Source organism: Bradyrhizobium sp. Leo78, assembly GCF_059512425.1.
Genome location: NZ_JCAMOT010000031.1, coordinates 1 through 55,956 on the forward strand (window position 1 = coordinate 1; position 55,956 = coordinate 55,956).

The 55,956-nt window shown below is 62.0% G+C and carries 56 protein-coding genes (1 of these 56 only partly in view); 31 read left to right on the forward strand and 25 right to left on the reverse strand.

Annotation, left to right across the window (positions count from 1 at the left end; genetic code table 11):
• Positions 1-112: 112 nt before the first annotated feature.
• Together AC5ZG1_RS30565 and AC5ZG1_RS30570 are read right to left on the reverse strand one after the other, a co-directional pair.
• Positions 113-1,330: a cytochrome P450 gene (locus AC5ZG1_RS30565; RefSeq protein WP_464345157.1), complete on the reverse strand. Its 1,218-nt coding sequence runs from the start codon at positions 1,328-1,330 to the stop codon at positions 113-115.
• Positions 1,331-1,398: 68 nt separating this feature from the next.
• Entirely contained in the window at positions 1,399-1,608 is a 210-nt protein-coding gene (locus tag AC5ZG1_RS30570; RefSeq protein WP_028167428.1) for a ferredoxin, read from the reverse strand.
• A 173-nt stretch (positions 1,609-1,781) separates the two neighbouring features.
• On the opposite strand from AC5ZG1_RS30570, the gene AC5ZG1_RS30575 reads away from it, so the two are divergent.
• Positions 1,782-2,417 carry a TetR/AcrR family transcriptional regulator gene (locus AC5ZG1_RS30575; RefSeq protein WP_028167427.1) on the forward strand — a complete coding sequence of 212 codons (636 nt, stop codon included), beginning with the start codon at positions 1,782-1,784 and terminating at the stop codon, positions 2,415-2,417.
• 363 nt (positions 2,418-2,780) lie between these two features.
• Here the strand turns inward: AC5ZG1_RS30575 and AC5ZG1_RS30580 are convergent, their stop codons facing one another.
• Complete coding sequence (locus AC5ZG1_RS30580) at positions 2,781-3,806, reverse strand: histone deacetylase family protein (protein WP_456646985.1); 1,026 nt, start codon at positions 3,804-3,806, stop codon at positions 2,781-2,783.
• Between the two features lie 224 nt (positions 3,807-4,030).
• Here AC5ZG1_RS30580 and AC5ZG1_RS30585 point away from each other — a divergent pair, with 224 nt between their 5' ends.
• The 3 genes from AC5ZG1_RS30585 to AC5ZG1_RS30595 are packed head-to-tail and all read left to right on the forward strand — an operon-like array spanning position 4,031 to position 7,485.
• On the forward strand, positions 4,031-5,002 hold the full coding sequence (locus AC5ZG1_RS30585) for an ABC transporter permease (RefSeq protein WP_028167425.1): 972 nt from the start codon (positions 4,031-4,033) through the stop codon (positions 5,000-5,002).
• Positions 4,999-5,838 carry an ABC transporter permease gene (locus AC5ZG1_RS30590; RefSeq protein WP_028167424.1) on the forward strand — a complete coding sequence of 280 codons (840 nt, stop codon included), beginning with the start codon at positions 4,999-5,001 and terminating at the stop codon, positions 5,836-5,838. The genes AC5ZG1_RS30585 and AC5ZG1_RS30590 overlap by 4 nt, the downstream gene beginning before the upstream one ends.
• A gap of 3 nt (positions 5,839-5,841) precedes the next feature.
• Entirely contained in the window at positions 5,842-7,485 is a 1,644-nt protein-coding gene (locus tag AC5ZG1_RS30595; RefSeq protein ID WP_496135027.1) for an ABC transporter ATP-binding protein, read from the forward strand.
• On the opposite strand, the gene AC5ZG1_RS30600 is transcribed toward AC5ZG1_RS30595, so the two are convergent.
• Positions 7,470-8,963 carry a flavin-containing monooxygenase gene (locus tag AC5ZG1_RS30600; protein ID WP_496135028.1) on the reverse strand — a complete coding sequence of 498 codons (1,494 nt, stop codon included), beginning with the start codon at positions 8,961-8,963 and terminating at the stop codon, positions 7,470-7,472. The genes AC5ZG1_RS30595 and AC5ZG1_RS30600 overlap by 16 nt on opposite strands.
• 117 nt (positions 8,964-9,080) lie before the next feature.
• Complete coding sequence (locus AC5ZG1_RS30605; RefSeq protein ID WP_130229872.1) at positions 9,081-9,530, reverse strand: cupin domain-containing protein; 450 nt, start codon at positions 9,528-9,530, stop codon at positions 9,081-9,083.
• A 254-nt stretch (positions 9,531-9,784) separates the two neighbouring features.
• Here AC5ZG1_RS30605 and AC5ZG1_RS30610 point away from each other — a divergent pair, with 254 nt between their 5' ends.
• Positions 9,785-10,789: an AraC family transcriptional regulator gene (locus tag AC5ZG1_RS30610; RefSeq protein ID WP_496135029.1), complete on the forward strand. Its 1,005-nt coding sequence runs from the start codon at positions 9,785-9,787 to the stop codon at positions 10,787-10,789.
• Positions 10,790-10,807: 18 nt separating this feature from the next.
• Here AC5ZG1_RS30610 and AC5ZG1_RS30615 read toward each other — a convergent pair whose 3' ends face one another.
• A complete protein-coding gene (locus AC5ZG1_RS30615; RefSeq protein WP_208820400.1) occupies positions 10,808-11,020 on the reverse strand; it encodes a hypothetical protein in 213 nt (70 codons plus the stop codon).
• A gap of 206 nt (positions 11,021-11,226) precedes the next feature.
• Positions 11,227-12,276: a hydroxyacid dehydrogenase gene (locus tag AC5ZG1_RS30620; protein ID WP_496135030.1), complete on the reverse strand. Its 1,050-nt coding sequence runs from the start codon at positions 12,274-12,276 to the stop codon at positions 11,227-11,229.
• Between the two features lie 295 nt (positions 12,277-12,571).
• Between AC5ZG1_RS30620 and AC5ZG1_RS30625 the strand changes: the two genes are divergently transcribed.
• On the forward strand, positions 12,572-13,129 hold the full coding sequence (locus AC5ZG1_RS30625; protein WP_028167417.1) for a thiamine pyrophosphate-binding protein: 558 nt from the start codon (positions 12,572-12,574) through the stop codon (positions 13,127-13,129).
• 8 nt (positions 13,130-13,137) lie between these two features.
• Positions 13,138-13,752: a thiamine pyrophosphate-dependent enzyme gene (locus tag AC5ZG1_RS30630; protein ID WP_496135031.1), complete on the forward strand. Its 615-nt coding sequence runs from the start codon at positions 13,138-13,140 to the stop codon at positions 13,750-13,752.
• Positions 13,753-13,818: 66 nt separating this feature from the next.
• On the opposite strand, the gene AC5ZG1_RS30635 is transcribed toward AC5ZG1_RS30630, so the two are convergent.
• The 4 genes from AC5ZG1_RS30635 to gcl form a co-directional block, all read right to left on the reverse strand.
• Complete coding sequence (locus tag AC5ZG1_RS30635; RefSeq protein WP_496135032.1) at positions 13,819-14,205, reverse strand: DUF1236 domain-containing protein; 387 nt, start codon at positions 14,203-14,205, stop codon at positions 13,819-13,821.
• 122 nt (positions 14,206-14,327) lie between these two features.
• Positions 14,328-15,215 carry a 2-hydroxy-3-oxopropionate reductase gene (locus tag AC5ZG1_RS30640; protein ID WP_456645024.1) on the reverse strand — a complete coding sequence of 296 codons (888 nt, stop codon included), beginning with the start codon at positions 15,213-15,215 and terminating at the stop codon, positions 14,328-14,330.
• Between the two features lie 20 nt (positions 15,216-15,235).
• The gene (gene hyi, locus AC5ZG1_RS30645) at positions 15,236-16,021 is read right to left on the reverse strand and encodes a hydroxypyruvate isomerase (RefSeq protein ID WP_496135033.1); all 786 of its coding nucleotides are present in this window, start codon (positions 16,019-16,021) and stop codon (positions 15,236-15,238) included.
• 11 nt (positions 16,022-16,032) lie between these two features.
• Complete coding sequence (gcl, locus tag AC5ZG1_RS30650) at positions 16,033-17,835, reverse strand: glyoxylate carboligase (protein WP_496135034.1); 1,803 nt, start codon at positions 17,833-17,835, stop codon at positions 16,033-16,035.
• A gap of 89 nt (positions 17,836-17,924) precedes the next feature.
• On the opposite strand from gcl, the gene AC5ZG1_RS30655 reads away from it, so the two are divergent.
• The gene (locus AC5ZG1_RS30655) at positions 17,925-18,161 is read left to right on the forward strand and encodes a hypothetical protein (RefSeq protein WP_496135035.1); all 237 of its coding nucleotides are present in this window, start codon (positions 17,925-17,927) and stop codon (positions 18,159-18,161) included.
• Between the two features lie 116 nt (positions 18,162-18,277).
• Here AC5ZG1_RS30655 and AC5ZG1_RS30660 read toward each other — a convergent pair whose 3' ends face one another.
• The 7 genes from AC5ZG1_RS30660 to AC5ZG1_RS30690 all read right to left on the reverse strand — a co-directional run bounded on the left by AC5ZG1_RS30660 (position 18,278) and on the right by AC5ZG1_RS30690 (position 26,956).
• Positions 18,278-19,696 carry an amidase gene (locus AC5ZG1_RS30660; protein ID WP_496135036.1) on the reverse strand — a complete coding sequence of 473 codons (1,419 nt, stop codon included), beginning with the start codon at positions 19,694-19,696 and terminating at the stop codon, positions 18,278-18,280.
• Between the two features lie 4 nt (positions 19,697-19,700).
• A complete protein-coding gene (locus AC5ZG1_RS30665) occupies positions 19,701-20,684 on the reverse strand; it encodes an ABC transporter substrate-binding protein (RefSeq protein ID WP_456645028.1) in 984 nt (327 codons plus the stop codon).
• A 23-nt stretch (positions 20,685-20,707) separates the two neighbouring features.
• Positions 20,708-21,562 (reverse strand): ABC transporter permease, encoded by an 855-nt coding sequence (locus AC5ZG1_RS30670; RefSeq protein ID WP_496135037.1) that lies wholly within the window; start codon positions 21,560-21,562, stop codon positions 20,708-20,710.
• A complete protein-coding gene (locus AC5ZG1_RS30675; protein WP_130227145.1) occupies positions 21,559-22,341 on the reverse strand; it encodes an ABC transporter ATP-binding protein in 783 nt (260 codons plus the stop codon). The genes AC5ZG1_RS30670 and AC5ZG1_RS30675 overlap by 4 nt, the downstream gene beginning before the upstream one ends.
• Positions 22,342-22,661: 320 nt before the next feature.
• Complete coding sequence (locus tag AC5ZG1_RS30680; RefSeq protein WP_496135038.1) at positions 22,662-23,693, reverse strand: ketopantoate reductase family protein; 1,032 nt, start codon at positions 23,691-23,693, stop codon at positions 22,662-22,664.
• Between the two features lie 172 nt (positions 23,694-23,865).
• Positions 23,866-24,711, reverse strand: coding sequence for an IclR family transcriptional regulator (locus tag AC5ZG1_RS30685; RefSeq protein ID WP_028167406.1), 846 nt, complete (start codon positions 24,709-24,711; stop codon positions 23,866-23,868).
• 115 nt (positions 24,712-24,826) lie between these two features.
• Positions 24,827-26,956, reverse strand: a complete 2,130-nt coding sequence (locus tag AC5ZG1_RS30690) for an acetate--CoA ligase family protein (RefSeq protein WP_028167405.1) — start codon at positions 26,954-26,956, stop codon at positions 24,827-24,829.
• A gap of 216 nt (positions 26,957-27,172) precedes the next feature.
• Here AC5ZG1_RS30690 and AC5ZG1_RS30695 point away from each other — a divergent pair, with 216 nt between their 5' ends.
• The 14 genes from AC5ZG1_RS30695 to AC5ZG1_RS30760 all read left to right on the forward strand — a co-directional run bounded on the left by AC5ZG1_RS30695 (position 27,173) and on the right by AC5ZG1_RS30760 (position 43,412).
• On the forward strand, positions 27,173-27,868 hold the full coding sequence (locus AC5ZG1_RS30695; protein ID WP_456645071.1) for a GntR family transcriptional regulator: 696 nt from the start codon (positions 27,173-27,175) through the stop codon (positions 27,866-27,868).
• 79 nt (positions 27,869-27,947) lie between these two features.
• Positions 27,948-29,681: an oxalyl-CoA decarboxylase gene (gene oxc, locus AC5ZG1_RS30700; RefSeq protein WP_496135039.1), complete on the forward strand. Its 1,734-nt coding sequence runs from the start codon at positions 27,948-27,950 to the stop codon at positions 29,679-29,681.
• A 158-nt stretch (positions 29,682-29,839) separates the two neighbouring features.
• A complete protein-coding gene (gene frc / locus AC5ZG1_RS30705; protein WP_028167402.1) occupies positions 29,840-31,117 on the forward strand; it encodes a formyl-CoA transferase in 1,278 nt (425 codons plus the stop codon).
• A gap of 205 nt (positions 31,118-31,322) precedes the next feature.
• Complete coding sequence (locus tag AC5ZG1_RS30710) at positions 31,323-31,460, forward strand: hypothetical protein (RefSeq protein WP_225708511.1); 138 nt, start codon at positions 31,323-31,325, stop codon at positions 31,458-31,460.
• Positions 31,461-31,945: 485 nt separating this feature from the next.
• Positions 31,946-32,953 carry a Bug family tripartite tricarboxylate transporter substrate binding protein gene (locus AC5ZG1_RS30715; RefSeq protein WP_456645032.1) on the forward strand — a complete coding sequence of 336 codons (1,008 nt, stop codon included), beginning with the start codon at positions 31,946-31,948 and terminating at the stop codon, positions 32,951-32,953.
• 178 nt (positions 32,954-33,131) lie between these two features.
• Positions 33,132-33,629, forward strand: a complete 498-nt coding sequence (locus tag AC5ZG1_RS30720) for a tripartite tricarboxylate transporter TctB family protein (RefSeq protein ID WP_130227140.1) — start codon at positions 33,132-33,134, stop codon at positions 33,627-33,629.
• A 30-nt stretch (positions 33,630-33,659) separates the two neighbouring features.
• On the forward strand, positions 33,660-35,159 hold the full coding sequence (locus AC5ZG1_RS30725; protein ID WP_496135040.1) for a tripartite tricarboxylate transporter permease: 1,500 nt from the start codon (positions 33,660-33,662) through the stop codon (positions 35,157-35,159).
• A gap of 416 nt (positions 35,160-35,575) precedes the next feature.
• Positions 35,576-36,865, forward strand: coding sequence for an oxalate/formate MFS antiporter (gene oxlT, locus AC5ZG1_RS30730; RefSeq protein WP_130227138.1), 1,290 nt, complete (start codon positions 35,576-35,578; stop codon positions 36,863-36,865).
• Between the two features lie 241 nt (positions 36,866-37,106).
• Complete coding sequence (gene oxlT / locus AC5ZG1_RS30735) at positions 37,107-38,423, forward strand: oxalate/formate MFS antiporter (protein ID WP_496135041.1); 1,317 nt, start codon at positions 37,107-37,109, stop codon at positions 38,421-38,423.
• Between the two features lie 239 nt (positions 38,424-38,662).
• Positions 38,663-39,094 (forward strand): CBS domain-containing protein, encoded by a 432-nt coding sequence (locus AC5ZG1_RS30740; RefSeq protein ID WP_028167399.1) that lies wholly within the window; start codon positions 38,663-38,665, stop codon positions 39,092-39,094.
• 97 nt (positions 39,095-39,191) lie between these two features.
• On the forward strand, positions 39,192-40,214 hold the full coding sequence (locus AC5ZG1_RS30745; protein WP_463326892.1) for a 2-dehydropantoate 2-reductase: 1,023 nt from the start codon (positions 39,192-39,194) through the stop codon (positions 40,212-40,214).
• Complete coding sequence (locus tag AC5ZG1_RS30750; RefSeq protein ID WP_496135042.1) at positions 40,214-41,002, forward strand: fumarylacetoacetate hydrolase family protein; 789 nt, start codon at positions 40,214-40,216, stop codon at positions 41,000-41,002. The genes AC5ZG1_RS30745 and AC5ZG1_RS30750 overlap by 1 nt, the downstream gene beginning before the upstream one ends.
• 348 nt (positions 41,003-41,350) lie before the next feature.
• Entirely contained in the window at positions 41,351-42,346 is a 996-nt protein-coding gene (locus tag AC5ZG1_RS30755; protein WP_496135043.1) for an NAD(P)H-dependent flavin oxidoreductase, read from the forward strand.
• A gap of 97 nt (positions 42,347-42,443) precedes the next feature.
• Positions 42,444-43,412 (forward strand): zinc-binding dehydrogenase, encoded by a 969-nt coding sequence (locus AC5ZG1_RS30760; RefSeq protein WP_496135044.1) that lies wholly within the window; start codon positions 42,444-42,446, stop codon positions 43,410-43,412.
• A 208-nt stretch (positions 43,413-43,620) separates the two neighbouring features.
• On the opposite strand, the gene AC5ZG1_RS30765 is transcribed toward AC5ZG1_RS30760, so the two are convergent.
• A complete protein-coding gene (locus tag AC5ZG1_RS30765) occupies positions 43,621-43,746 on the reverse strand; it encodes a hypothetical protein (RefSeq protein ID WP_283807056.1) in 126 nt (41 codons plus the stop codon).
• Between the two features lie 985 nt (positions 43,747-44,731).
• Between AC5ZG1_RS30765 and AC5ZG1_RS30770 the strand changes: the two genes are divergently transcribed.
• Positions 44,732-44,926: a hypothetical protein gene (locus AC5ZG1_RS30770; protein ID WP_130227133.1), complete on the forward strand. Its 195-nt coding sequence runs from the start codon at positions 44,732-44,734 to the stop codon at positions 44,924-44,926.
• Between the two features lie 159 nt (positions 44,927-45,085).
• On the opposite strand, the gene AC5ZG1_RS30775 is transcribed toward AC5ZG1_RS30770, so the two are convergent.
• Entirely contained in the window at positions 45,086-46,084 is a 999-nt protein-coding gene (locus tag AC5ZG1_RS30775; protein WP_130227132.1) for an aldo/keto reductase, read from the reverse strand.
• A gap of 385 nt (positions 46,085-46,469) precedes the next feature.
• Between AC5ZG1_RS30775 and AC5ZG1_RS30780 the strand changes: the two genes are divergently transcribed.
• Positions 46,470-47,468, forward strand: a complete 999-nt coding sequence (locus tag AC5ZG1_RS30780; protein ID WP_496135045.1) for a helix-turn-helix transcriptional regulator — start codon at positions 46,470-46,472, stop codon at positions 47,466-47,468.
• Between the two features lie 62 nt (positions 47,469-47,530).
• Here AC5ZG1_RS30780 and AC5ZG1_RS30785 read toward each other — a convergent pair whose 3' ends face one another.
• Both AC5ZG1_RS30785 and AC5ZG1_RS30790 read right to left on the reverse strand, forming a co-directional pair.
• Positions 47,531-47,848 carry a hypothetical protein gene (locus AC5ZG1_RS30785; protein ID WP_130227130.1) on the reverse strand — a complete coding sequence of 106 codons (318 nt, stop codon included), beginning with the start codon at positions 47,846-47,848 and terminating at the stop codon, positions 47,531-47,533.
• Between the two features lie 177 nt (positions 47,849-48,025).
• Positions 48,026-48,808 carry an SGNH/GDSL hydrolase family protein gene (locus AC5ZG1_RS30790; RefSeq protein WP_455998741.1) on the reverse strand — a complete coding sequence of 261 codons (783 nt, stop codon included), beginning with the start codon at positions 48,806-48,808 and terminating at the stop codon, positions 48,026-48,028.
• 155 nt (positions 48,809-48,963) lie between these two features.
• On the opposite strand from AC5ZG1_RS30790, the gene AC5ZG1_RS30795 reads away from it, so the two are divergent.
• The 5 genes from AC5ZG1_RS30795 to AC5ZG1_RS30815 all read left to right on the forward strand — a co-directional run bounded on the left by AC5ZG1_RS30795 (position 48,964) and on the right by AC5ZG1_RS30815 (position 52,764).
• Positions 48,964-50,196, forward strand: a complete 1,233-nt coding sequence (locus AC5ZG1_RS30795; protein WP_130227128.1) for a hypothetical protein — start codon at positions 48,964-48,966, stop codon at positions 50,194-50,196.
• Between the two features lie 5 nt (positions 50,197-50,201).
• The gene (locus AC5ZG1_RS30800; RefSeq protein ID WP_496135046.1) at positions 50,202-50,798 is read left to right on the forward strand and encodes a protein-S-isoprenylcysteine O-methyltransferase; all 597 of its coding nucleotides are present in this window, start codon (positions 50,202-50,204) and stop codon (positions 50,796-50,798) included.
• Between the two features lie 194 nt (positions 50,799-50,992).
• On the forward strand, positions 50,993-51,184 hold the full coding sequence (locus AC5ZG1_RS30805) for a hypothetical protein (RefSeq protein ID WP_027577737.1): 192 nt from the start codon (positions 50,993-50,995) through the stop codon (positions 51,182-51,184).
• A 91-nt stretch (positions 51,185-51,275) separates the two neighbouring features.
• A complete protein-coding gene (locus AC5ZG1_RS30810; protein WP_433994576.1) occupies positions 51,276-51,974 on the forward strand; it encodes a hypothetical protein in 699 nt (232 codons plus the stop codon).
• Positions 51,975-52,341: 367 nt separating this feature from the next.
• Positions 52,342-52,764, forward strand: a complete 423-nt coding sequence (locus tag AC5ZG1_RS30815; RefSeq protein ID WP_463326899.1) for a Rap1a/Tai family immunity protein — start codon at positions 52,342-52,344, stop codon at positions 52,762-52,764.
• 27 nt (positions 52,765-52,791) lie between these two features.
• Here the strand turns inward: AC5ZG1_RS30815 and AC5ZG1_RS30820 are convergent, their stop codons facing one another.
• The gene (locus AC5ZG1_RS30820) at positions 52,792-53,607 is read right to left on the reverse strand and encodes a hypothetical protein (protein WP_463326900.1); all 816 of its coding nucleotides are present in this window, start codon (positions 53,605-53,607) and stop codon (positions 52,792-52,794) included.
• Between the two features lie 362 nt (positions 53,608-53,969).
• Here AC5ZG1_RS30820 and AC5ZG1_RS30825 point away from each other — a divergent pair, with 362 nt between their 5' ends.
• Complete coding sequence (locus AC5ZG1_RS30825; protein WP_496135047.1) at positions 53,970-54,308, forward strand: hypothetical protein; 339 nt, start codon at positions 53,970-53,972, stop codon at positions 54,306-54,308.
• 126 nt (positions 54,309-54,434) lie between these two features.
• Here the strand turns inward: AC5ZG1_RS30825 and AC5ZG1_RS30830 are convergent, their stop codons facing one another.
• A complete protein-coding gene (locus AC5ZG1_RS30830) occupies positions 54,435-54,635 on the reverse strand; it encodes a hypothetical protein (RefSeq protein WP_130230387.1) in 201 nt (66 codons plus the stop codon).
• A gap of 456 nt (positions 54,636-55,091) precedes the next feature.
• Here AC5ZG1_RS30830 and AC5ZG1_RS30835 point away from each other — a divergent pair, with 456 nt between their 5' ends.
• Complete coding sequence (locus tag AC5ZG1_RS30835) at positions 55,092-55,241, forward strand: hypothetical protein (RefSeq protein ID WP_496135048.1); 150 nt, start codon at positions 55,092-55,094, stop codon at positions 55,239-55,241.
• 60 nt (positions 55,242-55,301) lie between these two features.
• Here the strand turns inward: AC5ZG1_RS30835 and AC5ZG1_RS30840 are convergent, their stop codons facing one another.
• Positions 55,302-55,956 carry the 3' portion of a CBS domain-containing protein gene (locus AC5ZG1_RS30840; RefSeq protein WP_496135049.1) on the reverse strand. Its footprint extends 14 nt past the window's final position, so 655 of the gene's 669 nt are visible here — the last part of the coding sequence; the start codon falls outside the window, past its right edge; it ends in the stop codon at positions 55,302-55,304.

Here is a 55,956-nt window from a genome sequence, read left to right on the forward strand (position 1 = left end):
CTCCTCCTTGCCGATCAATTGACCTGTTACCCATGTCGCCGGTCTATTCTGTTACCTATGTAGCCGGTTAGGACCGCGATCCGACCTCTCCCTATGGGAGAGGTAAGAGAATTCACCCGGCCCCGAACAAGAGCGGCAGCGCGCGGGGGCCGCGGACGGTGCCTTGCGACCACGCCACCTTGCCGGCCGGATCGAGCCGGAAGTCGGGAATCCGCTTCAACCATTCCTCGATCGCGACCATCATCTCCATGCGCGCGAGGTTCGAGCCGACGCAGCGATGGATGCCGAGGCCGAAGGCGGCGTGACGATTCTCCTTGCGATCGATCACGACCTTGTCGGCGTCCGCGAACATCGCAGGGTCGCGATTGGCGGCGGGGAAGGACAACAGCACCATGTTGCCGGGCTTGACGGGGCAGCCGCTTACCGTGGTCTCCTTCACCACTTCGCGCGCCATCGTCACCGGGGAATAGGCGCGCAGGAACTCCTCGATCGCAGTCGGCAACAATTCCGGCTGAGCAACCAGCCGCTCGCGATCCGCGGGCGTCTTCGCGAGGTGCCAGAGCGAGGAGCCGATCGCGCTCCAGGTGGTATCGATGCCGGCGACCAGGAGCAGTCGCAGCGAGCCAAGCACATGGGCGTCCGACAACGGCTTGCCGTCCTTGTCGCGCGCGTTCATCAGCGTCGTGATCAGATCGTCGGTCGGCTTGCCCTTGCGTTCGGCGATATGGCCCGCGAAATACGCACTCATCTCGTGGAGCGCGCGCATCAAGATGTCCTGATCCTTGATGCCGAGCTCGAGGATTTCGTGGATCCACTTGATGAAGAGGTCGCCATCCTTCTCGGGTATACCCAGCATATGGGCGATGGCGCGCACCGGAATATGCTTCGTGTAGCGCTCGGCGGCGTCGCATTTTCCGTCATCGATGAACTCGTCGATCAGCTCGTTGCAGATCGCGCGGACCCGGGGCTCGAGCTTCTTCATCGCGTCGGGCGTGAACGGCGGCAGCAGCAACTGCTTGGCCGGCTTATGTTCGGGTGGATCGGAGGTGATCGGCGGCGCCGGCTGCGTGACCTCCGGCCGCACGTCGCGCACGATGATGCGACGAGACGAAAAATGCTCGGTGTCGTAGGCGACCTGCTTTACCGCCTCATAGGTGGTCGGCATATAGCAGCCGAGGAAGCGCTCGGTGTGAACGACCGGCGAGGCTGCACGCAACTGCTCCCAGATCGGAAATGGATTCTCGGTCCAGGCCGGATCGGTGTGGTCGAAATCACGGATCCAGTCGGTCACCGGCGGGTGTTCGGGCATCATGCTGACGGAATCGGACATCGGCAGTTTCCTTCCGCTGTGTTCGTTCAGATCAAGTGTGGATGAAGGTGGCGGTTCGACCGCGCGCCTCACTCCTCGATGACTTCGATCGCGAATTCGGGGCAGTTGGTCTGGGCGAGATAGGCCTTGTCCTCGAGCCCTTCAGGCACACGGCCTTCGCCGTGCTCATGCGCATTGCCGTAGTCGTCGAGGTCGAACAGTTCGGGCGCGAGGGCCTTGCAGCGCGCGTGTCCCTGGCACCTGTCCTGGTCGACGTGAATCTTCAGCTTTCCGGACATGGGCGCTTCCCTCTGCCGCGCGCAGCATCGATGCCCGTGGCTCGATGCGCGGACTGGCGTTTCCTCTGCTTCTCGGCGGACGCGGCTTGCTTCGGCCACGTCTCAAATTAGAGCTATTACATTCGCGGTCCGGTTGTGCTGTCAAGCGAAAAGTTATAGCCTATCACATTAGGATGGGAACACGCCTCGCCCGCAAGCCGCAGAATGCCTATCACCATGGCGATCTCCGCGACGCCCTGGTGCACGCTGCACTGCGGGAAGCGGAACTCGGCGGCCCCGAAGCCATCAGCATCAGCGCCCTCGCCAAGAAGCTCCGCGTCTCGCAGCCCGCACCCTACCGGCATTTCGCCGACCGCGAGGCGCTGCTGACGGCCGTCGCGGCGGAAGCGTTTCGCCAATTCAACACGATGCTGCGCGACGCCATCGACGGACCGTCGAAGCGGACAAAAATCTCGCGCTTCGCGCAAGCCGCCCTCGCCTTCGGCCAGCGCCGCCACGGCATCTACCGCCTGATGTTCGCCTCGCGCGTGATGGCCTGCTCGCCAAAGGACAGCGAGCTGCACAGCGCTGCGATGGAGACATTCGGTCTGCTGCTCGAAGCGCTGGAGTCGCCGGCGGTCGCGCTCCTGCGCGAGCGCCACGCGCTGCAGATCTGGGCCGCGCTGCACGGCGTCGTCATGCTCGCCGAGCAAGGCCTGCTCACCGGCCAGCTCGCCGAAACCACGCGCGAAGAACTGCTCGACGACATGGTCGCGCAGATCAAGCTGAGCCTCACGCTCGCGATCAAGGCGGCGGAAAGAGGCCGCTAGTTTAGAGATATCTCTCCTCGTCATTCCGGGGCGCGCAAAGCGCGAACCCGGAATCCATTAGGCGGCGTACTCTGCGGTTGGATCGATTCCGGGCTCGATGCTAACGCATCGCCCCGGAATGACGGCCTCCGTCATGCGAGCGCACCGAAGCAATCCATGCCTCCGCTTGCCGCGCTATGGATTGCTTCGCTTCGCTCGCAATGACGTCGAGAGAGCATGCCGAGCGCGCAGGTGCCGTAGGGTGGGCAAAGCGGACCACATTCACCGGTGCTCGAACAAGCACAGGCGCAAGCGTGCCCACCGTCACGAGCGCGATGCTTGATGGTGGGCACGCTTCGCTTTGCCCACCCTACGGCACTTCCCTCACCTCGCCGCTTCAAACCCGCCGAGCACCGCGGTCAGATTGTCGCCGAGGATGTCGGAGAGATAGCCGCCTTCCTGCACGAACACGGTGGGCAGGCCGATCCGCGCGATCGCGGCGCCGATGCGGCGGAATCCTTCCGTGGTGACGGCAAGCCCGGCCAGCGGATCGTGCTCGGAGGCATCGAGACCGAGGGCAATGACAAGCGCGCCGGGCGCGAAGGCCTCGATCGTCTTCTGCGCCGTCGCAAGTGCCGCGAGGTAGCCGTCGTTGCCGGTTCCGATCGGCAGCGGGATGTTGAGATTGGTGCCGAGCCCGGGACCGGCACCGCGTTCATGCGCATAGCCCCAAACGAACGGATAGAAGGCGGCCGGATCGGCATGGATCGACACCGTCAGCACATCACCTCGCTCGTAGAAGATGCCCTGCGTGCCATTGCCGTGATGGACATCGACATCGAGGATCGCGACGCGCTCATGCATCAGCCGCAGATGCGCGGCCGCAACCGCGCTGTTGTTGAGGAAGCAGAAGCCGCCGGCGATATCGCGATAGGCGTGATGACCGGGCGGACGGCACAGCGCGTAGACGGCGTCCTCGCCCTCCATCACCATCTGCGCCGCGGTCGCCGCGACATCGGTCGCAGCACAAGCGGCAGCCCAGGTGCCGGGACCGATCGGTGCGGCAGTGTCGGCCGTGTGCCAGCCGAGCCGGCCGACGATATGGGTCGGATAGGTGGCGGCGTTGCGCACCGGATGGATGTTGGCAATCATCTCGGAACCGGAATCGCCGAGCGCCGACCACGCGTCCCAGGCTTCCGCGAGGAAACTCAGATATTCGGCGCTATGCACCCGCGCCCGCGGCCCCTGCCCGAACACGGTCGGCTCGACCAGTTGATGCTTGCCCGCCTTCAATCCCGCCAGCAGACGGTCGGCGCGCTCGGGTTGCTCGGTGGTGCGCTTGACGACGCCGCGGACCAGGAAGAATTGCGGATCATGGCTGCGATGCAGTTCGGTATAGACGGCCTTCACGAACAGGCTCCCATCATTGGCGACAGGAACATCCCTTGCATAGAACCGCTGGAATCGCAAAGCGCCCCGGTTGCGAAAAGGATCTCCATGCTGCTGTCCATTCCTTAAGCGCCGACTGCCGAGAGTTTAACCTTGCCCTCCAGGTCAGACCCGTTGAATCGACAGCGATGACCGCCTCCTTGGCACACGGCTGTGTCATCTCCCGAACGAGCTGAAAGGTTCCGATGCTCGGATTCATCGCGCAACGAATTATGAAGGCGATCGTCGTGCTGCTTGCGATCGTCGTCTTGAACTTCTTCCTGATCCGCCTGGCGCCCGGCGACCCCGCGGTGGTGATGGCCGGCGAAGCCGGCGCCAGCGATCAACTCTTCGTCGCGCAGCTCCGCGAGAAATTCGGGCTCGACCAGCCATTGCCCGTGCAGCTCTATCGATATGTGAAGGGCATCGCCACCCTGGACCTCGGTTTCTCCTTCCGCCAGCAAGCGCCGGTGTCGCAATTAATCCTGGAGCGACTACCGGCAACGCTGCTGCTGACCGGCACGGCGTTTGCGATCTCGCTGCTATCAGGCGTGCTGTTCGGAACCTTGGCAGCGCGCCGCGCAGGCAGTTGGGCCGATACCGCGATCACGATAATGGCGCTGATCTTCTACGCCACGCCGCTGTTCTGGGTGGCGCTGATGGCGATCCTGTTGTTCTCGGTTGCGATGGATTGGCTGCCGAGCTTCGGCTACGAGACGGTGGGCGCCAACTACACCGGTTTCGCTCATGTGCTCGACGTCGGTGCGCACCTGATCCTGCCAGCGATGACGATCGGCCTGTTCTTCATGGCCACATACACCCGCATGACGCGCGCCTCGATGCTGGAGGTGAAGCGGCTCGATTTCGTCAAGACCGCGCGCGCCAAGGGCTTGCGTGACGCGGTGATCCAGCGCCGCCACGTCCTGCGCAACGCATTGCTGCCGGTGGTGACACTTGCGGGCCTGCAGGCGGGCACGCTGGTCGGTGGCGCCGTGCTGACCGAGACCGTGTTTGCCTGGCCCGGCATCGGCCGGCTGATGTACGAGGCGCTGCTGCAGCGCGACTATAACCTCTTGCTCGGCGTCTTCGTCGTCTGCTCGGCGATGGTGCTGGCGTTCAACCTGATCACCGATCTGATCTACCGCTCGGTCGATCCGCGCATCGAGGTTGCGGCATGAAGCGGTTCTGGAAGCTATTGCTGCGCAATCCCGGCGGATTGATCGGCTCGATCATTCTCCTGATCGCGATCGCGGTCGCGCTGTTCGGGCCGATGATCTTCCCGAATTCACCCTGGCGCATGGTGCAGCGGCCGTTCCTGCCGCCGTTCACGATATCAGGCCTGCCGCTCGGTACCGACGCGCTCGGCCGCGATGTGTTCGCGGGCATCATCTATGGCGCCCGTGTCTCGCTATTGGTCGGTCTGGTCTCGACGCTCGCTGCGCTTGCCGTCGGTATTCCCGTCGGCGCCCTCGCCGGCTATTTCGGCGGCCGGATCGGCGATGCCCTGATGCGCTTCACCGAATTCTTCCAGACCGTGCCCAGCTTCGCGCTCGCGATCGTGCTGGTGGCGATCATGCAACCATCGATCGTCTCGATCGTGCTGGCGATCGCGATCGTGAGCTGGCCGCCGGTGGCGCGGCTGGTGCGCGGCGAAGTGCTGTCGCTGCGCACCCGCGAATATGTGCAGGCCGCGATCGTCACCGGACAGACCCATAGCTGGATCATCTGGCGCGAGATCCTGCCGAACGCGCTTTCGCCCGTCATCGTGCTGGCCTCGCTGATGGTGGCGACCGCAATCCTCCTCGAATCTTCGCTCTCCTTCCTCGGCCTCGGCGATCCCAATTTGATGTCATGGGGCTACATGGTTGGCGCCGGCCGCACCGTGATCCGGCAGGCCTGGTGGATCACGGTGTTTCCCGGCATCGCCATCCTGGTTTCGGTGCTGGCGCTGAACCTGATCGGCGAAGGCCTCAACGACGCGCTCAATCCGCGCCTCAACAAGGATGGGCGCTGAGCAATGTCCGAGAGCAAAGCCGTCGTCGTCATCAAGGACCTCAAGCTAGCACTGCCGCCCGGCGCCGACCGCGCCTACGCTGTCGACGGCGTGTCGCTTGATCTCGTCCCCGGCAAGATCCTTTGCGTGGTCGGCGAGTCCGGCTCCGGCAAATCGATGTGCGCCCACGCGTTGATGGGCCTCCTTCCCGACACGATCGGCCGCGAGGCCGGCGAGATCCTGTTCGAGAGGCAGAACCTGCTGCGGCTCGACGACGACCAATGGCTCGGCCTGCGCGGCCGGCACATCGCCATGGTGTTCCAGGAGCCGACGACGGCGCTCAATCCCTTGATGCGGATCGGCGACCAGATCGCTGAGATGTTCGAGGCGCACAATCTGCTGACGCCGAAGCAGCGCCGGCAGAAGGCGCTCAACCTCTTGCGCGAGGTCGGCCTGCCCGACCCCGAACGCACCGTGCGCGCCTATCCGCACCAATTGTCCGGCGGCCAGCGCCAGCGCGCGATGATCGCGATGGCGCTCGCGCTCGAGCCGGCGGTGCTGGTCGCGGACGAGCCGACCACCGCACTCGACGTCACCACGCAGGCGCAGATTTTGAAACTGATCCGCGACCTGCAGCGTCGCCGCAACATGGCGGTGATGTTCATCACCCATGATTTCGGCGTCGTCGCAGATATCGCCGACCGCGTGGTCGTGCTTCAGCACGGCAAGGTGGTCGAACAGGGTTCGGCCGATGACGTGCTGCAACGTCCGCAGCATCCCTACACACGCGCACTGCTCGCCGCAGTGCCATCGATGGAACCTCCGCAACGCGCTCCCCTCGTCGACCGTCCCAAGGCGGTCGAGGTGATCGGCCTCGACAAGACCTATGTCTCCGGTGGCGGCTGGTTCCAGCCGGAGCGCCGCGTGCAGGCAGCCAAAGCCGTCAACTTCAACATCCTGCAGGGCGAGACGCTCGGCCTGGTCGGGGAATCCGGTTCCGGAAAATCCTCGGTCGCGCGCCTTGTCATGCGCCTGATCGAACCGGACCAGGGCACGGTCCGCCTCGGCGATACCGACTTCACTGCGATCGGCGGCAAGGAGCTGCGCAAGGAGCGCAGCCGCATCCAGATGATCTTCCAGGATCCCTTTGCCTCGCTCAATCCGCGCCGCAAGGTCGGCAACATCATCGCGGACGGGCCGATCGCGCATGGCACCGATCCCGACGTCGCGCGGCAGCGCGCTCGCGACCTGCTCGGCATGGTCGGCCTCAACGCCAATGCGATGGACCGTTTTCCGCACGAATTCTCCGGCGGCCAGCGCCAGCGCATCGGCATCGCCCGCGCGCTGGCGCTCGAGCCCGAAATCCTGGTCGCGGACGAAGCGGTCTCCGCGCTCGATGTCTCCGTGCAGGCGCAGGTTCTCAATCTGCTCGAAGACCTCAAGGCGCGGCTCGGGCTATCAATGCTGTTCATCACCCACGATCTGCGGGTCGCCGCGCAAACCTGCGACCGCATCGCGGTGATGCAACGGGGCGAGATCGTGGAGCTCAGGCCTGCGGCCGCGCTGTTCGCGGCGCCCGAGCATCCCTACACGCGCGAGCTGCTCGCCGCCGTGCCCGGCCGGACATTACCGAGCGAGGAGCCTGCCCGTCCTTATGCCACCGCGTGATAGTCCGGTGCTGAAGCAAGGAAGCGCGCATAGGCATCGGCATCCGGCGGCGTGAATTTTTCGGCGAGCGGATTGCGCCGGCGGACGGTCGCACCGATATCCGCCAGCAACTCGTCGAAGTGGCGGTAATGATAGGGCGCAACGCAAAGCCCGCCATAGACGCCCGCTGCCGGCCGCTCGACACGTTTGAAGTGAAGCATCATCGCGATGTTCTCCTTCATCTCCGCGGCAGTCGGCTGGCGCGCAAGCTGGCCGTCGGCGTAGCGCACCAGCCAATTGGCGGCCAGCTCGGCGCAAAGCACCGTGCAGAAGCTGGAATTGAATCCGACAAACCCCATATCCGGCAGATCCGGATTGGCGATCAGGCGATAGAGCCGATACTGCCCGTCGGGCTCGACCAGCTTGCTGCGATAGCTTTCGGCAAGGAACGGAACGCCAAGCTTGTAGCCGATCGCAAGCACCGCCACATCGGCCGCCACCCGCTCGCCCCCGCTCATCACGATGCTGTCGCCATCATAATGATCGAAGGTGCCGCGGATCGCCTTGATGCGGCCATCGGCCACCATCGGATAGAAGCCGGGCGTTGCAATCGGCACCGAGCAATTGACACCGTCCTCGATCGGCTGCTTCGGCACCATGTCGCATTGCTTCAGCTTGAGCTGGACCTTCAGAAGGCTCTCGAGCCCGCGCCAGTTCGCCCACACCAGCGGCCTGGCCAGCCCATGCGCGAGCCGCGACAGCGGGCCGATGCCCCAGCCCGGGAACATCTCTTCCTGGGCGCGGATATAGAGGATGCGCTTGAAGTTGACCAAGCCGCCGACGAAATAGGGAATGCGCCACACCGGCTCGCGATAGACGATGGTGACTTCGGCAGCGCCCGAGTTGACGGCGTTGACGGCAATGTCGGTCGCCGATTTCGAGCCGCCGAGCACCACCACCCTACGCCCCTTGGCCATTGCCGCGTCGTTATATTGCGAAGAGTGCAGGACCTTGCCGCCCTGCGCCTTGAACGCATCCTCGCCGGGAAGGCTGAGGGTTTGCGGCTCGTTGAACTGGCCGGTGCAGACTGCGACGAAGTCAAAACCCTCATTGCTCACGCTGCCGTTCCTGGTGCGAAGCGTGAGGGTCCAACCCGGCTTGCCGTCGGCGCGGCCATCCATCGCCACGACGGTGATGTTGAAGCGCAGGGCATCGTCGAGCCCATGCTCGCGCGCGTAGTCGCGCAAGTAAGCGTGGACCTGCGGCCCCTTCGGCCATTCCGGATAGGAGTCCGGCATCGCCTTGTCGGTGTAGCGATAGAGATCCTTCGGGCTCTGGGTCTGAACCTCGGGATAGGACCGCGCCGGCTCCCAGACGCCGCCGAGATCGCCGCTGCGCTCGACGATGGTCACCCTGTGTCCGCGCTCGGAAAACGCCTTGGCCGCGGCAAGCCCGGAAACGCCGGCGCCTATGATGCAAACATGCTTCTGCTTGACCATGTGGATGCTCCGGAAAATCACCATCCCGTTCGAGTGTACGCGCACGCCATTGTCATCGCCGGACACGATCCCGGCAATTCCACTGCCTCCGCTGCTGGACCCGCTACCGGGTCAAGGTCAGTCGTTGGCTTCCGGCGGCAGGAAATTCACCTCGTGCTCGGCGGAAATGCGCACCACCTCGGCCGGGTCCTGCAGATTGTGCAGTTTGTCGAACAGCGCCTCCAGCTTCTGCATCGGCGAGACCCAGAACAGCGCCCGCGCCGGCTTGTCCGACTTGTTGAAATAGCCGTGGGGGATGCCGCGCGGCATGCGCACGAGGTCGCCGGCCTCCGCCTTCACCCAGACGCCGTCCAGCTTGAGGTCGAGCGTGCCCTCCTGCACCAGGATGAACTCGTCCTGGGTCGGATGGATGTGCACCGGCACGTACTGGCCGGGATCGCTGTTGGTCTCGAATGCGAAGGTCGAATCGGTGACCGCCTTGGGAAAATAGACCTGGCCCAGAATATTCCAGGTCTTGCCGCCGTAACCCGTGCCGTTCCGCGTAATGCCTTTCTCGAGCGCACCCATTCCGCCACCTCCCTGTCTGGACTGCACCGCGCCCGTGAGGCTGTCGTCGGAGTGGCAGCTTGTCTAGCCGATAAACGAATCCCGCGGCCCCGACGCTCATGTTGCGCTGCAGGAAGAGCTGCCGTTGCCCAAGCGCACGGCAAGGGCCCGCATAACGATCGGGCACGCCGCGCGCCGAAACCGCGTTTCCCCGCACCGAGAGATGCATTAGGCTCCCGATATTTTAAACCTCAAGCAACTCCGCGGCGGTTGCGATGAATGCAGGTGCCTTGGCCAACATGCAGCTTGCGGATTTCGCCCGCGTCTCGACCGCCAGTGTCGATGACGCCGCCGAGGCGATCGGACGGATTTTCTGCCCGCATGAATTGAAGCCGATCGGCCATTTCGAGAACGACTTCAGCGCCCAGCACAACTGCGCAGCCTTCGACGGGTTTTCGGTGAACTATGTCGCCTATGGCGGATCGGTCTCGATCGATCCCGGCTGTCTCGATAGGTTTTTCCTGTTGCAGATCCCGCTGCAGGGTTGCGCGGAGATACGGACAGCGGCGCGCGAGGTGATGACTGCGCGTGGCGCTGCGGCATCGCTGCTATCGCCGACCATGCCGACGCAGATGACGTGGCGACAGGATTGCGCCCAGCTCATCCTGCTGCTCGACCGAAAGCTGGTAGAACATCGCGCGGCTGCGCTGGCAGGCACCGCGGCGAGAGCGGTGGAGTTCGATCCATCGGTCGACCTCACCGCTCCGTTTGGACATGCGCTTCAGGTAGGAATCTGCGATCTCGTCGATCTCGCCGAGCATCTTGGTCCGACAAAGCGCCTGTCACCGCTGGCAGCAGCCGATCGGCGGGAACGATTGCTGAGCGCGCTGCTCAACGGCCAGCATCATAGTTTGAGCCGGGCGATCGCCGTCTTCGAAGGCCGCCTCGAGACGCAGCCGGCAGCGCTGAAGCGGGCGCGCGCCTGGCTCGAGGCCCAGGCCGATGAGCCGCTCGATCTCATGCAGCTTGCCGATGCCGCGGGCATCGGCATTCGCGCATTACAGCTCGGCTTTCGCCGTCATTTCGGGACGACCGTTTCAGCGATGCTGCAGGACATCCGGCTCGCCCGGCTCAATAGCCGGCTGAAAGACGCGCGCCCGGACGAGCGCGTCGTCGACATCGCCTTCGATCTTGGCTTCACCCATCTGAGCCGGATGGCAAGTGCTTATCGCGCAAAGTTCGGCGAGAGTCCTTCGGCGACGTTGCGGCGCCTGAGCTGACCTCAACCGAGCGAATGACTATGCGGGAAAATCTGCCGAGTCGATCCGAATGCGGTCAGCGTGCAGCGACCAGTCACACAGCGCCTGCGCCTCGCAGAATTTCTGCTTGGCCATTTCCGCGGCTTGACCTTCGTTCGAGGCATTAACCTCCAGCGAACTCTGGCAAACCTCCCGTTCGCGGCCATTGTCACCAAGCACGTCCTTCATGAAGCTAACGACAAATCGGGACATGGGAGCCTCCTGCTACACGGGTAGCGTCGGAATTTGGATACTAGCATCCTGGAAAAAAGATTTGAGGGAAATCAAGCCCGATGGCCGCCAATCGTGCCGCGATCCCCGCGCCGGCGATTGGCACGCCGGCAACCTCGATCCGGCGCGGTTCCACGTCTTCCGCTGCCTGTGCATTCGGCAGTGGATTTGACCAAAATCCGCTGGCCCTATTTCGGCGCAAACCCGAACGCCCTCTCAAACCGCCTGGCGTAAACCGGCCAGACTTCGGGATTGATGATCCGCGGCGGCCGCCTGCCGTCGAGCGCGTCCAGGACCTGTTCGGCGGCGATCCGGCCCATGTTCTCGCGCGCCTCCACGGTGACGCCGGCCGTATGCGGACTGGCAAGCACATTGTCGAACTGCAGCAGCGGATGCTCCGGCGGCGGTGGTTCCTTGGCCCAGACGTCAAGGCCGGCACCGGCGATGCGCTTGTTGCGCAGCGCGTCCTCCAGCGCGTCCTCGTCGTGGATGAAGCCGCGCGCGGTGGTGATGAAGAACGCGTGCGGCTGCATCAGCGCGAATTCGCGCCCGCCGATCATGCCGCGGCTTTCCTTCGTCAGCGGGCAGCTGATCGAGACATAGTCGGCACGGCGCAGCAGCTCGTCCAGTTCGACCTTCTCGCCGCCCCGCTTGCCCATCTCCTCGGCGGTCAGATAGGGATCGTAGGCGATCACCTTCATGTGCAGCAGCCCGCGGCAGAGCTCGGCGATCCGGCGGCCGACATTGCCGAGACCGATGATGCCGATGGTCTTGCCCTGCGCCTCGTTGCCGATCAGCGCGTTGCGGTTGACGTCCCGCTGGCGCCGCAGCACGCGGTCGGATTCGATGATCCGCTTCGACAGGGTGAGCAGCATCCCCAGCGCGTGCTCGGCGACGGAATTGGCGTTGCCGCCGGATTGATTGACCACCAGCACGCCCGCCGCGGTGCAGGCGTCGACGTCGACGGGATCGAAACCCGCCCCGTTGGAGGAGACGATCAGGAGGTTCGGCGTACGGCGGAGCAGATCCTGGTCGACATGGAAGTGCCTGGCCAGCTCGTCGCGCGCCGCGCCGATCTGGTAGGCATGCGCCGCTTCGAGGATGGGTGCCGCGACCTCATCGGGGCTCTCATTCTCCAGCCGGTCCAGCCGCACGTCGGGGCGGCCCTTGAGGATTTCCGCATAGATGTTGTGGGCGAGATATTTGACGTAGAAGACGCGCTTGTTGTTGACGGACATGTCCTTCTGCAACTTTCAGTTCGGGTCCTGGAATATGAAGGGGCCTGGCTGGAAACGGCCGTGGAGGACATAACCGCCGCAATGGCGGCCCGCCTGAACCGGGTGGCCATGACATTCCTCCCACTGCTCTCGTCTTATTGTCGTTGCCGTCTGTATCGCACGGCGGACCGGTGTCCGCACCAGCGGAAACCGCAGGTCACGTTGCGACTGCGACATGTTGACAATCGCGCCGGTCGGGTGAAGTTTTGCCGCAAGAAAGCGGCCGCAGCGTCGCGGGATGTGAGGGAGAGCAAGGATGGCGCTCGCGGAGGATGAAAGCTCGCTCAAGACCGCAGCGGAGAAGAGCTGGCACGGCATCGTGCTGCAGACGCTCAAGCGAAACGAGGTTCGCCTCGTGCCCTATGTGCCGGACCGCGTGCTGACGCCGCTGATCAAGAACCTGCACGCCGACCCCTTCTTCACGACGTTTCCCACCGCGCGCGAGGAGGAAGCGGTCGGAATCGTCTCCGGTGCCTGGATGGGCGGCGTGCGCGGTGCGGTGCTGATGCAGACCTCCGGTTTTGCGACGCTTGCGAATGTCCTGGCCTCGCTCGCGATCCCCTACCAGATCCCGGTGATCATGTTCGTCTCCGAGCGCGGCACGCTCGGAGAATTCAACTATGGTCAGGCGCTGGTCTGCCGCACCATGCGGCCGGTGCTAGATTCGCTTGCGATGGAGCATCACACGGCAACCCGGCTTGACGAGTTCGAGTTCATCGTCGACCGCTCGATCAAGCAGGCCGTCACCACGCAGGCGCCGGTGGCGCTGATCCTCTCGCCGCTGCTCACCGGCGGCAAGGTCTTTGACAAGTGAGCGGTCCCATGAACACGCCAAACAAGACGACTACCCGCAACACCAAGGTGATGAACCGGTTCGACCTCACCTCGCGTCTTGTCGCAAAGCTGAAGAACGAGGAGGCCGTGGTCGGCGGCATCGGCAATACCAATTTCGACCTCTGGGCTGCCGGCCATCGCCCGCAGAACTTTTACATGCTGGGAAGCATGGGGCTCGCATTTCCGATCGCGCTAGGGGTGGCGCTGGCGCAACCCGAGCGGCGCGTGTTCGCGCTGGAGGGAGACGGCTCGCTCCTGATGCAGCTCGGCTCTCTCTCGACGATCGCCACGCTGGCGCCGAAGAACCTCACCATGGTCGTGATGGACAACGGCATCTACCAGATCACCGGCGCGCAGCCAACGCCAGCAGCGGCGGCCTCCGATCTTGTCGCCATCGCGGTGGCGAGCGGTCTTCCGAACAGCTCCTGGGCCGCCGATGAGGATGACTTCGAGCGCCTGATCAATCAGTCGCTCGCCTCGGACGGACCGACATTGATCGGCGTGCGCATCGACGACAAGCCCGGCACGGGAACGACCCGCCGCGATCCCGTGCAGATCAGGGAACGCTTCATGCTCGGCCTCGGCGTGCGGCAGCCGTTGTAGAGGCACAACGCGATCCTCGCAGGCGAAGCGCCCGCGAGGATCAAGGTGCGTGTGTGTCGGTCTTCATTAATCGATGATCTTGACCACCCTGCGGGTGCGCGGCTCGACGATCACCCGGCGGTCATTGACGATGGCATAGCGATATTCCGTGTGCCGCGGCACCGTACGCAATTCAACGGTGGACGGCAGCGGCTCGCCGACCACGACGCGCTCACGCACCACGACCGACGGCTCGTCGCGCGGGATCGAGGTGATCACGGCGTTCGGAATTTCCAATCCGGCGCCGACCGCAGCACCCACGGTGCCGCCGACGATCTCGCCCACAGGACCCAGGACCTGGCCGCCCGCGCGAGCGCCATTCGCCGCGCCTTCCACCGTGGTGGATTGCGCGAACGCTGCGCCGGACGCAAGCAGCGACGCGGCAAGGACAGGGATGGCAAGACGCTTCCTCATCATTCTCCTCCAGTGAAATTGACGATGCGTCTTCAACCGCCCTGCATGAGGGTTGTTCCGGGTTCCATGGTGGCGAACGCGGAGAACCGAGGTGAACTTCGGCCCGGTTCCCGCGTTGCGCGTCAGGCCGCGCCGATCTCGTGATCTCCCATCATCTCGAGCACCCGCACCATCGCCGAATGGTCCCACGCCTTGCCGCCGTGAGCTGTGCAGGAATTGAACAGTTGCTGCGCAATCGCCGTGCTCGGCAGCGAAAGTCCGAGCGCGCGGGCGCCGTCGAGCGCGAGGTTGAGATCCTTCTGATGCAATTCGATACGAAAGCCCGGATCGAAATTGCGCTTCACCATGCGTTCGCCATGCACTTCCAGAATCCGCGACGACGCGAAGCCGCCCATCAGCGCTTGCCGCACCAGCGCGGGGTCGGCACCGGCTTTCGAAGCAAACAGCAACGCTTCACCGACCGCCCCGATCGTCAGCGCAACGATGATCTGGTTGGCGACCTTCGTCGTTTGCCCGTCGCCGTTGCCGCCGACCCGCGTGATGTTCTTGCCCATCTTCTCGAACACCGGCTTCATCGCGTTGAACGCAGCCTCCGGCCCGCCCACCATGATGGTCAGGCTCGCCGCCTTGGCGCCGACCTCGCCACCGGACACCGGCGCATCGAGATAGTCTGCGCCGAGCGCCTCGATCTTCTTCGCGAATTCCTTCGTCGCAAGCGGCGAGATCGAGCTCATGTCGACGACGATTTTGCCTTTCGACAGTCCTTCGGCGACACCGCCGGGGCCGAACAGCACCGCCTCCACATGCGGCGTATCCGGCACCATGATGATGACGGCTTCCGCTTCCTGGGCGACGTCCCTGCCCGATTTGCAGACGACACCGCCGCCCGAGACCAGCTCCGGCGGGATCGGCCCGACGTCATGCAGAAACAGGCGATGGCCGGCTTCTTGAAGGTGACCCGCCATCGGACGTCCCATGGTGCCGAGGCCGATGAATCCAATCTTTGCCATTGCGATATTCCCCCTCCAAATCAGGTGACGAGCGTGAGCGCCGCGTGCCAGCCGAGGCCGTCAACGGTCGTCGTCCGCGGCTTGTATTCGCATCCGACCCAGCCGCGATAACCAATCGCGTCGAGATGACGGAACAGGAAGGGGTAGTTGATCTCACCGGTGCCCGGCTCGTTGCGGCCGGGATTGTCAGCGAGCTGAATATGCGCGATGCGCGCCAGGTGTTTTTGCACGGTACGGCCGATGTCACCCTCCATCACCTGCATGTGGTAGATATCATACTGGATGAAGAGATTGCTCGAGCCCACGTCGGCGATGAGCTGCGCCGCCTGCTCGGTGCGGTTCAGGAAGAAGCCGGGGATATCGAGCGTGTTGATCGGCTCGACCAGGAGCTTGATTTGCTCCTTGGCGAGCGCGTTGGCGGCAAAGCGCAGATTCTTGACCAGCACCTCGTTCAATTCGAGCGGATCGGCGTCGCGTGGTGCGATACCGACCAGGCAGTTCAATTGCCGGCAATCGAGCGCCTTGGCGTAATCAATGGCGCGGAAGACACCGTCGCGGAACTCCTCGACACGATCGGAAAAGATCGCGATGCCGCGCTCGCCTGCCGCCCAATCGCCGGCGGGGAGATTGTGCAGGACCTGGATCAACCCGTGCTTATCAAGCTGCTCGCGCAGCTCGGCTCTACCGAAGTCATAGGGGAACAGATATTCGACGCCATTAAAACCGGCGGCTTTGGCGGCGGCGAAGCGCTCGAGGAACGGCAATTCCCCGAACAGCATCGTGAGATTGGCAGCAAATTTCGGCACAATCAAACTCCTTACTCGGCCGGCAACAATTTGCCGGGCTGACGTGCGTCAACGCGCGGCGGCACCTCGTCCAGCGGCAGATCGAGGGACTCCTCGAACTCAACGACATTGTCGATCTCCGTGCCCATCGAGATATTGGTGACACGCTCGAGGATGAACTCGACCACCACCGGCACCCGATACTTCGCCATCCATTCGCGCGCGGTCGCGAACGCCGCCTGCGCATCGTTCGAATCGGTGACGCGGATCGCCTTGCAGCCGAGGCCTTCGGCGACCGCGACATGGTCGACGCCGTAAGAGCCGATCTCGGGCGCGTTGATGTTCTCGAACGACAATTGCACCTGGTAGTCCATGTCGAAGCCGCGCTGCGCCTGGCGGATCAGGCCGAGATAGGAATTGTTCACGACGACATGGATGTACGGCAATTTGAACTGCGCGCCCACAGCGAGCTCCTCGATCAGGAACTGGAAATCATAGTCGCCCGAGAGCGCGACGATCTCGCGCTCCGGATCAGCGGCGCGCACGCCGAGCGCGGCGGGGAGCGTCCAGCCCAACGGGCCCGCCTGCCCGGCGTTGATCCAGTTGCGCGGATGATAAACGCGCAGGAATTGCGCGCCGGCGATCTGCGACAGTCCGATCACCGTGACGTAGCAGGTGTCGCGGCCGAAGGCGCGGTTCATCTCCTGATAGACGCGCTGCGGCTTGATCGGGAGATCGTCGAAGTGACTCCTGCGCAGCATCGTGCGCTTGCGGTCTTGGCATGAGGCCGGCCACGCCTGCCGCTCGCGGAGCTTTCCGGCTTTCCGCCATTCCTTCGCAACACTGACGAATAGCTCAAGCGCTGCCTTGGCGTCGGAGACGATACCAAGGTCCGGGTTGAACACGCGGCCGATCTGGGTCGGCTCGATGTCGACATGCACGAAGGTGCGGCCCTTGGTGTAAGTTTCGATCGAGCCGGTGTGGCGGTTGGCCCAGCGGTTGCCGATGCCGAGCACGAAATCCGATTGCAGCATGGTGGCATTGCCGTAGCGGTGGCTGGTCTGCAGCCCGACCATCCCGGCCATCAACACGTGATCGTCGGGAATTGCGCCCCAGCCCATCAGCGTCGGCACCACCGGCACGTTAATGGTCTCCGCGAAGTTCACCAGCAGTTCGCATGCATCGGCATTGATGACGCCGCCACCGGCCACGATCAGCGGCCGCTCGGCCACGTTCAACATTTCGAGCGCGCGCTCGATCTGCGCGCGCGTCGCGGTCGGCTTGTAGACCGGCAGCGGCGCATAGGTCTCATCGTCGAATTCGATCTCGGCGAGTTGCACGTCGAGCGGCAGATCGATCAGCACAGGACCCGGACGCCCCGAGCGCATCAGGTGAAACGCCTGGCTGAACACGCGGGGTACAAGGCCGGGCTCGCGCACTGTGACCGCCCATTTCGTCACCGGCTTTGCGATCGACTCGATGTCGATGGCCTGGAAATCCTCCTTGTAGAGCCGCGCCCGCGGCGCCTGCCCGGTGATGCAGAGGATCGGAATGGAATCGGCGATCGCCGAATAGAGCCCGGTGATCATATCGGTACCCGCCGGCCCCGACGTGCCGATGCAGACGCCGATATTGCCGCATTTGGCGCGGGTATAGCCCTCCGCCATGTGGGAGGCGCCTTCGACGTGGCGCGCAAGGATATGCCGGATCGAGCCACGCTTCTTCAGCGCCGAATAGAGCGGATTGATCGCCGCGCCGGGAACGCCGAACGCGCAATTGACCCCTTCCTTCTCCAGAATACGCACCGCCGCATCGACCGCCCGCATCTTCGCCATCTCGCGCCTCGCTGATGTTGCATCGGCGCGATGATCACGGGAGCGCTCGACGATCTCAACGACGCTGATTTTGTTTCCCACGATACGGAATGAACAGTGAAAAACCGCGCCAGATCAAACGATTGGATCGCCGATGGAATGAAAACATGCGACAGCAGCGGAAAGAATGCCAATTGGGGGAACGATTCAATCCGATTGTCAACTTGCCTCACTATGTTGATCCATCTTGCTGGAAGATGGCCGGGCCGGAGCAAAGCCCGGATGTCGTCGTACGCACACGCATCCTCGCTGTTATCGATTATCTGAGCCGTATTCAGCAAAAGTAGCAACCGACGAGCATCAGATTACTTGCTCCCGGCCGAGAGCTCGTTCGTTCGACGACGGTGATTTAAGAGCGCTGAAGTCAAACTCAAAAGCGAATACCGCCTTCCAACCACCGCATCTATTCGCTTCGCTGGCCCCCGTTCTTGATAGCGAGCGAGGCTTCGCACCATTTAGCGATGCGCAGCAGCTTCAGGTTTTCGCCGAATGGCGCGACAAGCTGGATGCCCATGGGCAGGCCGTTCGACCCGATGCCAGCGGGCAATGCGATCGCCGGAACCCCGAGAGTTGTCCAAGGCACGCACAGGCCAGGGTCGCCGGTATCAGACAATCCTTCCGGCGCTTCGCCAGTTGCTGCGGTCGTGAGAACAGCGTCAAAACCCGCGAGCGCGCGGGTAAAGTCGGCGCGCAGCGCAAGCTGCTTGGCGCGGGCGGAAATATACTCGGTCGCGGAAATCGGCGCGCCGCGTTCGACAAGGGCCTGAAGCCGGGCGCTGGTCTTGTCCGGGAAACGTGTGACCAGATCACCGAAATTCGCCGCCCCCTCCGCGCCGCAGAGCGTAGCGGAGAGCGCCGGCAGTTGCTCGAACTCCGCAGGCAACGCAAACGGCTCGACGATCGCTCCGGCATCTCTGAAGAGAATGGCGACTTGCGCGAGCAACGTGCTTTGGCTTTCGTCCAAGGGCGGCGTTGCCGCCGGACGAAGCCACGCTATCCGCGGCGCGGGAAAAGGATCGACGCCTTCAGGAGAAATCTGGAACGGCGCCTGCGGAGAAGCACCGGGGCCGCCCGCCAGCAGCGCCAGCAGATACGCGGCGTCATCCACACTGCGGGCGAACAGGCCGAGGTGGTCCAGGGACTGAGAGAGCGGATGGACGCCCTTCAGGCTGATGGTGCCAAAGCTGGGTTTTAATCCCACCACACCACAATAGGCGGCAGGTCGCAGGATCGAACCCAGCGTCTGCGTGCCCAGCGCCGCTTGCACCGAGCCGCTTGCAACGGCTGCCGCAGAGCCGGACGATGAACCGCCGGGCGTATGCCTTGGATTCCACGGGTTGCGGGTGGGGCCGGGTTCGCGCCACGCGAATTCGGTGGTGACCGTCTTGCCGAGAACTGTTGCCGAGAGATCTTTCAGGCGGCTGACCACCCAGGCATCCTCATTCGGCTGGTGATCCGCATACACCGGCGAGCCATAGGTGGTCGGCATATCGGCCGTGTCTATGAGATCTTTCACGCCTATTGCGACGCCTGCAAGTGGTCCATTTCCCGCTGAAACGATCGGCGGTTTGGACGGCAAATAAGTGAAGGCGCGAAGGTCGGGTTCGACAGCCGCGGCGCGCGCGTGGCTGACCGCAATCAGGTTCTGCGCTTGTGCCGAGCCCCCCGCGATCATGCGGACGATTTCGACGACCCCACAGTGGTCTTGCGCGAAGTTCATTTCCGGATGGACCTGTAACCGAGGTGAGAAAGGTCTAAAGGCAAACGGCTCCGGGTTCAGCCCGAAGCCGCGGCGACGAAGGTCGGCGACGAAGATCAGCAAAAGCTCAGTTCGTGGATATCGCCTTTTCGATATAGGTTCTTGGAACAAAGGTCTTGTAGTCAGGCTGGGCGGCGAGATTGCCGAGCGCGATCTGCGTCTCGAGCGCAAGCTTCAGCGCGTCGGGCGTGATATCGACACTGGTGGGGTAAACGTTGTCGGCAAGCATGCGCTTCACCGCCGCTTCCACCACGGCAGGCTCAAGATTCGGGAATTCCTTCTGAGCGATTTCCACCGTGCGCGCCTCGTTCTTGTGCATGAAACGCACCGCCATTTCGAGGCCATTGGTCAGCCGCTGGGCAAGGTCCGGATCGACATCGTTGCGCGCGGTGATGGTAGAGAAGGCATAGGCGCCGTACAGTTTCGGGAAGCCGACCACCACCTTCATGCCCTTGGCCACCACCTGGTCGAGGCCGGGCTCGTACATGACCGCCACTTTGGCCTGGCCGGCAACGAAGGGGCCGGGCTCGGTGCCGAGCGGAACCTGGATCATCTCCACGTCCTTGCTGGCATCCATGCCATTTTCCTTCAGCAGCTTGATGAACAGCGAGGTGCTGGTGGTCGGCATCAGGCCAGTCACGATCTTCTGTCCCTTGAGATTTTTCACACTGTCGAACTTGAAGTCGGGCGTGGCGGCGATCCATACCGCGGCACCATTCACGACGTTGGCGATCGTGTTCACCGGTGCGCCCTTGGACGCAGCGATGGCTGTCCATTCGGGTCCATGAAGCGAGAATTGCGCACTCTTGGAGATCACGGCCGAGAGAGCAACGCTTCCGGAGCCGGCGCTTTCCTTGTTGAGATCAAGCCCCTGCTTCTCGAAAAAGCCCTCGTTCATGCCGACATAGAGCGGCAGATATAGCAGCGATTGAAACGCCTGAGAAATGGTCGCCTTCTTCATCTCGGCGGAAGCCGGCCCTGCTGCGGCTATGCCGAGCGCAAGAGCGAGGGCAACGGAAAGAGTGCTCAATTTCGGAATTCGCCGTCTCATTTTAGAAGTCTCCTGAAAGAAGATCAAACGTTGATCTGCGTGCCGCCCTGCTGTTGCTTCCAGGGAAGCAGCCAGTTCTCGATGACCTCGACCAAGTGGTAGAAAAGAAAGCCAACGAGCATCAGCGTGAACAGGCCGGCCCACACCGTATTGAGATCATAAAGACTCGAGGCCACGTAGATGACGTGGCCGAGACCATGCTGGGAAGAGATGAATTCCCCCACGACCGCGCCCACCAGGGCGAAGCCGATATTGATCCGAAAGGTGGCGATGATCGCGGGTAAGGTAGAGGGCGCGATCACCCGCTTGAAGATCTGCTGCTTGGACGCGCCCATGGAGAAAAGCAGCGCCTGGAGATCTTTGTCCGCGTCCTTTGCCGCCTGGTAGGCGGTGATGAGAGCGACGATGGAGGTGAGCGAGATCGCGAGCGCGACCTTCGATAGCAAGCCGGTGCCGAACCACAGGATGATGATCGGCGCCAGCGCGATTTTCGGCACCGAGTTGATGGCCGCGATGAACGGTTCCACCAGCCGCGCCACGAACACCGAGTACCACAGCGCAAGGCCGATGACCGAACCGATCACGGTACCGAAGGCAAATCCCAGGATCGCCTCGAATATTGTGTAACCGGTGTCAGTGAAAAGAGAGCCGTTCGTGATGGAGCCGATGAGGTTGCGCAGAACGCCGCTCGGCTGACCAACGAGGAAGCCCGACAACCATCCCCATCGCACCGCCGCTTCCCACAGCAGGAAGAAACCGACGACGGCAAGGATCTGAAGCGCGCTTCGTCCGACAAGGGAATCGAACACGTTGCGGCGCTTTTTCTCGCGTCGGCGAGCGGGCGCCGCGGTTTTTACAAGTTGAGCCGTTTCCGTCATGCACTCTTCCTGGTCTGGATATCGAGCTCCGCGCAGAGCGTGTGGAAATAACCGGAGAAGCGAGGATCGCTTCGCGCCGCGATCGGCGAATGTTCGTTCAGCGCGATGTCGTGAACGGCCTTCACGCGCGCCGGACGTTGACTGAGCACCACCACGCGTTTGGAAAGCGCCACTGCCTCATCGATGTCATGGGTCACGAGGATCACGGTCTTGTGAAAGGTTTCCACCGCCTCCATCAGAATGCCCTCGAGATACAGCCTCGTCTGATAGTCGAGCGCCGAGAACGGCTCATCGAGGAGCAGGATGTCAGGATCGAGCACGAGAGTGCGGATCAAGGCCACGCGCTGACGCATGCCGCCGGACAGCATCTTGGGATATGAGTTCTCAAAGCCGGAAAGACCGAACGTGCTGAGATATTCTCTCGCGGTATCCAGAGCCCGTTTTGGATCGACGCCCTTGGTCTCAAGGCCGAGCAGAACGTTGTCCAGCACCGTACGCCAAGGAAAAAGCAAGTCCTTTTGCATCATATAGCCCACGCGGCCACGCAAGCTTTCCACTTCCTGGCCGCGATAGAGCATGACGCCATCATCGGGATCCACGAGGCCGGCGATAATATTGAACACCGTCGTCTTGCCACAGCCGCTCGGGCCAATGATGCTGACGAAATCACGCTCATGGATATCGAAGGTTAAGCCGTCGAGAACCTGCGTCGCGGCTTCCTTTCCAGGAAAGCTCTTACGGATGCCGTTCAAACGAAGTTGCACTTTGGGCGATGACATGGTGTCTCCTGTCCACCATGCACTTCAAGCAACCACCGTGCCAAACGCTACGGCATAAGTGCGCAAGAAATTGCGCCGTTGAGCGTGCGTTCCGTCAGGATGAGCTTCTTGCTGCCTTCGATTCGAGCACGTGCTGCCTTTTTGCAGCCAGCGCATTTTTCCCTCTCAGGCTGTCGCGCACGAATGCTGAGATTCCGTATCGCAGTGTCTCCAGACAGCCATTGTGCGCTTCAGCGGAACGGAGTTCGTCCGCTCCACCCGCCAACTCAGACGCCAATCCTGCTCTGCTCTTGCGAGCACATCTAGGTGAACAAATCGGCTCAGTTCAATCGCAGCTCCGTGATGTGCCGCGGATCCGGGCTCAGCTCGTTACGCTCCACGCGCTTGACGAGGTCTGTCAACACGGCATTAGCCGCACAAGAAATTCCGATCTTCTCGCCCTCGCGCACCACGAAACCGTTGAGGAATTCGATCTCGGTGCGCCGGCCTTTCTGCATGTCCTGGCCCATCGAGGGACGCTGCTCGGATGAAGTGCGCTTGCCGTCCTTGAAGCGCTGCTCGTCGCACGCGCGCATCGCCGTCTCGTCGCCTTCTCCGGCACGCGCGATCGTCTCGGGCGGCAGGTGCAGGATCTCCTCCAATTGATAGCCGAGCGCCTGGCCGACGCGGATCGCTTCGCTGCCGAGCCGGGTGGAGAAACGGCGGATCGGCTCGCTCTGCAACATGTCTCCGCCCGGCAGACCCGTGCAGGCCGAGAGCCCATTGCCCATGACATTGGCGACCAGTTTCGACCAGCGTTCGCCCCACAGATTGCCGGTGACTTTGGCGCTGTCGGAGTAGCCCACCAGTCGGCAGATTTCTTCCGCCCGCGCCGTGATACGGCCGTGCACTTCACCGGCGCGAAATACGGTGTGCGCCGCCCCGCCCTTGCCGGCGCCTCGGTGGATATGGCCGGGCTCAGGCAGGTTGACCGTGATGCTGCTGGCAATGCATCCGAGCGTCTTGCCCCAGCCGACGATACCGGCAATCGTCTCTTCATTCATGCAGTTCTGCAGCGACACGACATAGCCGTCCGGCGCCAGATACTGCTGGACCAGCATGGTGGCCCAGGCCGTATCGTAGGATTTCATGCAGACGAAGGCGATGTCGACCGGCTTCTCCTTGGCGAGCTGCTGCGCGTCGGTGACGTGCAGCGCGCGCACGCGAACCGAGAATTCCGCGACGTCCCTTGCGTGGGTGACGCGCAGTCCGTGCTTCCTCATGTGGTCGATGTGCTCAGGCCAGGGATCGATGAACGTCACGTCCTCGCCCGCCTGCACCATATGGGCACCGACATACCCCGCCGACGGCACCAGCCCCGACGATCGCTATCTTACGACCCATGGTTTCTCCCCGGCATTTTCTCGCGGCCAGGGAAGCAAGCGGTCCACTGGCCCGTTGCCGCCCACTCTAATGGATTTGGGCCTTCCGCCAAATGCACGCGTCGCGCCGCAGGGCGGCGTCGGCGTCATGACGGCTGAACGATCAGTCAGGCTTCGTCGCAGGCATCACGCCACCGAGCGCAACTGTCAGCTCGGCGGCCACCTCGCGCACGGTCTGGCCGAGTGCGGCCAGCCTATCGTCGGTCAGGCGGCTGGTCATGCCTGATACCGAGATCGCCGCGAGCGGCTCGCTGCAATCGTTGTAGACGACGGCGGCGATGCAGCGCAGCCCCATGCAGGCCTCCTCGTCGTCGACGGCGTAGCCTTGGCGGCGGACGCGTTCGAGTTCCCTGAACAGGTCGCTCGGCCGCGTGATCGTCTTCTCGGTCAGGCGCGGCATGCCATGATGGCGGATGATCGCGCTGACGTCCTCATCCGAATATGTCGCCAGCACCGCCTTGCCGACGCCGGAGGCCACCATCGCCACGCGACCGCCGACCTTGGTCAGCGAACGCATGATCTCGCGGCTCTCCATGCGGGTGAGCACGACGATGAACTCGTCGTCGACCACGGCGAGGTTGGCGGTCTCACGCGTGAGGTCGCGCAGTTTGCGCAAATAGGGAACTGCCTGGGCGGTGAAGTTGCGGCGCCTCGCAAAGGTGGCGCCGACGGTGAAGCTGCGGGCGCCGACATGCCATTTCGATTCGGTGCGGTCGAATTGCACGAAGCGGCGGCTTTCGAGCGTTGCCAGCAGACGATGCACGGTCGAGGTCGACAGCCCCGTGCGGATCGCAAGATCGCTCAGGCGGTAGCCTTCGTCGTCTTCGGCGAGCGTCTCGATGATCGAGAGCGCGCGGTCGACGGATTGTACGCCGCCGTCGCGGCTTTCGTAATCGTCGGTGGTGGATTTCGGCGCAAGCGCCTTGCGCCGGATCACGTCCCTCTTCATCGCGACCTGCTTCAGCCGTTGCGGAAGACGCGTTCGCTATCGGATTGGCCAGTTTGTTCGGTCCCTGGACCGAAATGCCGCTCCGGATTTCTCCGAAGCGGCATTTTCACATTCGTTACAGCAGGCCCGCGCCACGCGCCCATTTGTACTTGGCCCCTAACACCTCGACAGGCAGTTCGGTCGAATAGGCATAGGCCGGAATGCCGTGCTGGTAGAGATATTCGGCAGCCTCCTCGACCTCGACGTCGCCGGCGAGCGAGGCCACCATCGGCTTCACGAAGCCCTTGGCCTCCATCTCCTTCTTCACTTCGACCATGTTGCGCGCGAACACCATTGGCGGCGTCACGATCGTGTGCCAGTAGCCGAGGATCAGCGCGTGGATGCGATCATCGGACAGACCGAGCTTCACCGTGTTGACATAGGTGATCGGCGGCTCGCCACCGGTGATGTCGACGGGATTGCCGGCGGCGCCGAACGGCGGGATGAACTTGCGGAAAGCAGCATCGAGGTCCGGCGGCATCTGCATCAGCGACAGGCCGTTGTCGACCACGGAGTCGGACAGCAGCACGCCCGAGCCGCCGGCGCCGGTGATGATCAGCACGTTCTCACCCTTGGGCGTCGGCAGCACCGGCACGCCGCGGGCGAATTCGAGCAGTTGCCGCAAGCTGCGGGCGCGGATCACGCCGGACTGCTTGAACACGTCCTCATAGATCTTGTCGTTGCCGGCGAGCGCGCCGGTGTGCGACGATGCAGCCTTGGCGCCCGCCGAGGTACGGCCGGCCTTCAGCACGATCACCGGCTTCTTCTTTGAGACCCGCTTGGCGGCTTCGGCAAAGGCGCGGCCGTCCTTCAGGTCTTCACAGTGCTGCGCGATCAAATTGGTGTTCGGGTCCTGCTCGAAGAAGGCGAGCAGATCGTCCTCGTCGATATCGGACTTGTTGCCGAGGCCGACGATCGCGGAAACGCCCATCTTCGCCGAACGCGAGAAGCCGATGATCGCCATGCCGATGCCGCCGGACTGCGATGACAATGCCGCATGGCCCTTGACGTCGTAGGCCGTGCAGAAGGTCGCGCACAGATTGGCCGGCGTATAATAGAAGCCGTAGATGTTCGGCCCCATCAGGCGGATATCGTACTTCTTGCCGACCTCGACGATCTCGGCCTGCAATTCAGGCGCGCCGGCTTCGGCAAAGCCGGACGGGATCAGCACGGCGCCGGGAATTTTCTTCTCGCCGCATTCGGCGAGCGCACCGGCGACGAATTTCGCGGGGATCGCGAACACGGCGACATCGATCACCCCTGGCACATCCTTGACGCTCTTGTAGGCCTTGTAGCCGAGGATCTCGGGCGCCTTCGGGTGGATCGGATAGATCTCGCCCTTGTAGCCGCCGTTGATGAGATTCTTCATCACGGAGTTGCCGATCTTGCCGTCTTCGGCGGAGGCGCCGATCACGGCGACCGCCTTCGGCTGCATGATGCGGTTCATCGCGGCGACGATTTCCTCGGTGGGTCGCGGCGCCGGGCGCGGCTTGTAGTCGAAATCGACCACGATGCGCACGTCGGCGGCGATCGCGTCCTTCTTGGTGGCGAACACGGGATTGAGGTCGAGCTCGACGATTTCGGGGAAATCGCTGACCAGCCGCGACACCTTGACGATGACGTCTGCGAGCGCCTCGCGGTTGACGGGATCCCCGCCGCGCACGCCCTTGAGCATCTCATGCGCCTGGATGCCGTCGAGCATCGACAGCGCGTCTTCCTTCGTCGCCGGCGCGAGGCGGAAGGTGATGTCCTTCAGCACTTCGACCAGCACACCGCCGAGGCCGAAGGCGACCAGCTTGCCGAACGAGCCATCGGTGATCGAGCCGATGATCACCTCGGTGCCGCCGCCCAGCATCTGCTGGACCTGCACGCCCTCGATCTTGGCGTCGGCCTTGTACTTCTTGGCGTTGGCGAGAATCGTCTCAAAGGTTTTCTCGGCGTCAGCCGCGGTCTTGACGCCGACCACGACGCCGCCGGCCTCGGTCTTGTGGAGAATGTCCGGCGAGACGATCTTCATCACCACCGGGAAGCCCATGCCGGACGCGATCCGCGCCGCCTCGGACGCCGACTTGGCGACGTCCTCCTTCGGGACCGGGATCCCGTAGGCATCGCAGACCAATTTGCCCTCCGGCGCCGTCAGGCTCGTGCGCTTGTCCGCTTTGACCGCATCGAGAACCTTGCGGACTGCATCCTTTGAATTTGACATCGGCTTCCTCCCAGGACAAATTTGATGGCATTTGGTATGCCAGAAGCCAAAAAGTCAAGCCGGTCTTCTCTCGCCTGATGCAGAAAACAATGGCAACTTGACATTCTGGTATTTGGCATGCCAAAAACCTGATGTATTTCTTCTGCTAAGAAGACGTCTCCGAAACGGAGGAGACGAGTCGTGGCAACACCTAAGGAAACCAAGGCACCGCCTGCTATGGCTGAGGCAGATATTGCGATCGTCAGGATCGCGCCAGAGACGAGCTTCAAGAACAAGGCTTATGAGGCCTTGAAGGAAGCTATTCTCAAGATGGACATCTATACGACGCCCGAGCCGGTGATGCTCGACGAGCGCGCGTTGTCCGAGCGCCTCGGCGTCAGCCGCACCCCGATCCGCGAAGCGATCGCCATGCTCGAGCAGGACGGTTTCGTCAAAACCGTGCCGCGCCGCGGCATCGTCGTGGTCCGCCGCACCAAGACCGAGATCGTCGACATGATCCGCGCCTGGGCCGCGCTCGAGAGCATGGCCGCACGGTTGATCACGACCACCGCGCGCAAGAAGGACATCACGGCGCTGCGCGACTACTTCAAGGATTTCAACAGCGACCGCCGGCCGGAAGATCACATCGAGGAATATTCCAAGGCCAACATCGCCTTCCATCAGGCGCTGATCTCGCTGTCCGAGAATCAGGTCCTGGTCGATATGACCAACGACATCCTGTTGCATGTGCGCGGCTACCGGCAGCTCACGATCGGGCGGAAGGATCGCACCGCGACATCGCTACCCGAGCATCTCGGCATCATCGAGGCGCTCGAGGCGCGCGACACCGAGCTCGCGGAAAAGCGCGCGCGCGACCACACGCTTGGCCTTGCTGCTTACGTCGAAGCGCACGGCCAAGAACTGTTCACTTAACAAGAACTTTTCACTTAAAGCGTCACTCAGAAGACGACGAACTCGTCCGAACCAGAAAAGCCAGAGGGAGACCAGGCCCATGCTAAATACTGCCACCAAGACGACTGAAGCACCGGGCACGGAACAAGAGCTGACGGACGGATTCCATCTCGTCATCGACGCGCTGAAGCTGAATGGCATCGACACCGTCTACGGCGTGCCGGGCATTCCGATCACGGATCTCGGCCGCATGGCGCAGGCGGCGGGCATTCGCGTGTTGTCGTTCCGCCATGAGCAGAACGCGGGCTACGCGGCGGCGATCGCGGGCTTCCTGACCAAGAAGCCCGGCGTCTGCCTGACGGTGTCGGCGCCCGGCTTCCTCAACGGCCTCACCGCGCTCGCACACGCCACCACCAACTGCTTCCCGATGATCCTGGTCTCCGGTTCCTCGGAGCGCGAGATCGTCGACCTGCAGCAGGGCGACTATGAGGAAATGGACCAGCTCGCGATCGCCAAGCCGCTCTGCAAGGCGGCGTTCCGCGTGCTGCATGCGCAGGATATCGGCATCGGCTTTGCCCGTGCGATCCGTGCCGCCGTGTCCGGCCGTCCCGGCGGCGTCTATCTCGACCTGCCGGCAAAACTGTTCTCGCAGGTGATCAACGCCGAAGCCGGCCAGAAGTCGCTGGTGAAGGTGATTGATGCGGCGCCGGCGCAGATCCCTGCCCCGTCGGCGGTCAAGCGCGCGCTCGACGTGCTCAAGGGCGCCAAGCGTCCGCTGATCATCCTCGGCAAGGGCGCAGCCTACGCGCAGGCCGATGACGCGATCCGCAGCTTCGTCGAGAAGAGCGGCGCGCCGTTCCTGCAGATGAGCATGGCCAAAGGCCTGCTGCCCGACACGCATCCGCAATCCGCAGGCGCCGCCCGCTCGACGGTGCTGAAGGATGCCGACGTGGTGATGCTGATCGGCGCCCGCCTCAACTGGCTGCTCTCGCATGGCAAGGGCAAGACCTGGGGCGACGCGCCGAAGAAATTCATCCAGGTCGATATCGAGCCGAAGGAGATGGATTCCAACGTCGAGATCGCAGCTCCCCTGGTCGGCGATGTCGGCTCCTGCGTCACTGCTTTGCTCGAGGGCATGGGCGGCAACTGGCCGGTGGCGCCCGCCGACTGGACTACAAAAGTCAACGCCAAGCGCGACGAGAACGTCGCCAAGATGGCGCCGAAGCTGATGAGCAATGCCTCGCCGATGGATTATCACGGCGCGCTCGGCGTGCTCCGCACCGTCATCAAGGAGCGGCCCGACGCCATCCTCGTCAACGAAGGCGCCAACACGCTCGACCTCGCCCGTGGCGTCATCGACATGTACCAGCCGCGCAAGCGGCTCGATGTCGGCACCTGGGGCGTGATGGGCATCGGCATGGGCTATGCGATCGCAGCCGCCATTGAGACCGGCAAGCCGGTGCTCGCGGTGGAAGGCGACAGCGCCTTTGGTTTTTCGGGCATGGAGATCGAGACCATCTGCCGCTACGACCTGCCCGTCTGCGTCGTCGTCTTCAACAATGACGGCATCTATCGCGGCACCGACACCAATTCGGCCGGCGCCGATCCCGCCACCACGGTGTTCGTGAAGGGCGCGCGCTACGACAAGATGATCGAGGCGTTCGGCGGCGTCGGCGTCAACGCGACCTCGCCGGATGAATTGAAGCGTGCCGTCAATGCGGCGATGGACTCCGGCAAGCCGACGCTGATCAACGCGGTGATCGATCCGGCGGCGGGTTCGGAGAGCGGCCGCATCGGCAATCTCAATCCGCAGAGCGTTCTGAAGAAGAAGTAACGGATCAACTGAACGGCGTCATTCCCCGCGAAAATGGGGAATCCAGTAGCCGCCGAGCTATCGTGAGGCGAACACTGAGCCCGACTGAATCGACGGTGATTACTGGATGCCCGCCTTCTCGGGCATGACAGCAACAGGTAGTAACAAGGAGAGGACAGATGACTAAGGCGCTTACGGGCGTTCGCATTCTCGATTTCACCCATGTCCAGTCGGGACCGACCTGCACCCAGCTCCTGGCCTGGTTCGGCGCCGACGTGATCAAGGTCGAGCGCCCCGGCGTCGGCGACATCACGCGTGGCCAGTTGCAGGACGTCCCGAACGTGGACAGCCTGTATTTCACCATGCTCAACCACAACAAGCGCTCGATCACGCTCGACACCAAGAACCCGAAGGGCAAGGAAGTCCTGACCGCGCTGATCAAGAAGTGCGACGTGCTGGTGGAGAATTTCGGCCCCGGCGTGCTCGACCGCATGGGCTTTCCCTGGGAGAAGATCCAACAGATCAACCCGCAGATGATCGTGGCCTCGATCAAGGGCTTTGGCCCCGGTCCGTATGAAGACTGCAAGGTCTATGAGAACGTCGCGCAGTGCACCGGCGGCGCAGCCTCGACCACCGGCTTCCGCGACGACGTGCCGCTCGTCACCGGCGCGCAGATCGGCGACAGCGGCACCGGGCTGCATCTGGCGCTCGGCATCGTCACCGCCCTGTTCCACCGCACCAAGAGCGGCAAGGGCCAGCGGGTCACCGCTGCGATGCAGGACGGCGTGCTCAACCTCTGCCGCGTCAAGCTGCGCGACCAGCAGCGCCTCGCGCATGGCCCGCTCAAGGAATACAGCCAGTTCGGCGAAGGCATTCCGTTCGGCGACGCCGTGCCGCGCGCCGGCAATGATTCCGGCGGCGGCCAGCCCGGGCGCATCCTGAAGTGCAAGGGCTGGGAGACCGATCCCAACGCCTACATCTACTTCATCACGCAGGCGCCGGTCTGGGAGAAGATCTGCGACGTGATCGGCGAGCCCACCTGGAAGACCGATCCGAACTATGCCAAGCCGCCGGCCCGTCTGCCGCGGCTGAACGAGATCTTCGCCCGCATCGAGCAGTGGACCACGACCAAGACCAAGTTCGAGGCGATGGAGATCCTCAACCAATACGACATCCCCTGCGGCCCGATCCTGTCGATGAAGGAACTCGCCGAGGACCAGTCGCTGCGCGCGACCGGCACCGTGGTCGAGGTCGACCACCCCACCCGCGGCAAGTATCTGTCGGTCGGCAACCCGATCAAGCTCTCGGACAGCCCGAGCGAGGTGCTCCGCTCGCCGCTGCTCGGCGAGCACACCGACGAGGTTCTGCGCCAGGTGCTGGGCTTCAGCGATCACCAGGTCGCCGAGATCCACGACTCCGGCGCACTCGACCCGCCGCAGAAGCAGGCGGCCGAGTAAGAAGGCCATCAAGCTGGAAACATAGGCCGCCGGGAACCCCCGGCGGTCTTTTTGCCATTTGGGATGCCTGATAACTGATCTATGCTGCATTGCAAAAGACGGATGCTGCTATGCAAACAAATGCGTTGTTGCTGGCATCTGGTATACATAGATTGTCCCCAGATCACGAAGCGGTAGTTCCGCTGCAACTTCAGAAGGGGACATCATGTCCAAGACTGCTTCCATCGCAATTTCGGCCCCGACCTCGCTGTGGGGACGTTTGCTGGCCACGATCGATCGGCTGCTGATGAAGAGCGCCGAGATCTCGATCCGCAACGGCGACTTGCCGCGCTTCGGCCTCTAAGGCTTCGCAGCGATGCCAATTCCGGCGCCAACGCCGTCGAGGTAGCGCCGCCGAGAACCACATTTTCTTTGAACGAATGGCCCCTGCTCCGGGGCCATTTCTTTTTCTTCCGGAATGACCGGTGACGGCCCAACTGCGACAAAGTAGCTCGGAAAGTGGTCCACCGCGCCGATTGTTTGCAAGCTGGTATGTCGCATACCTTAGAGTAGTACGCTAGCCGACAACAACCAGCCTGAGGGCGTCAGTCCGGCGCAAGAGGCCAAGGGCGATCTAACCTTCCCGGCTCCTCCAGGGGATCGAGCATTATTCGAAAGAAGCGGATGCCGCGCCTGAACAGCCCTCATACAGTTCCAATCGGCAGCACGATCGTAACAGGTGATCGATCACCGGAAAGACGCCGTATGACCCGAAGCACGTGATCGAGACGGGTTGCTCGCAAGCCGACAAAGAGCGGCGCGTTCAAAGTTCGACAGGGAGGACACCAGATGAAGCATTCCATTCTGCATGTTGCATTGGCAGCCGTCGCAGCGTTGTGCGCGAGCGGTACCGCGGCCTCTGCCGCCTGGGAGCCGGTTCGTCCGGTCGAGTTCATCGTACCCGCCGGCACAGGCGGCGGTGCCGATCAGATGGCGCGCACGATCCAGGGCATCGTCACCAAGCACAACCTGATGAAGCAGCCGATGGTCGTCATCAACAAGGCGGGTGGCGCCGGCGGTGAAGGCTTTCTCGATGTGAAGAGCTCATCGGGCAATCCCCACAAGATCATCATTACATTGTCGAACCTTTTCACGACGCCACTGGCAACCGGGATTCCCTTCAACTGGAAGGATATGACCCCCGTCGCAATGCTGGCGCTCGACGAATTCGTGCTCTGGGTGAATGCCGAGAAATCCTACAACAAGGTCGGCGAATATGTTGACGCCGTAAAGAAAGCGCCGGCCGGCACGTTCAAAATGGGAGGCACCGGCTCGAAGCAGGAGGACCAGATCATCACGGTCGCCGTCGAGAAGGCGATCGACACCAAGTTCACCTACATCCCCTACAAAGGCGGCGGCGAAGTCGCCGTTCAGCTGGTCGGCAACCACGTCGATTCGACCGTCAACAATCCGATCGAAGCGGTCGCGCAATGGCGCGGCGGCAAGCTCCGTCCGCTCTGCGTCTTCGACGCCCAGCCGATGGCCTATGACGAGCCGATCGCCGACGGCAAGAGCTGGAAGGATATTCCGACCTGCAAATCGCAGGGTCTCGAGATGGAGTATCTGATGTTGCGTGGCATCTTCATGCCGCCGAAGGCGACCAAGGATCACATCGAATATTACGTCGAACTGTTCAAGAAGGTGCGCGCCACGCCTGAATGGCAGGATTTCATGAAGAGCGGCGCATTCAACACCACTTTCCTGACCGGGGCCGACTACGCCAAGTGGGTCGAGGCGGAGCAAAAGCGCCACGAGGTATTGATGAAAGAGGCTGGCTTCCTCGCCTCGGCGAATTGATCCGGCGATATCAACCACGCTCGCACGAGCGTGCCCCTCGATTTCTAGAGCGTTTTCGAGCGAAGTGGAGACCGGTTCGCGTGAAGAAAACGCGTCAAAACAAGAATCTAGAGCTTCGGTTCTGATTCCATCAGAACCGAAGCTCTGTCCCGAGATCACGGTTCAGCCTGGAGGCTCTATGACTGCGCGTAGATCAGACGCTGCCGGCCCGACACACAAGACGATGGAAACCGGTATGACGCTGCTGATTGCAGCCTTCGGCATCATCGTGATCATCGGCAGCGTGAAGGCGGGCATCAGTTGGGGCGCGGAAGGCCCGCGCGCGGGTTTCTTTCCCTTCTACATTGGAATCTCCATCGTCGCAGCGAGCGCCATCAATCTCTGGAGCGCGCTGCGCGACCATGACGACCGATTGTTCGCGGAGTGGGGACAACTTCGCCAGGTGATGAGCGTGGTCGTGCCCACCGCGATCTATGTCGGTTCGATGCCCTTTGTCGGGCTCTATGTCGCCTCGATCATTTTCATCGGCTGGTTCATGCGGTGGCTTGGCGGCTACCGATGGCTCCCGACGGCTGCGGTGGCGTTCGGCATGCCCATCATCACCTATCTTGTCTTCGAACGCTGGTTCCTCGTTCCCCTTCCCAAAGGCCCTATCGAGGAATGGCTCGGCCTATAGAAGCCGTTCGCTATTGCAGGACGTATCGAAATGGAAGAACTCGCCAATCTTTTTCACGGCTTCGCCGTAGCCCTGCAGCCCTACAACATGATGCTGATGGTCGTGGGCATCATGCTCGGGGTGATCATTGGCGTGCTTCCCGGGCTCGGCGGCGCAAACGGCGTTGCGATCCTCTTGCCGCTGACCTTCAGCATGCCGCCGACATCGGCGATCATCATGCTGTCCTGCATCTACTGGGGCGCATTGTTCGGTGGGGCCATCACCTCGATCCTGTTCAACATACCCGGTGAACCCTGGTCGGTGGCAACGACGTTCGATGGCTATCCGATGGCACAGCAGGGCAAGCCTGGCGAAGCGTTGACGGCAGCCTTCACCTCCTCGTTCGTGGGCGCACTGTTCGCCGTCGCCATGATCACGCTGGTTGCGCCGCTGGTCGCAAGCTTCGCGCTGCGATTTGGTCCTGCGGAAAAATTCGCTGTGTACTTCCTCGCGTTTTGCAGCTTTGTCGGGCTGAGCAAGGAGCCGCCTTTCAAGACCATCGCCGCGATGATGATCGGTTTCGCGCTTGCGGCCGTCGGCCTCGATTCCATCACAGGGCAGTTGCGATTGACGTTCGGGATCACCGAATTGCTCAACGGGTTCGATTTTCTGATCGCCGTCATCGGCCTCTTCGGTATCGGCGAGATCCTTCTGACAATGGAGGAAGGATTGAGCTTCCGCGGCGGCAACGCGAAAATCAATCTGCGCGTGGTGCTGCAAACCTGGAAAGAGCTGCCCGCATATTGGGTGACGTCATTGCGCTCGTGCCTGATCGGGTGCTGGATGGGTGTCACGCCGGCTGGAGCAACGCCGGCATCCTTCATGAGCTACGGCATCGCCAAGCGGCTGGCGAGGAACGGCAAGAATTTCGGCAAGGGAGAAATCGAGGGCGTGATCGCGCCGGAGACGGCAGCTCACGCCGCCGGCACCTCGGCATTGCTGCCAATGCTATCGCTCGGAGTGCCGGGATCTCCGACGGCGGCTGTTCTTCTCGGCGGCCTGTTGATCTGGGGCCTGCAGCCCGGCCCCATGCTATTTGTCGAGCAGAAGGAATTCGTCTGGGGTCTGATCGCCTCGATGTATCTCGGCAATCTCGCAGGCCTGCTCGTCGTGCTCACCTGCGTGCCGATATTCGCCGCGATCCTTCGCGTGCCGTTCAGCATCATTGCGCCCCTTATTCTGGTGCTCTGCGCAATCGGCGCCTATTCGGTTCACAACAGCACATTCGACGTGATGCTGATGCTGGTCTTCGGCGTGCTCGGCTATCTGCTCAAGAAGTGCAACTATCCTCTCGCCCCCTTGGTGCTGGCCATTGTGCTCGGCGACAAGGCGGAGGAGGCATTCCGGCAATCGCTGCTCGGATCGCAAGGCTCGCTCGCCGTATTTTTCTCAAATGGGCTGGTCAGCACCATCGTGATCCTCGGGCTCGTTGCCCTTTTCTGGTCCGCGATTCAGGAAGGCTACAGCCGGCTGCGAACAGCGGCCGCCTGAGGCGCGGCCCCTTCAAAATCTGGGATATAAAATGCCAGGACTCGGAACGGCTGGGCGATCGGTGTTATCGCACTTCTCGCGTCCCACCTACCCGCTCGCAGACCTCCTGGATCCGCCAGTCCAAAGCGGGCGTGCCGAACTCGCTTTCCAGAGCTGACCTTCAGATCACCCGCGATGATTCTTGCGTGAATCCAGTCGCTGCACAGCGTCGATAGAAATTGCGCTGTGGACCATCGTCTTGCGTTTGACGTGAACCCGTTCGGTTGAGCCAAGTTGTTGAGTCCGAGTATACCAACGCACGCCTGCGACATTTGCGCGCGCCTCACACCGATGCTTGAATGTTGGCATATTAAATACCAAGATAGCCGCCGCGCGTTCGGGACATAAGATAACAGAGGCGCGCCTTGGGAGGACCTATGACAGAGATGGTGCAGGCCGCGGCTCCGCCAACCGCCCGTGTCAGCGATACCTTTCGCTGGACACAACTTGCGATCGGCGTCGCAGCGATGGTGATGATCGCCAACTATCAATACGGGTGGACATTCTTCGTCCCCGACATTCAGAAAAAATTCGGTTGGGATCGCGCCTCGATCCAGTGGGCATTCACCCTGTTCGTATTGTTCGAGACGTGGCTGGTGCCGGTCGAAGGCTGGTTCGTCGACAAATACGGCCCGCGCATCGTGGTTCTCGTCGGCGGCATCCTCTGCGCCATCGGTTGGGCCATCAATGCCCAGGCGACCTCGCTCAACGGCTACTATCTCGGCATGATCATCGCTGGCATCGGCGCCGGCGGCGTGTACGGCACCTGCGTCGGCAACGCGCTGAAATGGTTTCCCGACAAGCGCGGTCTGGCGGCCGGCATCACCGCAGCCGGCTTCGGTGCAGGCTCGGCGCTGACGGTCGCGCCGATCCAGGCGATGATCAAGGACTCCGGCTTCCAGACCACCTTCCTCTATTTCGGTCTCGGCCAGGGCATCATCATCGTGCTGCTCTCCTTTTTCCTGCTCGCGCCGAAGTCCGGACAGGTTCCGATGGTCGCGCAGAACGCCAATCTGGTTCAGAGCCGGCGCAACTATCAGCCGACGGAAGTGCTGCGCCAGCCGATCTTCTGGCTGATGTACTTCATGTTCGTGATCGTCGGCGCCGGCGGCCTGATGGTGACGGCGAACCTGAAGCCGATCGCTGTGGACTGGAAGATCGACAGCGTCCCGGTGACCCTGATCGGCATGACGATGACCGCCGTGACCTTCGCCGCGACCATCGATCGCGTCCTCAACGGCCTGACACGTCCGTTCTTCGGCTGGATCTCCGACATGATCGGCCGCGAGAACACGATGTTCATCGCCTTCGGGATGGAAGGCATCGGCATCTGGGCGCTCTACATGTGGGGCCATGATCCGATCTGGTTCGTGATCCTGTCCGGCTTCGTGTTCTTCGCCTGGGGTGAGATCTACTCGCTGTTCCCCTCCACCTGCACCGACACCTTCGGCTCGAAATTCGCGACCACCAATGCCGGCCTGCTCTACACCGCCAAGGGCACGGCCGCGCTGCTGGTGCCGCTTGCGAACTACGTGCAGCAGTCCGCTGGCAATTGGGACAATGTCTTTCTCATCGCCGCCGGCGCCAACATCCTGGCATCGCTGCTCGCCATCCTCGTGCTGAAGCCATGGCGCAAGGTCGTGGTGGAAAAATCGGGCGCATCGTAGATCGCGCAACAGAGTTGGTATGAAGCGCCCGGCCCACAGCCGGGCGCTTTTTTGGCTGCGCTTCCGATTTTCCGAACTCGCCGTGACCGCCGAGCTGCGGCATGGCCTATACCGCAATGCAGCACAAGTTCGGCTTGCATTGTGGGATATAGTATACCAACATCCAGCCGGTGCTTGCGACGATAAGTCACAAACTTGCGACAGAAGGCCGCAACCGCAGGCACGCGCTCGGGAGGACTTGATGGTTTTAAGCAACGGCGCCACCGCACCCTCGACACCTTCGTCCAGCGGCTTCCGCTGGTTTCAGCTCGCCATGGGCATCGTCTGCATGGCGATGATCGCCAACCTGCAATACGGCTGGACGCTGTTCGTCGATCCGATCGACGCGAAGCATCATTGGGGCCGTGCGGGCATCCAGCTCGCCTTCACGATCTTCGTGGTGACCGAGACCTGGCTCGTCCCCGTCGAAGCCTGGTTCGTCGACAAATACGGGCCGAGCATGGTGATCATGTTCGGCGGCGTGATGATCGCGCTGTCCTGGGTCCTCAATTCCTACGCGGATTCGCTGGCCCTGCTTTATACCGCCGCCGTGATCGGCGGCATGGGCGCCGGTGCCGTCTACGGCACCTGCGTCGGCAATGCGCTGAAATGGTTTCCGGATCGTCGGGGCCTCGCTGCCGGTGCAACCGCCGCCGGCTTCGGCGCGGGCGCCGCGCTCACCGTGGTGCCAATCGCAAGCATGATCGCCGCCAGCGGCTACCAGACCGCCTTCTTCGACTTCGGCATCGGGCAAGGCCTGATCGTGTGCGTGCTCGCCTTCTTCATTCGGCCGCCATCTGTCGCGATCCCTCCGAAAAAGAAGCAGCTCAACCTGCCGCAGACCAAGATTGATTTTACCCCGCCGCAGGTGCTGCGCAGCCCGATCTTCTGGGTGATGTACCTGGTGTTCGTGATGGTCGCCTCTGGCGGCCTGATGACCGCCGCACAGATCGCGCCGATCGCCGACGACTTCCAGATTGCCAAGACGCCGGTCTCGCTCGCCGGCATCCAGATGGCGGCACTGACGTTTGCGATCTCGCTCGATCGCGTCTTCGACGGATTCGGCCGGCCGCTGTTCGGCTGGATCTCCGACAATATCGGCCGCGAGTACACGATGTTCATCGCGTTCGGCACCGGCGCGCTGATGCTGCTGACGCTCTCGACCTATGGCGCCCATCCGATCGTGTTCGTGCTCGCGACCGCGGTCTATTTCGGCGTGTTCGGCGAGATCTACAGCCTGTTTCCGGCCACCAGCGGCGACACCTTCGGTGTGAAGTACGCCGCCACCAACAACGGCATGCTGTACACGGCGAAAGGCACCGCCTCGCTGCTGGTGCCGCTCGCCAGCATCGTTGCCAAGAATTTTGGCTGGCACGCCGTGTTCGTGATGGGCGTAGCGCTCAACGCGACGGCGGCGCTGATGGCGCTGTTCGTGATCAGGCCGATGCGACGCGCCTTCATCCTGGGCAACGAGACAGCGGCGGCAGAGGCGACCGCGCGCAGTGTCACGACAGCATGATCGCAGCCGCTGCGAACAGCGAAGGCGCACTCCGGTGCGCCTCTTCTTTTGCCAAAATTCAAAGGAATACAAAATACAACGATATGGATCAGCGAGACGCCATCGTCCATCGGACGGAAAGCGTCAGTGTTACTTACTGTTTTTGCTATATTTTTCTGAAGACATCTACTCCAGCTGCGTTGACAATTGGCATTTTGTATACCAGACTTGCGGCTATTAACGAACCCAAGGAGGTTGCCATGCAAGTCGGAGATATTCTGCGCAAGAAAGCCGCCCGTGTCGCAACGGTTCGCATGAACGAGACGGTGGCGATCGCCGCGCAACTGATGCGTTCGGGCAATATCAGCGCGCTGGTGGTCAAGGATGTCGTCCGCACCGAGGGCAACACGGCGGTGGGCATGTTCACCGAGCACGACGTCGTGCGCGCCATCGCCGAGCATGGCGCGGCCGGCGCCAACATGCGCGTGTCGCACTTCATCTCGGTGCAGCAGCTCGTGTCCTGCACCTCGCGCGACTCGCTCGAGCATATCCGTCACCTCATGAACAGGCACAACATCCGCCACGTGCCGGTCATCGACGATTACAGCCTGATTGGCGTCATCAGCATCCGCGACATCGCAGCCGCATTCGACGAGCAGGCGATCGCCGCGCGGGAAGCCATTCCGGCTTGAAAGCACCCCAGCGTCAGCGCGCCGGTCTGAGACGTCCTCGGCACCGGCGCACGACCAGCGCTGAAACATCAACCCCGCCTCTTTTGCGAAACATCCCATGAAGATTTGCATTTACGGCGCCGGCGCGATCGGCGGCTATCTCGGCGTGCAGCTTGCGCGCGCGGGCGTGGAAGTGAGCCTGGTCGCACGCGGCGCCCATCTCGCGGCCATGAAGGCGAACGGGCTGAAGCTCCTGATCGGCGATGAAGAGCGCATCGTGCATCCCCGCTGCACCGACGATCCGGCCGAACTCGGCACGCAGGATTTCGTCATCATCTGCCTGAAGGCGCATTCGATCACCGGCGTGCTCGAACGGATGCAGCCGCTGCTCGGGCCGCACACGCGCGTCGTCACCGCAGTCAACGGCATCCCCTATTGGTACTTCCACAAGCACGGCGGCGATCATCAGGGCTCGACGCTGGAGAGCATCGATCCCGGCGGCCGGCAGTGGCGCGAGCTTGGCCCCGAGCGCGCGATCGGCTGCATCGTCTATCCCGCCACCGAGATCGAGGCGCCCGGTGTCATCCGCCACGTCTATGGCGACCGCTTTCCGCTCGGCGAGCCCTCCGGCGAAATCACCGAGGACGTGCAGCGTCTGTCTGATGTCTTCACCAAGGCGGGCATGCAGGCGCCCGTGCTCGAGCGCATCCGCGACGAAATCTGGCTCAAGCTGTGGGGCAATGTCTGCTTCAACCCGATCAGCGCCCTCACCCATGCGACCCTGGACGTGATCTGCTCCGATCCGCCGACGCGCGCGCTGTCGAAAGCGATCATGCTGGAGACGCAGGCGATCGCCGAAACCTTCGGCGTCAAGTTCCGCGTCGACGTCGAACGTCGTATCGAGGGCGCGCGCAAGGTCGGCGCCCACAAGACCTCGATGCTGCAGGACCTCGAGCGCAGCCGCCCGATGGAGATCGATCCGCTGGTCACCGTGGTTCAGGAAATGGGACGCCTGACCGGGATCCCGACGCCGTCGCTGGATGCGATGCTGGCGCTCGCTGCCCAGCGCGCCCGGATCGCCGGGCTCTACGACGGAAGGGTGCTTCCGTCGCCGGAAGCAAAAGTTGCGGCGGCCACGTGATGTTGCAGCGTAACGTGACCTATTGGCTTCGCTTCCGCCGCCAGGGCGAGACCGGCTTCGGCGTGCTGACGCCATCCGGCATCGCTGTGCATGACGGCGAGATGTTCGGCACCTCCAAGCCGAACGGACGAATACTCGCGCTGGAGGACGTCGAGCTGCTCGCCCCCTCCGAGCCAAGCAAGATCGTCGCGCTCTGGAATAATTTCCACGCGCTCGCCGCCAAGCTGCAGCAACCTGAGCCGGCCGAGCCGCTCTATCTGCTGAAAGCAACCACCAGCGTCACCGCACCGGGTGCCGTGATCGAGCGCCCCCTTTCCTATGACGGCAAGACTACCTATGAGGGCGAGCTCGGCATCGTGATCGGAAAGCCCTGCACCAACGTCTCTCCTGATGAGGCCGACGACTTCATCTTCGGCTACACCTGCGTCAACGACGTCACCGCCAACGACATCCTCAACCGCGACAAAACGTTTGCGCAATGGGCCCGCGCCAAGGGCTTTGACGGCTACGGCCCGTTTGGCCCCGTCATCACCGCAGGGATCGATCCGGCAAGCCTCGTCGTGCGCACCATCCTCAACGGCGCCGAGCGCCAGAACTACCCGATATCAGACATGATCTTCAGCGCGCAGGAGCTCGTCAGCAAGATCTCGCACGACATGACGCTCTTGCCCGGCGATCTCATCGCCTGCGGCACATCGGTCGGCGTCGGCGTCATGAAGGAGCCGGTCAACACCGTAACGGTGGCAATCGACGGCATCGGCGAGCTCACGAACGAATTCAGGCAGTAGCCGACGTCACCTGAAGCCAATGGCGTGAACCCCTTCATTCGAGGAGTTTGGGTCGATCCGGCTAGAGCGTTTTCGAGCGAAGCATGCCCTCGGACTTGATCCGAGGGTGGATACCGGTTCGCGTGAAGAAAACGCGTCAAAACAAGAATCTAGAGCTTCGGTTCTGATTCAATCAGAACCGAAGCTCTAGTTCCGCCTTGCGGAAACAACGCGGCGCTTTTGCATGATGGCGTTGCCCTGACCATCACCCGCCCCCGTGGACTTTTGCAGGGGGCGACGGCATCCTGCTGTCCGAAATTCTCGATAAACAGCGCGCGGCCGTTCGCGCCGGGGAAACAGAGGGCAGTAATGATCAAGACACGCTTCACCGAGCTTTTCGGCGTCGAGCACCCGATCGTGCAGGGCGGCATGCAATGGGTCGGACGCGCGGAACTCGTCGCTGCCGTCGCCAATGCCGGCGCGCTCGGCATGATCACGGCGCTGACCCAGCCGACACCGGATGATCTCCGCAAGGAAATCGCGCGCTGCCGCGAGATGACCGACAAGCCGTTTGGCGTGAACCTGACCATCCTGCCTGCGATCAAGCCGCCGCCTTACGCGGAATACCGCCAGGTCATCATCGAGAGCGGCATCAAGATCGTCGAGACCGCGGGCAACAAGCCGCAGGAACATGTCGACGAGTTCAGGAAGCACGGCGTCAAGGTCGTGCACAAATGCACCAGCGTCCGCCACGCGCTGTCGGCGGAGCGCATGGGCGTGGACGCGATCTCGATCGACGGCTTCGAATGCGCAGGTCATCCCGGCGAGGACGACACCCCCGGCCTGATCCTGATCCCCTGCGCGGCCGACAAGGTGAAGATCCCGATGATCGCCTCCGGCGGCTTCGGCGACGGCCGCGGCTTGGCGGCTGCGCTGGCGCTCGGCGCCGACGGCATCAACATGGGCACACGCTTCATGTGCACCAAGGAGAGCCCGATCCATCAGCTCGTCAAGGAGCGCATCGTCGCCAATGACGAGCGCGAGACCGAGCTGATCTTCCGCACCATGCGCAACACCTCCCGCGTCGCCAGGAACGCGATCTCGACCAAGGTGGTCGCGATGGAGAAGGAAGGCGCGAAATTCGAGGACGTGCGCGAACTCGTCGCCGGCGCCCGCGGCAAGATGGTCTACGCTAGCGGCGATGCCGACGAAGGCATCTGGTCGGCCGGCCAGGTGCAGGGCCTGATCCACGACATCCCGAGCTGCGCCGAACTGGTATCGCGCATCGTACGCGATGCGGAGGCGATCATCCGCGGCCGTCTCGAGAGCATGATTTCGCCGGCGCAGCGCCAGGCCGCCGAATAGAGCATTTTCGAGCGAAGTGGAGACCGGTTCGCGTGAAGAAAACGCGTCAAAACAAGAATATAGAGCGGTCTTGCTGCCCAACCAAAGAGAAGAGCCGATGAAAGCCTATGTCTATGGCGCCAATGGCGCTGAGATCACCGACGTCGCCAAGCCAACGCCGAAGGGTACGCAGGTGCTGGTCAAGGTTCACGCCTGTGGCCTCAACCGCGCCGATCTCGGTATGACCAAGGGCCATGCCCATGGCAGCGCGGGCGGCGTCGGCACCGTGCTCGGCATGGAGTGGGCCGGCGAGGTTGCCGAGCTCGGACCTGACGCCAAGGGCGTCAAGGTCGGGGACAAGATCATGGGTTCCGGCAGCGCCGCCTTTGCTGAATACACGCTTGCCGATCACGGCCGGCTGTTCCGCGCGCCCTCGAACATGAATTTCGAGGACGCCGCCACTCTCCCCGTCGCACTCGCGACCATGCACAACGCCGTCGTCACCAATGGCGCGCTCCAGGCGGGACAGACTGTGCTGATCCAGGGTGCCAGTTCCGGCGTCGGGTTGATGGCGATGCAGATCGCCAAGCTCAAGGGCGCGAAGCTCGTGATCGGCTCCTCGACCGACGCGATGCGGCGCGGCCGGCTGAAGGATTTCGGCGCCGATCTCGCGATCGATTCCAGCGATCCCACCTGGGTCGAGCAGGTGCTGAAGGCAACCGGCGGCGAAGGCGTCGACCTCATCGTCGACCAGGTCTCCGGAAATGTCGCCAACCAGAACCTCGCCGCGACCAAGATCAAAGGCCGCATCGTCAATGTCGGCCGGCTCGGCGGCACCCATGCCGATTTCAACTTCGACCTGCACGCGGCGCGCCGCATCCACTATATCGGCGTCACCTTCCGCACCCGCACCATCGAGGAGATCCGCGAGATCTTCGACGAGGTCCGCAAGGACATCTGGGGCGCCGTGGAATCCCGCAAGCTGCAACTGCCGATCGACCGCGTCTACAAGTTCGACGAAATCGGCAAGGCGTTCGAGCACATGGAAGCCAACAAGCACCTCGGCAAGATCGTGGTGACGCTGTAAGCGTCGATCGTGGGGTGGGCAAGGCGCAGCGTGCCCACCATCCACGTTCGGTGCAAGAGAGGTGGGCACGCTGCGCTTTGCCCACCCTACCGGCCACGAATCTCCGGCAACTCCGCCACCGCGCCGTGCAGCTCGACCGGGGCTACGATGGCAGGTAGCACTCCACGTGATTGCGGAGTCAGTATCAGTCGAGTCCCTACCATGCGGCTCAGATTGCCCGTCCCGCTATGGTGGCCTGATAGCTATGGATCTGCTTGGCAGTCGTAATCGCCGCAAAAATCGCTGCCAAAGCGAATGCTATGGAAAAGGCGAAGAAAACAAAACGTGGCGTCATTGAGTGGGCTCCCTTTCAGGACCCCCCGCGCCATGTCTAACGTGAATTCCGAGGCCTTCAAGGCGCGCACGGGCGGTCCACTTAGAATCCCGCAGACTGAAGGGCCACGCCTGTCGCGAAAGGCACAGCATCGGCTTTTCTCAAACGGCGTGGGATGGCCACGCCATGTGCGCGGCCGTTTGCCCTCAGGTGAGGGAGTTGTCAGTGCGATTTGTGACGACGCCTTACGAGACGATAGACGCCATACCCGACTGCAACAAGAGCAAGAGGAAGTCCAGCGCCAGCGACAGGTCCAGGAGCGCCATGGACGCTACCAGGAGCGCCATGGACGCCACCATCGGTCCAATTGCCAGGACTGCCATCTCCGTTGAGGACGTAACCGGTGGTCGCGATCCCTACCACAGCCAGTCCGCCAAGAACGCTTTTGAGAGACAACAAACGTGCGAATTTCGTCCAAGACATCCAAAGCATGATATTTAATCTCCTCGCCGCCCCTATTTAATTAAATATTAACATTCGCGATAATAATAGCAATATTAAATAAGCGACGCAGTCGCGATGTTGCAAAGCAACACGGTCTCTGATTGATTAGCGGCTGAGTCCTCGACCCCCTCAGCCCAACGGTTGGGGCGACGCCCAGGCGTAAATCTCCGATTTTGCGCCGGAGCTAGAGCGTTTTCGAGCGAAGCATGCCCTCGGACTTGCTCCGAGGGTGGACACCGGTTCGCGTGAAGAAAACGCGTCAAAACAAGAATCTAGAGCTTCGGTTCTGATTCAATCAGAACCGAAAATGCTCTAGCCGATATCACTTGATGCGCCGCTTCGTTGCCGCATCTACGCTCGGGCGAAATGTTGCGAGGAAATCGGTTGCGGTCGCGAGGTCGCGTTCGTCCGCTCTCGGACAGCGGGAAATCGCTTCCGGCCGAGACAGTCGGTCCAGTTCTGCCCTGAGACGAACGACCTGCCCGTGACGAGTTGCCAAGTCATGGCTTATGCGGAGCAGCGCAATGAGAAGATCGCATTCTTCCATAGCGTCGAATTGAATCCTGGCTATCAGTCGTTAAGCGGCCGCTGCCGCAATCTCTGGTCCATTGTCAGCGTTCGAGAACAGGACGTCCTCGAGTCCCTCACGGTTGTTCAGCCGCACGGAGACGTCGACGATATGCTGCACGGCAACTGACATCGCACTCGCTCAAGAAATTCGATTGGACCTTGAAAATGACAGGAAATCCTGTCGGTCCTGTAATTAAATAGCGGTGGCGCCGAGCGCACTTGCCTCGACCTACTGCCCTGATAATCGGACTTCGGACGGTAGGCAAGGAGTGTGGCCCGGCAACGATCATCGTGGTTCGCCGGAAAATGCCTGCTGCAGTGCTGTCAGCCTGTCGAGCGCAGCTTGCGGCAGTGGCCCTTTCTCGACCGCTGCGAGTGCGTCCTCGAACTGCCGCGGCGTCGCCATGCCGACCAGGATCGTGCCCATCGTCGGATGGGATATTGCAAATCGCGTGGCGGCTTCGGTCAGGCTCGCCGCGAACCCCTCCGTGACCAGCGCGATGAGACGGCGTGCGCGATCGATATCGGCATCGTAGCTCATCGCCGAACCGATCGGCTCGGGCGCGGGACCCGCAATCGGATGACGCTCGGCTGAGCCCGACAGCGCGCCGCCGGCCAGTACGCGGATGCCCACGACGCCAACGCCGGCGGCCTTGGTGTGATCGAACAATCGTCCGTAGTCCTGCGCCGGATAGCTCGGCGGCAAATCGTCGGCGGCAGATGGATTGAGCATGTTGTAGACGATTTGAGCGCTGTCGAAGACGCCGGCATCGATCACTTGCTGCAGCGCCGCCGTGTCGCCGACGGCCGTCATCCCGAGGAAACGGATCTTCCCCTGCTGGCGCAGCCGCTCGAACGCCGGCACCACGTCGTCGAGCACCTGCCGGACGCTCAGCGCCGATCCGCCCCCGTTCCCGGTAATCGCATTGTGCAGATGAAAGACGTCGACCCGGTCAAGACGCAGTCGCGCCAGGCTGCCTTCGAGCGATATCCTGACGGCGTCCGCAATCCGGCCAAACTCGCCGGGCGGCAACCGGACCTTGGTGCCGACGGCCACATTGGCCGGTTTCAGCCTTTGCAGGACGCGGCCAAGGTTCTTTTCCGATTCACCATCGCCGTACTGCACGGCTGTGTCGAAGTAGTTGACGCCGGCGGCGATCGCCCGCGCGACGGTGCGCTCCTGGTCGACGGGATCGCCGCGCACCATGAACCCGCCCACCGCGCCGCAGCCGAAGCCCAGCACCGAAAGCTGCATTCCCGTGCGCCCAAAGACCCGCAATTGCATCGCTGTTCCTCCGGCCGGTTGAAGATTATGCAATGTCGAACGCCGGCTACTCTACCGCAACATTTGCCGCGTGGTGATTGGCCCTCACTTTTCGATTGCAGGCTCTCTGACTGCGGCCAGCACGTAGCGCCATTAAAGGCTGGTTGTTCTCGCAAGTGAAGAAAGCTGCGGTCTCGTTGGCCGCCGCAATCTGCGCGGGGCGCGCACCAGCTCATCCCGTACAGCGAGCAGCGCGTCGCGCTCGGTCATGTCGCGCAGCCTACCTCCCCTTTGTAATCCATTTCACACATGCAGCGAGCGCGGTCCGATATGATTTCTTGAGGGGGCCTCGAAACGAGAGGCCGAGATGCCAACCTCATCTCACCTTTTGCGATGGTCGACCGAGATGCTGCCGGAGCGCGCGCGGCTCTCCACGTTCCGTGAGGAGTTTGCACGGCAGAACCTCGCCTTGGACGTGATAGATCACAGCGGCGGGCGCCCGCGTATCGACGTCACCTACTTGCCGCTCGGCGCGGTCGGCCTTTGTGGCGTAGCCGCAACGCCGGTGGAGTTTGTCCGTCACAAACACCACCTCAAGGATAGCCGTGACCAATTCGGACTGAACATCGTCGAGACCGGACCGGTCCAATTCGCAAATGCAGGCCAGGAGCATGTCTATGATGGCGGCTCCGCTTGCTTGATTGACCGGGGAAGGCCGCTGCGCGTATTTGGGCCGCGTGGCGCCAGAGTCAGATTCGTGGTCGTGCAGGCTGCCGCTCTTAGGTCTCTGGTTGCGCAGCCGGAAGATCTATCGGGTCGGCCGGTGCCTGCCGGACCTGCGCTTAGACTCCTCGACCGCTACCTGCGCTCGCTCGCATACCTCAAAGAATCTCCGTCATCCGAGCTCGCCTCCACCATCGGCATACATCTGCTCGATCTCGTGGCCGCGACGCTCGGGCCGACCGCCGAAGCTGCAAACATCGTGACGGACCGTGGTGTGAAGGAAGCCAGGCTGCAGGCGATCCTGGCTGAGATCGCGCAACGCTTCAGCGATCCCAATTTCGATCTGGACAATGTCGCCGGGGCGCTCGGCATGTCGCGGCGATACGTGCAAAAATTGCTCGAGGGGACCGGAAAGTCGTTCACCGAGCATCTTGCAGGATGCCGCCTTGAGCGTGCCTTCGCGATGTTGACTGACCCGCACCATCTGCATTTGGCCATCATCGATATCGCGTTTGCAGTCGGCTTTGGTGACGTTTCTCACTTCAATCGCATGTTCCGCCGGAACTTCGGCGAGACGCCATCAGGAGTGCGGGCAGCATCGACCCATGCGGGAGCAGAAGTGATCCGGCGCCCCCTCACAGTGCGCCGGCGAGGCCGCCGAGAACGCGGGCTTGACGTGTAAGCCTGTCGGCATCGCCTTCTGGCCGATTCCAATTGCGGTGACGGTGCATTTTAAACGGGGCGTCATGACCCCAGCCGATCAGCACCATCTGTGCTGCAGGATCGGTGTCGGTTGGCGCTGTCGACATGTGGCCTTGTCTTGAAGCGAGACCACAAATGACCGACCAGCGATAGGGCTAGCGCGCCCACAATAATAGGGAGCCAAATCGACGTGGTTATGATGAAGAAGGAAATGACGACCACACGTCCAAAGACCGATTCGCTCACCGGGTACTTAAGACGTGCGAAATATGCGTAGATAACAAAGGTGACGGCCAGCACCATCCACGCAGCGACAAGCACTAGTAATACGTCAATAAGTTCGCCGAGATAATGGTGCATGGGCGCACCTCCTGACAGCGTCAGCGCGAATTGCTGTCATCCACTGTGAGCGGCCGTCGCGGTGATCGTCGAGGAGAATTTGGTCTTTTTGGCGTTCTCGGGCATCTGGAGCCGCGGTCCCCGCCAGCGCCCAGGCCATGCGGAGGCACAGCGTTCGATTCGGCCGAGCCAGGCCTGTCAACGCGCGCTCGTCGAGATGGCTCGGGCAAGGGCTCGTCCAATGCAGTCGTAACCGTCGGCGGTGTTGTGCAATCCATCAAACGTCACGAGTTCGCTCTGCGCAACCCCGGCAGTGATCGAGTTTCGCATTAGCGCAAAACGAGAGAATAGCCCGACCTTTTCCTGTTTTGCGACATCGACGATGATGCCCTCCATCGTTGAGTAGCTGGCGGAAGCGAGCACCTGTGGCGCATATTGCATGTCCATCAACACGACGTCCGAGGACCCTGCCTTAAGTGCCCTAACCCCTTCAAGAACGCTTCTCTTGAGCCCTTCGCCCGGCCGGCCCCCCCAGGCGACGTCATTAGTACCTAACTGCCAGATAACGAGATCGGGCGTGTACGCGAAAACGTCCCGCTGGAAGCGTGCGATGTTGTTTGGAATCGTATCGCCGACTCGACCGCTGTTGATAACCTCGATCGTGGCGTTGGATCTAAGTCTCGAGAGCTCTCGACGCATCACCTCCGGATATGTGGCGGCGGACCTAAGCACCCAGAGTCCCACTGTTGACGATGATCCAATCGCCACAATCTTCAGCGGCTCACCCGATTTCAAACGCGCCGCCGTGCGGGGCAATTGTGCACCCAGCGAGACGTTGAAATTTGCCGAAAGGCATCTCTCCGCAGATGATAACTCGTCCTGTGCCTGAGAGGGCGCACTGCCGGACAATCCGATAAGCAAGGCCGCGACGATCGACGCTATTGTTCGCGCGGTTCCGGTACGGAGGGCAAAACAGGTCAACATCTTCCCCCAATAATTGGTCGATTCTCTCTTGACAACCCTTGGTATCAGACGCTTCGCTATGCGGTGCAATTACAGGTCAATTGACGCGTGGACAGCGAGCAACACGATGAATCCGCGGATAGTCGAAACCGCGGATAGTCGCAGGCGAGACGATGATCGGAAAGCCTGTAGCGAAGCGGCTGGTATTTCATATTGGCGGCTATGATCCAATCACGTCGCATCTCAGCGCGCAACGACGCTTTGTGCGCGAAATTGCCAGGTTCCAACGTACCTGGTCAGTGAAAGCGACCGTCGACGGTTTGCGCGATACCGCCGATCAGATTGGATGGAATGTGACGACAACCGGCCCCGATTGGCTGGTCGAAACCGATTACCGTCTGGTCCGGTGGGACGACGTCATCGAGGCCTTCGGGCGTCGAAGCATTGGCTCACGCATTTCCGTCGGCATTCTCACGTTTCTGGATTTCGTTTTTTCCGGCACTCTTTGGCGTTACTCGCTGACCAACTGGCGATACGCAGGTTTCTTTCTCTATCCATTCGTCATGTTCGGACTGCTCGTCGCGGCCGCCTTCTTGATTGGCGCGTTTGCATTCAAAATCACCGGATCGATTGCCATTGCTGCTGGTGGCGGTCTTTTCGGGTTCGCTGCCGCCTTGGCGGGTCCGTGGCGCTGGCTGCACCTGGGCGACCTGTTCGATGATTGGATTTTTTCTCGCGAGTACATTCGATACGGCAATCTAGAAATCGAGCAAAGACTGGACAGGTTGGCCGGCGAGCTCGTGGCTGCGGCGAGCAACGTTGCCGCAGACGAAATTTTGGTCTTGGGGCACAGCCTTGGCGCCGTGCTTGCGGTCGGTCTGCTTGATCGCGCTTTGAAGCTGGAGCCGGCGCTCGGTGGGAACAAAACACCGGTCACGTTCTTGAGCGTTGGATCCTCCATACTCAAGGTCGGCCTGCACCCGAAGGCAATACGCTTTCGCACGGCGATGGAACGCGTCGCCAAGTCGCGCGCGATCTTCTGGGGCGATTATCAGGCCCTCATCGATCCCCTGAACTTCTATAAAAGCCGGCCGATGGCCGAAATGGGTTTGTCGACGGAAAACGAAACGACCGTCAGGATCGTGAAACTCAGTCGAATGCTTAACCACGACATGTATCGACGCATCCGCTTCCATTTCTTCCGTTTGCACAACCAGTTCGTCAGTGGAAATGACAGGCGAACATCGTACGATTACTTTATGCTGACATGCGGGCCTGTTTCAGCTAAATCCCAGACGCTCGCCCCGGATGGCGCCCTGTCCATGATCGCTGGCGACGGAGGACTTATTGCGAGCGCGCCGCTGCCGGAAAGCGAACTGCTGGGCAGTCCGGGCGCGGCAGCCTGATTCAAATGACGCCCACCATCTCTAAAGCCATTTTCGTCGCCTTGGCGATCGGCTGGTACCTCATACGCCACAAGTACGCGCGGCGCTCTCGCCGCGAAAAGATTGTATGGAGCGCCCGCGGCCCGGTGGAAACTGCGCTGCTGCTCATATCTCTTACAGGACTTGGACTTGTGCCGCTCCTCTACGTAGCGACAGCGATACCTCGTTTTGCCGCCTACAGCTTTCATCCCTTGTTCGCCTGGCTCGGGCTTTTCTTTGCGATTGCGGCTTTGGGTATGTTTCACCTGACGCATCGTGCGCTGGGACGGAACTGGTCGATCAGTCTCGATGTGCGGGAGAAGCATAAACTGGTGACGGAAGGGATTTATCGGAGAGTTCGACACCCGATGTATTCGGCATTTTGGCTGTGGGCTATCGCCCAGGCGCTGCTGCTGCCTAATTGGATTGCCGGCTTTGCGGGCCTGGCCGGCTTCGGGATCTTGTACTTTGGCCGCGTCGCCCGAGAAGAACGAATGATGTTGGAGACCTTTGGCGACAGCTATCGCGCGTATATGGCGCGGACGGGTCGGGTGTTCCCGCCAGTACTCAGAAGCAGGTCCTGACAGGTATCGGATCTGGGGAACCACAAGCGACCGGGTTCCAGACGCCTCAAATTCCGTGCCATTTCCGCAACATCTGACAACAAACGGCTGCTGCGACCGCTAATTGCCCAGTCTAATTGTTGCTGCCATGGCGAGCGTCGGGCTATCTGTTGACGGGTGAATTTCACGGTATCCTGATTCAGTGGGAGACTAAGATGTTGAAGTTCGTGATCCTCGGTGTCGCCTCTCTAGCTTTCGTGGGAACAGCAGCCGCTGCTGACCTCCCGCGGCCTCAGCCTCAGCCGGTAGCTGCGCCGGTCGGCAAATATCCCTTGGGCAAATATCCCGTCGGCAAGAGCCCGGTAGGCAAATATCCGGTCGCGGCCCCGGTCGTGACCAAAGGTTGATCTAGTACCTGGTCGTGCGCCGACGGCGCACGTTTGAGGTAAATCGACTAGCTGTGGCATCCGATCTTTGATTCGCGAGGATTCGAAGATGCTGGGAATGACTCGGAAATATCCAGGTCTTCAACGTCTTGCAGGGGTCGCGGTGCTCGCGGCCTCCGTGAGCTTGGGGGCCGGGAGCGGGAGTGCGCAACAGCTCGCGGCGCGCTCCGACCAGCAACAACGGGACGCTTCCCCTAAACCGGCGGCCAAGCATGCTGAGAGCATGGCTGCGGTTACGCCCAGTGCCCCGCCTGCCAGGTCAGACGCTAAGCCGATCCAAAGAGCTACGGCCAGAGGCCCCTACTACGTCGATTTTCGTGCCCGCACGGCAGCATCCTACGGTCATGCCTTCGTCTGGTACGGAAAGACGAGCGAAAAGGAGGTCGAGGTCGCGGGTTTGGCTCCGGCTGGCGACACGCTGCCCTACATGTTGGGACACCTCGTATTTGTTCCCTCTGAAACAGGGGCGAGCTATGGCGATCTTGACGAGCAATATTTGACGGCGAGCTATCGTGTCTATTTGAACGAGGCTGACGCCAAGAAGGTCTTTGCTTACATCAAGCATCTCCAGGAGACCTCGCCGCTATGGAATGCGGCAACCACCAACTGCACTTTTTTTATCGGCCGCATAGCGACCTTTATGGGCCTGAAGGCTCCGTTTCATCTGTTAAAGCCTGAGGAATACGTAAACGAGCTCAGAGAGCTGAACGGTGGACGGAAAACGGTGCAGCTTGAATCCGATCGGAGCTAAACTCCTCCGTATTGAGTTCATCCAGCTTTCCTGACCGTTTGGATAGCTGCGCGCTCTTCAACGAGTTCAAGCGAGTGGTTTCCTTGGAGGAAACGCGACACTCGTGTGCGCCTCGTTTGATTGGACGCGCCCATCGGTACACCTCGCGACAAACGCGAAGCGTTTGCGCGGAGATCATGCTCAAGCAAAAGACAGAGCGGGATGATGATTCGAAGAAAAATCATCACACTCTAGTTAGCGTCGCCCGTATTTGGAGGCGATGGATCAGACCCTTGTTTTGAGCTAAGCCGTTCGAGCCGCCTCGAACGGCGGCTCCACTACGGCAAATCAAGTGCGCGTAAGCTATTGCGCCGGTTCGGGGACGTTAATGCGGGTCTATATCATTGTTGCCGGCCTGGTCCTTTCGGTCATCGGAGGGGCAAGCGCCACGGTTGTCGATAAAGGAACCGACGCGCAGAGATCTTGCGAGCTGCTTGTTCAGAACTCGTTTCGCAATCAGGACGACGCTCGGTCCGCCGGCGCATGTGAGGGAATGATCGAGACTGCAGTGCTGTTTTCACCGAATCTGCCGGCTGACATACGTGCATGTCCGCCCGCGCAAGGCAGCATATTGCAGGGCGCCAAGGTCCTTCTGCGATATCTTGATAACAATCCGGATCGAGCGAAGGAACCGGGGATCACCGTCGCTATCGAAGCATTCAGAGATACTTGGCCCTGCCAGGGGGACGACGCCGATTCGTCCCCCAAGGCTGGACCAAAAAAGCGCGCGCCGAAAAAACCCAAACAATAGAAAGCGCCCTTTTGGCTCGCTGACGTCCTAGCGCACTGACCATGGCCATACCGATGACGGTTGCGGATTTTTGGCTTGCGGCCGCGCCGGGGTGGCCGTCGGCTTGTGCGTCTGGGCGACATTGGTCGATGGCCGTGGACGCGGCACTGGTATTTCGGGCGTCACCTTCGGCTCTTCGGGGCTGATCTTTGGCTCTGAAGTGTTGGCGATGACGCGGGCCAATTGTTCCTGGCTTGCGTTGAGCCGCTCGGTGACCGTCGCGCTTTCGCCCGCCATCTGTATCTGGGCCGCCTTGATCTGATCGATGATATTGTTGTTGCGTGCCATTTCTGCCTGGATCGCCTTGAGTTGGCTCGCGACATTTTCGTTGTCGCGGACCAATTGCCCTTGCGCCGCCTCGAGCTGTTCGAGCGCTTGCCTCAAGGCAGCGAGATCGCGCGCTATCGGTTGGAGCTGCTGCGCCAAGTCGGACGACGGGACGACCGGAGTCGGCGCGACATTGGTCGGCGCAGCGTCTTTCGGTGCGGTCTGTGTCAGAGGTGCTGGGTCTGAGGAGGCCATCGTCTCCGTATGAACGGAGGACGACCGCCACCAGGTAGCGACACCAAAGGATGCTGCCAACAGAGAACCGACGAAAACCACATGGCGCCAATCCGCCGCTCGATGAATCCTTGCCAGGGGGGCGCGAGGCGGCTTCATGCTGGTCGGCGAGGGCGAAGGACCAATGCTGGTCGGCGGGTCCGAACGATTGACTCCCGCTTCGCGCGCCAACAGGTTCGAAATCTGCTCCTGCAGGTTCGCGACCTGCCCTTCCGCGAGTTTGCCGTCCAGCGTGGAATCCATTTGGTGCTCCGTATCAAACGCAACGTCACCCGCCTGAGAGCGATCCGCGCACTGCGCTAAAGCGAGCTAACATTCAACGAGAGACAGATGCTTTTCGCAGAAAATTCACCCCCAAACTGTCCCTGCGTTTTAACACCGCCGACGAGGCGGAACTATGTTTACGGCCGGCGAACAGCTTTGGGCCAGAAAAATGGGACGCCGATCCGTCCAACTGCCGAAAATGCATAGTCCGCCGCTGGAGAGCAGCGCTAACGTTTAGGTTCACTCGGGTTGTTGGTGCAGCATCGCTCGGGCCAGGTCGGTGCTCTAAATTTCCAGACACTTATTCGTCCGAGGCCCGAGCCAAATCAAAGGAGGACGCAATGAGTAAGCTCTTTTCGGCAGCACTGATCGTCGTGGCCATGTTCGCTAATCCGGCCATGGCGGCATGGTACGACAGAAACGGCGCAGTCGTCGCTTCTTCCCGCATCGTTCACTGCGTCCGGGCTCCAGACGTTGGCCAGTTTGCCGGTGGTGCCTGGAATAATCCTCCCTGCGAACCGGCAACCTGGCGCTCAGGCGGCAGGGCGGCGTGGTATGACAGAAACGGCGCAGTCATCGCCCCCTCCCGCGTCGTTCACTGCATCCGGGCTCCAGACGTTGGCCAGTTTGCCGGAGGTGCCTGGAACAATCCTCCCTGCGAACCGGCAACCTGGCGCTGAGGCGCCAGGTCATACTACGGTACGGCCAGTGACACCCCTGCCACTGGACCCGCGACTATGACCGGGCCGCAATCAAGCTTTCCCCGGCGCGCTTGTCGTTTGTTAGGCATCTCGTGCCGGTGCGCCCTATTCGTGCTCACCGTTAAGGATCAGAGCGCCGAGTCCGAAGAACGTGACGCCGCCGACCCAGAGTAGTTCAAGCGCGGCCTCGGTCGCCGAGGTCTCGATCGGCACGTCGCGCGTGAAGGACACGGCGACGAACACCAGGTTCAGAAGCAAGCCGATCCAGCCACACGCGAAGAACAGCCATTTGAACAGGGATTTCATGATCCTCGCTCTTGTCTTTCGCCTTGCCCAACCGGCGAAAATCGTCGAGGGCGCAGCGGAGGCCGTACAGCGGCACGCGCAGTTCACAGTGAATATAGGAGTGGAGCGAATTTAACGCACCGGCGGGCCACGCCGCCCGACGGCGCGCCGTCATTTGTTGCTTGAGATAAATCAAACGGGAACCAATAGGCTTGCATCACCATTCTGCGTAGGCGTCCTGTTTCTGAGCCAGCCATCTCCCGTGAAAAGCGCACCCGTGCAGCAGCGCGCCCTGGATGTTGGAGAAGCAGAGCCGAGATGGGAATAAGAAGCTTTATCCGACTGATATTTGGGGCCGTTCCCGCTCCGCCCGATGCCACGAGGCTCGACGGAACAAGCGAGGGCGCGCTTGCTCGCTCCTTGTCGAAATTCTCACCGGGCAAGCGGGGCTGGATCACGTCTGCCGAGGCGAGCATCTTGTTCTCGAACAAGGACGCACAATACGCGTTCGGAGAAACGGACCGGGACGGCAGAAGAAAAATCGAGACGTTCGCGGCGCAGCACGGCTCTATGGTCACCTTCATGCCGGTCGAAAGCCGGGTCTATTTTCAGCGCGATCCGACCTAAGCGGCTTCGTCGTTACCAGAGACGGGCGCGCACTCGTCACGAGTCGGGCCAGCATCTGCCTCAGGGCGCGATGCTCAAATGATCCGATACCGATTCGATTCCTGGCGTTGCCTCGGCCGCAACGCGAACGGCGGTCTTCTCATCCACGCTGTAGACAAATCCCCAGAGATCGGCGCAGCGGTCACTGACAATGATGTTGAAGGGTCTGCCCGCCCACGGCTGATCCTTGATGCTGTCGACGAGGCGTTGATGTAGCACGCGGTCGCTTTCAACCCAATCCGTATCGTGGTTGGCGCGTGCCAAGACTTGCAACAAGTTCGCACGGCTGACGATACCGACCACGAGTTCGTCCTGAACGATCGGCACCCGCTTGATGCTGTGCTTCTCCATCAAGTTCGCGATTTCCCGCAACGGTGTTTCCGGCTGCGCCGTGATCACCTCACGCGTCATCACATCGCTGACCCGTTTGGCGTGCGACTTGACGAACTCCTTCGCCAGCGCGTCGCTGGACATGCGTGTTTCGCTCCCTCCGGAACGGCGCCGTTCGGTGCCGATCTCGACGCGCCGGATCAGATCGCCTTCCGAAACGATGCCGACCAGCTTCGCGCGGATATCGATGACCGGGAGCGCGCTGACGCAGTTACTGACCATCGCATTGGCCGCGATTTGAACGGGGATATCGGGGCCAACCGAGATAACGCCACGAACCATCACG

Bases quoted from the DNA above. Each gene is read 5' to 3' on its own strand.
- AC5ZG1_RS30565 (WP_464345157.1), bottom strand. From the start codon at position 1,330: ATGTCCGATTCCGTCAGCATGATGCCCGAACACCCGCCGGTGACCGAC.
- AC5ZG1_RS30570 (WP_028167428.1), bottom strand. From the start codon at position 1,608: ATGTCCGGAAAGCTGAAGATTCACGTCGACCAGGACAGGTGCCAGGGA.
- AC5ZG1_RS30575 (WP_028167427.1), top strand. From the start codon at position 1,782: ATGGGAACACGCCTCGCCCGCAAGCCGCAGAATGCCTATCACCATGGC.
- AC5ZG1_RS30585 (WP_028167425.1), top strand. From the start codon at position 4,031: ATGCTCGGATTCATCGCGCAACGAATTATGAAGGCGATCGTCGTGCTG.
- AC5ZG1_RS30590 (WP_028167424.1), top strand. From the start codon at position 4,999: ATGAAGCGGTTCTGGAAGCTATTGCTGCGCAATCCCGGCGGATTGATC.
- AC5ZG1_RS30595 (WP_496135027.1), top strand. From the start codon at position 5,842: ATGTCCGAGAGCAAAGCCGTCGTCGTCATCAAGGACCTCAAGCTAGCA.
- AC5ZG1_RS30600 (WP_496135028.1), bottom strand. From the start codon at position 8,963: ATGGTCAAGCAGAAGCATGTTTGCATCATAGGCGCCGGCGTTTCCGGG.
- AC5ZG1_RS30605 (WP_130229872.1), bottom strand. From the start codon at position 9,530: ATGGGTGCGCTCGAGAAAGGCATTACGCGGAACGGCACGGGTTACGGC.
- AC5ZG1_RS30610 (WP_496135029.1), top strand. From the start codon at position 9,785: ATGAATGCAGGTGCCTTGGCCAACATGCAGCTTGCGGATTTCGCCCGC.
- AC5ZG1_RS30615 (WP_208820400.1), bottom strand. From the start codon at position 11,020: ATGTCCCGATTTGTCGTTAGCTTCATGAAGGACGTGCTTGGTGACAAT.
- AC5ZG1_RS30620 (WP_496135030.1), bottom strand. From the start codon at position 12,276: ATGTCCGTCAACAACAAGCGCGTCTTCTACGTCAAATATCTCGCCCAC.
- AC5ZG1_RS30625 (WP_028167417.1), top strand. From the start codon at position 12,572: ATGGCGCTCGCGGAGGATGAAAGCTCGCTCAAGACCGCAGCGGAGAAG.
- AC5ZG1_RS30630 (WP_496135031.1), top strand. From the start codon at position 13,138: ATGAACACGCCAAACAAGACGACTACCCGCAACACCAAGGTGATGAAC.
- AC5ZG1_RS30635 (WP_496135032.1), bottom strand. From the start codon at position 14,205: ATGAGGAAGCGTCTTGCCATCCCTGTCCTTGCCGCGTCGCTGCTTGCG.
- AC5ZG1_RS30640 (WP_456645024.1), bottom strand. From the start codon at position 15,215: ATGGCAAAGATTGGATTCATCGGCCTCGGCACCATGGGACGTCCGATG.
- gcl (WP_496135034.1), bottom strand. From the start codon at position 17,835: ATGGCGAAGATGCGGGCGGTCGATGCGGCGGTGCGTATTCTGGAGAAG.
- AC5ZG1_RS30655 (WP_496135035.1), top strand. From the start codon at position 17,925: ATGAACAGTGAAAAACCGCGCCAGATCAAACGATTGGATCGCCGATGG.
- AC5ZG1_RS30665 (WP_456645028.1), bottom strand. From the start codon at position 20,684: ATGAGACGGCGAATTCCGAAATTGAGCACTCTTTCCGTTGCCCTCGCT.
- AC5ZG1_RS30670 (WP_496135037.1), bottom strand. From the start codon at position 21,562: ATGACGGAAACGGCTCAACTTGTAAAAACCGCGGCGCCCGCTCGCCGA.
- AC5ZG1_RS30675 (WP_130227145.1), bottom strand. From the start codon at position 22,341: ATGTCATCGCCCAAAGTGCAACTTCGTTTGAACGGCATCCGTAAGAGC.
- AC5ZG1_RS30685 (WP_028167406.1), bottom strand. From the start codon at position 24,711: ATGAAGAGGGACGTGATCCGGCGCAAGGCGCTTGCGCCGAAATCCACC.
- AC5ZG1_RS30690 (WP_028167405.1), bottom strand. From the start codon at position 26,956: ATGTCAAATTCAAAGGATGCAGTCCGCAAGGTTCTCGATGCGGTCAAA.
- AC5ZG1_RS30695 (WP_456645071.1), top strand. From the start codon at position 27,173: ATGGCTGAGGCAGATATTGCGATCGTCAGGATCGCGCCAGAGACGAGC.
- oxc (WP_496135039.1), top strand. From the start codon at position 27,948: ATGCTAAATACTGCCACCAAGACGACTGAAGCACCGGGCACGGAACAA.
- frc (WP_028167402.1), top strand. From the start codon at position 29,840: ATGACTAAGGCGCTTACGGGCGTTCGCATTCTCGATTTCACCCATGTC.
- AC5ZG1_RS30710 (WP_225708511.1), top strand. From the start codon at position 31,323: ATGTCCAAGACTGCTTCCATCGCAATTTCGGCCCCGACCTCGCTGTGG.
- AC5ZG1_RS30715 (WP_456645032.1), top strand. From the start codon at position 31,946: ATGAAGCATTCCATTCTGCATGTTGCATTGGCAGCCGTCGCAGCGTTG.
- AC5ZG1_RS30720 (WP_130227140.1), top strand. From the start codon at position 33,132: ATGACTGCGCGTAGATCAGACGCTGCCGGCCCGACACACAAGACGATG.
- AC5ZG1_RS30725 (WP_496135040.1), top strand. From the start codon at position 33,660: ATGGAAGAACTCGCCAATCTTTTTCACGGCTTCGCCGTAGCCCTGCAG.
- oxlT (WP_130227138.1), top strand. From the start codon at position 35,576: ATGACAGAGATGGTGCAGGCCGCGGCTCCGCCAACCGCCCGTGTCAGC.
- oxlT (WP_496135041.1), top strand. From the start codon at position 37,107: ATGGTTTTAAGCAACGGCGCCACCGCACCCTCGACACCTTCGTCCAGC.
- AC5ZG1_RS30740 (WP_028167399.1), top strand. From the start codon at position 38,663: ATGCAAGTCGGAGATATTCTGCGCAAGAAAGCCGCCCGTGTCGCAACG.
- AC5ZG1_RS30745 (WP_463326892.1), top strand. From the start codon at position 39,192: ATGAAGATTTGCATTTACGGCGCCGGCGCGATCGGCGGCTATCTCGGC.
- AC5ZG1_RS30750 (WP_496135042.1), top strand. From the start codon at position 40,214: ATGTTGCAGCGTAACGTGACCTATTGGCTTCGCTTCCGCCGCCAGGGC.
- AC5ZG1_RS30755 (WP_496135043.1), top strand. From the start codon at position 41,351: ATGATCAAGACACGCTTCACCGAGCTTTTCGGCGTCGAGCACCCGATC.
- AC5ZG1_RS30760 (WP_496135044.1), top strand. From the start codon at position 42,444: ATGAAAGCCTATGTCTATGGCGCCAATGGCGCTGAGATCACCGACGTC.
- AC5ZG1_RS30765 (WP_283807056.1), bottom strand. From the start codon at position 43,746: ATGACGCCACGTTTTGTTTTCTTCGCCTTTTCCATAGCATTCGCTTTG.
- AC5ZG1_RS30770 (WP_130227133.1), top strand. From the start codon at position 44,732: ATGGCTTATGCGGAGCAGCGCAATGAGAAGATCGCATTCTTCCATAGC.
- AC5ZG1_RS30775 (WP_130227132.1), bottom strand. From the start codon at position 46,084: ATGCAATTGCGGGTCTTTGGGCGCACGGGAATGCAGCTTTCGGTGCTG.
- AC5ZG1_RS30780 (WP_496135045.1), top strand. From the start codon at position 46,470: ATGCTGCCGGAGCGCGCGCGGCTCTCCACGTTCCGTGAGGAGTTTGCA.
- AC5ZG1_RS30785 (WP_130227130.1), bottom strand. From the start codon at position 47,848: ATGCACCATTATCTCGGCGAACTTATTGACGTATTACTAGTGCTTGTC.
- AC5ZG1_RS30795 (WP_130227128.1), top strand. From the start codon at position 48,964: ATGATCGGAAAGCCTGTAGCGAAGCGGCTGGTATTTCATATTGGCGGC.
- AC5ZG1_RS30800 (WP_496135046.1), top strand. From the start codon at position 50,202: ATGACGCCCACCATCTCTAAAGCCATTTTCGTCGCCTTGGCGATCGGC.
- AC5ZG1_RS30805 (WP_027577737.1), top strand. From the start codon at position 50,993: ATGTTGAAGTTCGTGATCCTCGGTGTCGCCTCTCTAGCTTTCGTGGGA.
- AC5ZG1_RS30815 (WP_463326899.1), top strand. From the start codon at position 52,342: ATGCGGGTCTATATCATTGTTGCCGGCCTGGTCCTTTCGGTCATCGGA.
- AC5ZG1_RS30820 (WP_463326900.1), bottom strand. From the start codon at position 53,607: ATGGATTCCACGCTGGACGGCAAACTCGCGGAAGGGCAGGTCGCGAAC.
- AC5ZG1_RS30825 (WP_496135047.1), top strand. From the start codon at position 53,970: ATGAGTAAGCTCTTTTCGGCAGCACTGATCGTCGTGGCCATGTTCGCT.
- AC5ZG1_RS30830 (WP_130230387.1), bottom strand. From the start codon at position 54,635: ATGAAATCCCTGTTCAAATGGCTGTTCTTCGCGTGTGGCTGGATCGGC.